Annotated in this window: 53 protein-coding genes and 1 pseudogene (2 of these 54 only partly in view); 33 read left to right on the forward strand and 21 right to left on the reverse strand. The window is 63.5% G+C overall.

Going from position 1 to position 57,042, the window contains the following annotated elements; all coding sequences use genetic code 11:
- Nucleotides 1-221 carry the 5' portion of an acyl carrier protein gene (locus LDZ26_RS19540; RefSeq protein WP_244851095.1) on the reverse strand. 31 nt of this gene lie to the left of the window's left edge, so 221 of the gene's 252 nt are visible here — the first part of the coding sequence; its start codon is at nt 219-221; its stop codon lies off the left edge, out of view.
- Between the two features lie 236 nt (nt 222-457).
- Between LDZ26_RS19540 and LDZ26_RS19545 the strand changes: the two genes are divergently transcribed.
- Both LDZ26_RS19545 and LDZ26_RS19550 read left to right on the forward strand, forming a co-directional pair.
- Nucleotides 458-724 carry a hypothetical protein gene (locus tag LDZ26_RS19545; RefSeq protein WP_244850909.1) on the forward strand — a complete coding sequence of 89 codons (267 nt, stop codon included), beginning with the start codon at nt 458-460 and terminating at the stop codon, nt 722-724.
- A 30-nt stretch (nt 725-754) separates the two neighbouring features.
- Nucleotides 755-1,003, forward strand: a complete 249-nt coding sequence (locus LDZ26_RS19550) for a hypothetical protein (RefSeq protein WP_241270145.1) — start codon at nt 755-757, stop codon at nt 1,001-1,003.
- A gap of 22 nt (nt 1,004-1,025) precedes the next feature.
- Here the strand turns inward: LDZ26_RS19550 and LDZ26_RS19555 are convergent, their stop codons facing one another.
- Nucleotides 1,026-1,439 (reverse strand): hypothetical protein, encoded by a 414-nt coding sequence (locus LDZ26_RS19555; RefSeq protein WP_244850910.1) that lies wholly within the window; start codon nt 1,437-1,439, stop codon nt 1,026-1,028.
- A 486-nt stretch (nt 1,440-1,925) separates the two neighbouring features.
- On the opposite strand from LDZ26_RS19555, the gene LDZ26_RS19560 reads away from it, so the two are divergent.
- Nucleotides 1,926-2,681, forward strand: a complete 756-nt coding sequence (locus LDZ26_RS19560; protein WP_244850911.1) for a FadR/GntR family transcriptional regulator — start codon at nt 1,926-1,928, stop codon at nt 2,679-2,681.
- Between the two features lie 134 nt (nt 2,682-2,815).
- Complete coding sequence (locus LDZ26_RS19565) at nt 2,816-3,367, forward strand: hypothetical protein (RefSeq protein ID WP_244850912.1); 552 nt, start codon at nt 2,816-2,818, stop codon at nt 3,365-3,367.
- Nucleotides 3,368-3,388: 21 nt separating this feature from the next.
- Here the strand turns inward: LDZ26_RS19565 and LDZ26_RS19570 are convergent, their stop codons facing one another.
- Nucleotides 3,389-4,639 carry an amidohydrolase family protein gene (locus LDZ26_RS19570; RefSeq protein WP_244850913.1) on the reverse strand — a complete coding sequence of 417 codons (1,251 nt, stop codon included), beginning with the start codon at nt 4,637-4,639 and terminating at the stop codon, nt 3,389-3,391.
- A gap of 69 nt (nt 4,640-4,708) precedes the next feature.
- The gene (locus LDZ26_RS19575; protein ID WP_244850914.1) at nt 4,709-6,106 is read right to left on the reverse strand and encodes an MFS transporter; all 1,398 of its coding nucleotides are present in this window, start codon (nt 6,104-6,106) and stop codon (nt 4,709-4,711) included.
- Between the two features lie 101 nt (nt 6,107-6,207).
- Here LDZ26_RS19575 and LDZ26_RS19580 point away from each other — a divergent pair, with 101 nt between their 5' ends.
- Nucleotides 6,208-7,203 (forward strand): LysR family transcriptional regulator, encoded by a 996-nt coding sequence (locus LDZ26_RS19580; protein WP_244851096.1) that lies wholly within the window; start codon nt 6,208-6,210, stop codon nt 7,201-7,203.
- A gap of 168 nt (nt 7,204-7,371) precedes the next feature.
- Nucleotides 7,372-8,118, forward strand: coding sequence for a glucose 1-dehydrogenase (locus LDZ26_RS19585; RefSeq protein WP_244850915.1), 747 nt, complete (start codon nt 7,372-7,374; stop codon nt 8,116-8,118).
- An 84-nt stretch (nt 8,119-8,202) separates the two neighbouring features.
- Here LDZ26_RS19585 and prpF read toward each other — a convergent pair whose 3' ends face one another.
- From prpF to prpB, 4 genes are all read right to left on the reverse strand, one after another.
- Nucleotides 8,203-9,405 carry a 2-methylaconitate cis-trans isomerase PrpF gene (gene prpF / locus LDZ26_RS19590; RefSeq protein ID WP_244850916.1) on the reverse strand — a complete coding sequence of 401 codons (1,203 nt, stop codon included), beginning with the start codon at nt 9,403-9,405 and terminating at the stop codon, nt 8,203-8,205.
- A 31-nt stretch (nt 9,406-9,436) separates the two neighbouring features.
- The gene (gene acnD / locus LDZ26_RS19595) at nt 9,437-12,034 is read right to left on the reverse strand and encodes a Fe/S-dependent 2-methylisocitrate dehydratase AcnD (RefSeq protein ID WP_244850917.1); all 2,598 of its coding nucleotides are present in this window, start codon (nt 12,032-12,034) and stop codon (nt 9,437-9,439) included.
- 172 nt (nt 12,035-12,206) lie between these two features.
- The gene (gene prpC, locus LDZ26_RS19600; protein WP_244850918.1) at nt 12,207-13,376 is read right to left on the reverse strand and encodes a 2-methylcitrate synthase; all 1,170 of its coding nucleotides are present in this window, start codon (nt 13,374-13,376) and stop codon (nt 12,207-12,209) included.
- A gap of 22 nt (nt 13,377-13,398) precedes the next feature.
- Nucleotides 13,399-14,295: a methylisocitrate lyase gene (gene prpB / locus LDZ26_RS19605; RefSeq protein WP_244850919.1), complete on the reverse strand. Its 897-nt coding sequence runs from the start codon at nt 14,293-14,295 to the stop codon at nt 13,399-13,401.
- 187 nt (nt 14,296-14,482) lie between these two features.
- Between prpB and prpR the strand changes: the two genes are divergently transcribed.
- Nucleotides 14,483-16,429, forward strand: a complete 1,947-nt coding sequence (prpR, locus tag LDZ26_RS19610; protein ID WP_244850920.1) for a propionate catabolism operon regulatory protein PrpR — start codon at nt 14,483-14,485, stop codon at nt 16,427-16,429.
- A 30-nt stretch (nt 16,430-16,459) separates the two neighbouring features.
- Here prpR and LDZ26_RS19615 read toward each other — a convergent pair whose 3' ends face one another.
- From LDZ26_RS19615 to LDZ26_RS19630, 4 genes are read right to left on the reverse strand one after another with little or no spacing between them, the layout of a single operon-like run.
- Nucleotides 16,460-17,092, reverse strand: coding sequence for a YdcF family protein (locus LDZ26_RS19615; protein ID WP_370650746.1), 633 nt, complete (start codon nt 17,090-17,092; stop codon nt 16,460-16,462).
- A 31-nt stretch (nt 17,093-17,123) separates the two neighbouring features.
- Nucleotides 17,124-17,750: a dual specificity protein phosphatase family protein gene (locus LDZ26_RS19620; RefSeq protein ID WP_244850921.1), complete on the reverse strand. Its 627-nt coding sequence runs from the start codon at nt 17,748-17,750 to the stop codon at nt 17,124-17,126.
- Entirely contained in the window at nt 17,743-18,252 is a 510-nt protein-coding gene (locus LDZ26_RS19625; protein ID WP_244850922.1) for a hypothetical protein, read from the reverse strand. The genes LDZ26_RS19620 and LDZ26_RS19625 overlap by 8 nt, the downstream gene beginning before the upstream one ends.
- Nucleotides 18,249-19,394 carry a glycosyltransferase gene (locus LDZ26_RS19630; protein ID WP_244850923.1) on the reverse strand — a complete coding sequence of 382 codons (1,146 nt, stop codon included), beginning with the start codon at nt 19,392-19,394 and terminating at the stop codon, nt 18,249-18,251. The genes LDZ26_RS19625 and LDZ26_RS19630 overlap by 4 nt, the downstream gene beginning before the upstream one ends.
- A gap of 300 nt (nt 19,395-19,694) precedes the next feature.
- Here LDZ26_RS19630 and LDZ26_RS19635 point away from each other — a divergent pair, with 300 nt between their 5' ends.
- From LDZ26_RS19635 to LDZ26_RS19700, 14 genes are all read left to right on the forward strand, one after another.
- Complete coding sequence (locus tag LDZ26_RS19635) at nt 19,695-21,302, forward strand: ABC transporter substrate-binding protein (protein ID WP_244850924.1); 1,608 nt, start codon at nt 19,695-19,697, stop codon at nt 21,300-21,302.
- A 10-nt stretch (nt 21,303-21,312) separates the two neighbouring features.
- The gene (locus tag LDZ26_RS19640) at nt 21,313-22,293 is read left to right on the forward strand and encodes an ABC transporter permease (protein WP_244850925.1); all 981 of its coding nucleotides are present in this window, start codon (nt 21,313-21,315) and stop codon (nt 22,291-22,293) included.
- A gap of 25 nt (nt 22,294-22,318) precedes the next feature.
- Nucleotides 22,319-23,275: an ABC transporter permease gene (locus LDZ26_RS19645; RefSeq protein WP_244850926.1), complete on the forward strand. Its 957-nt coding sequence runs from the start codon at nt 22,319-22,321 to the stop codon at nt 23,273-23,275.
- Complete coding sequence (locus LDZ26_RS19650; RefSeq protein WP_244850927.1) at nt 23,272-24,978, forward strand: ABC transporter ATP-binding protein; 1,707 nt, start codon at nt 23,272-23,274, stop codon at nt 24,976-24,978. Before LDZ26_RS19645 ends, LDZ26_RS19650 begins: the two co-directional genes overlap by 4 nt.
- A 33-nt stretch (nt 24,979-25,011) precedes the next feature.
- Nucleotides 25,012-26,235, forward strand: a complete 1,224-nt coding sequence (locus LDZ26_RS19655) for an acyl-CoA dehydrogenase family protein (RefSeq protein WP_244850928.1) — start codon at nt 25,012-25,014, stop codon at nt 26,233-26,235.
- Nucleotides 26,236-26,272: 37 nt separating this feature from the next.
- Complete coding sequence (locus LDZ26_RS19660; protein ID WP_244850929.1) at nt 26,273-27,631, forward strand: LLM class flavin-dependent oxidoreductase; 1,359 nt, start codon at nt 26,273-26,275, stop codon at nt 27,629-27,631.
- Nucleotides 27,632-27,740: 109 nt separating this feature from the next.
- On the forward strand, nt 27,741-28,748 hold the full coding sequence (gene deoC / locus LDZ26_RS19665) for a deoxyribose-phosphate aldolase (RefSeq protein WP_244850930.1): 1,008 nt from the start codon (nt 27,741-27,743) through the stop codon (nt 28,746-28,748).
- Between the two features lie 26 nt (nt 28,749-28,774).
- On the forward strand, nt 28,775-31,165 hold the full coding sequence (locus LDZ26_RS19670; protein WP_244850931.1) for an aldehyde dehydrogenase family protein: 2,391 nt from the start codon (nt 28,775-28,777) through the stop codon (nt 31,163-31,165).
- 76 nt (nt 31,166-31,241) lie between these two features.
- Nucleotides 31,242-31,715 carry an RbsD/FucU family protein gene (locus LDZ26_RS19675; protein WP_244850932.1) on the forward strand — a complete coding sequence of 158 codons (474 nt, stop codon included), beginning with the start codon at nt 31,242-31,244 and terminating at the stop codon, nt 31,713-31,715.
- The gene (rbsK, locus tag LDZ26_RS19680) at nt 31,712-32,647 is read left to right on the forward strand and encodes a ribokinase (protein ID WP_244850933.1); all 936 of its coding nucleotides are present in this window, start codon (nt 31,712-31,714) and stop codon (nt 32,645-32,647) included. Before LDZ26_RS19675 ends, rbsK begins: the two co-directional genes overlap by 4 nt.
- On the forward strand, nt 32,644-33,687 hold the full coding sequence (locus tag LDZ26_RS19685; RefSeq protein ID WP_244850934.1) for an ABC transporter permease: 1,044 nt from the start codon (nt 32,644-32,646) through the stop codon (nt 33,685-33,687). The genes rbsK and LDZ26_RS19685 overlap by 4 nt, the downstream gene beginning before the upstream one ends.
- A gap of 65 nt (nt 33,688-33,752) precedes the next feature.
- Nucleotides 33,753-34,757, forward strand: a complete 1,005-nt coding sequence (locus LDZ26_RS19690; RefSeq protein ID WP_175945355.1) for an autoinducer 2 ABC transporter substrate-binding protein — start codon at nt 33,753-33,755, stop codon at nt 34,755-34,757.
- A gap of 71 nt (nt 34,758-34,828) precedes the next feature.
- Nucleotides 34,829-36,358 carry a sugar ABC transporter ATP-binding protein gene (locus LDZ26_RS19695; RefSeq protein WP_244850935.1) on the forward strand — a complete coding sequence of 510 codons (1,530 nt, stop codon included), beginning with the start codon at nt 34,829-34,831 and terminating at the stop codon, nt 36,356-36,358.
- Complete coding sequence (locus LDZ26_RS19700; RefSeq protein ID WP_370650747.1) at nt 36,355-37,416, forward strand: ABC transporter permease; 1,062 nt, start codon at nt 36,355-36,357, stop codon at nt 37,414-37,416. Before LDZ26_RS19695 ends, LDZ26_RS19700 begins: the two co-directional genes overlap by 4 nt.
- A gap of 43 nt (nt 37,417-37,459) precedes the next feature.
- Here the strand turns inward: LDZ26_RS19700 and LDZ26_RS19705 are convergent, their stop codons facing one another.
- The 6 genes from LDZ26_RS19705 to LDZ26_RS19730 all read right to left on the reverse strand — a co-directional run bounded on the left by LDZ26_RS19705 (nt 37,460) and on the right by LDZ26_RS19730 (nt 42,683).
- Nucleotides 37,460-38,191, reverse strand: coding sequence for a DeoR/GlpR family DNA-binding transcription regulator (locus LDZ26_RS19705; protein ID WP_244850937.1), 732 nt, complete (start codon nt 38,189-38,191; stop codon nt 37,460-37,462).
- A gap of 128 nt (nt 38,192-38,319) precedes the next feature.
- Nucleotides 38,320-38,748, reverse strand: coding sequence for a hypothetical protein (locus tag LDZ26_RS19710; protein WP_206470871.1), 429 nt, complete (start codon nt 38,746-38,748; stop codon nt 38,320-38,322).
- Between the two features lie 109 nt (nt 38,749-38,857).
- Nucleotides 38,858-39,688, reverse strand: a complete 831-nt coding sequence (locus LDZ26_RS19715) for an alpha/beta fold hydrolase (RefSeq protein ID WP_244850938.1) — start codon at nt 39,686-39,688, stop codon at nt 38,858-38,860.
- Nucleotides 39,689-39,762: 74 nt separating this feature from the next.
- Nucleotides 39,763-41,025: a LysR family transcriptional regulator gene (locus tag LDZ26_RS19720; RefSeq protein WP_244850939.1), complete on the reverse strand. Its 1,263-nt coding sequence runs from the start codon at nt 41,023-41,025 to the stop codon at nt 39,763-39,765.
- A 59-nt stretch (nt 41,026-41,084) separates the two neighbouring features.
- Nucleotides 41,085-41,924, reverse strand: coding sequence for a siderophore-interacting protein (locus LDZ26_RS19725; protein ID WP_244850940.1), 840 nt, complete (start codon nt 41,922-41,924; stop codon nt 41,085-41,087).
- Between the two features lie 12 nt (nt 41,925-41,936).
- Entirely contained in the window at nt 41,937-42,683 is a 747-nt protein-coding gene (locus tag LDZ26_RS19730) for a PadR family transcriptional regulator (protein ID WP_244850941.1), read from the reverse strand.
- 185 nt (nt 42,684-42,868) lie between these two features.
- Here LDZ26_RS19730 and LDZ26_RS19735 point away from each other — a divergent pair, with 185 nt between their 5' ends.
- From LDZ26_RS19735 to LDZ26_RS19745, 3 genes are all read left to right on the forward strand, one after another.
- Nucleotides 42,869-44,077: an MFS transporter gene (locus tag LDZ26_RS19735; RefSeq protein ID WP_370650748.1), complete on the forward strand. Its 1,209-nt coding sequence runs from the start codon at nt 42,869-42,871 to the stop codon at nt 44,075-44,077.
- Nucleotides 44,078-44,184: 107 nt separating this feature from the next.
- Nucleotides 44,185-45,921 carry a histidine kinase famiy protein gene (locus LDZ26_RS19740; RefSeq protein ID WP_244850943.1) on the forward strand — a complete coding sequence of 579 codons (1,737 nt, stop codon included), beginning with the start codon at nt 44,185-44,187 and terminating at the stop codon, nt 45,919-45,921.
- 29 nt (nt 45,922-45,950) lie between these two features.
- Nucleotides 45,951-46,241, forward strand: a complete 291-nt coding sequence (locus tag LDZ26_RS19745; RefSeq protein ID WP_244850944.1) for a hypothetical protein — start codon at nt 45,951-45,953, stop codon at nt 46,239-46,241.
- Between the two features lie 54 nt (nt 46,242-46,295).
- Here LDZ26_RS19745 and LDZ26_RS19750 read toward each other — a convergent pair whose 3' ends face one another.
- Together LDZ26_RS19750 and LDZ26_RS19755 are read right to left on the reverse strand one after the other, a co-directional pair.
- The gene (locus LDZ26_RS19750; protein WP_244850945.1) at nt 46,296-47,636 is read right to left on the reverse strand and encodes an SLC13 family permease; all 1,341 of its coding nucleotides are present in this window, start codon (nt 47,634-47,636) and stop codon (nt 46,296-46,298) included.
- An 18-nt stretch (nt 47,637-47,654) separates the two neighbouring features.
- Entirely contained in the window at nt 47,655-48,689 is a 1,035-nt protein-coding gene (locus LDZ26_RS19755; RefSeq protein ID WP_244850946.1) for an amino acid ABC transporter substrate-binding protein, read from the reverse strand.
- Between the two features lie 368 nt (nt 48,690-49,057).
- Here LDZ26_RS19755 and LDZ26_RS19760 point away from each other — a divergent pair, with 368 nt between their 5' ends.
- From LDZ26_RS19760 to LDZ26_RS19800, 9 genes and pseudogenes are all read left to right on the forward strand, one after another.
- Complete coding sequence (locus LDZ26_RS19760; RefSeq protein WP_244850947.1) at nt 49,058-50,647, forward strand: TrkA C-terminal domain-containing protein; 1,590 nt, start codon at nt 49,058-49,060, stop codon at nt 50,645-50,647.
- Between the two features lie 22 nt (nt 50,648-50,669).
- Complete coding sequence (locus LDZ26_RS19765; protein WP_244850948.1) at nt 50,670-51,665, forward strand: 2-hydroxyacid dehydrogenase; 996 nt, start codon at nt 50,670-50,672, stop codon at nt 51,663-51,665.
- 6 nt (nt 51,666-51,671) lie between these two features.
- Nucleotides 51,672-52,363: pseudogene (locus LDZ26_RS19770) on the forward strand (hypothetical protein).
- A 367-nt stretch (nt 52,364-52,730) separates the two neighbouring features.
- Nucleotides 52,731-53,966: a DUF3300 domain-containing protein gene (locus LDZ26_RS19775; RefSeq protein WP_244850949.1), complete on the forward strand. Its 1,236-nt coding sequence runs from the start codon at nt 52,731-52,733 to the stop codon at nt 53,964-53,966.
- Between the two features lie 36 nt (nt 53,967-54,002).
- A complete protein-coding gene (locus tag LDZ26_RS19780) occupies nt 54,003-54,908 on the forward strand; it encodes a DUF2950 domain-containing protein (protein ID WP_244850950.1) in 906 nt (301 codons plus the stop codon).
- A gap of 90 nt (nt 54,909-54,998) precedes the next feature.
- Nucleotides 54,999-55,439: a glycine zipper family protein gene (locus tag LDZ26_RS19785; RefSeq protein WP_370650755.1), complete on the forward strand. Its 441-nt coding sequence runs from the start codon at nt 54,999-55,001 to the stop codon at nt 55,437-55,439.
- 42 nt (nt 55,440-55,481) lie between these two features.
- Nucleotides 55,482-55,679 carry a hypothetical protein gene (locus tag LDZ26_RS19790; RefSeq protein ID WP_244851138.1) on the forward strand — a complete coding sequence of 66 codons (198 nt, stop codon included), beginning with the start codon at nt 55,482-55,484 and terminating at the stop codon, nt 55,677-55,679.
- A gap of 2 nt (nt 55,680-55,681) precedes the next feature.
- On the forward strand, nt 55,682-56,194 hold the full coding sequence (locus LDZ26_RS19795) for a hypothetical protein (RefSeq protein ID WP_244850951.1): 513 nt from the start codon (nt 55,682-55,684) through the stop codon (nt 56,192-56,194).
- 13 nt (nt 56,195-56,207) lie between these two features.
- A complete protein-coding gene (locus LDZ26_RS19800; protein ID WP_370650749.1) occupies nt 56,208-56,606 on the forward strand; it encodes an RT0821/Lpp0805 family surface protein in 399 nt (132 codons plus the stop codon).
- 19 nt (nt 56,607-56,625) lie between these two features.
- On the opposite strand, the gene LDZ26_RS19805 is transcribed toward LDZ26_RS19800, so the two are convergent.
- Nucleotides 56,626-57,042, reverse strand: partial view of a hypothetical protein gene (locus LDZ26_RS19805; protein WP_244851100.1) — the 3' portion only. 504 nt of this gene lie beyond the right edge of the window; only the last 417 of its 921 coding nucleotides appear in the window; its start codon lies off the right edge, out of view; the stop codon is at nt 56,626-56,628.

Here is a 57,042-nt window from a genome sequence, read left to right on the forward strand (position 1 = left end):
TCCACGGCGGCCGCAAGCGAATCCACGCTGGAAAAGAGCCGGCGCGTAAGCATGTGGTCAGGGATCTCGACGCCGAACTCATCTTCGATCGCAAGCATCACGTGAACCGTGGCAAGCGACGAAAGGCCGGCGGCATAGAGATCGTCGCTGTCGGAAAGGGTTTCGATGGGCACGTCGAGGCGTGCGGTTTCGGAAAGGATGCGGCGCAATTCAGTTTTCATTATGTCTGGTCCCTTGTACCTGGCCAACGGTGCGACCGGCCAGTTAGGCGCTCAAGGGCATTCCCCTCAACGAACGCCATTTACGTTATTCAAACCGGGGCGTACGGGCGGCGGTGTATTCGCTCAGTGAATGTCATTCGGTCCGCTGAGCCCTCGCACTCGCCATCGAGGTCGTTTGATCGTATTTAACGGATTGAGCGGGGTGTACGTCCGTGCGATGGCGCACGGTGCCTTCGATGAGCGATGTCTTCATCGTTGCGAAGGCGCTGTCTGTAATCAAACAGAAAGTCATCGGTTCAAAGGGCGTTAATCAGAAGCATGCTTTGAATGGGGGAGAGGGGAACGAGCACGAAACCTGCTGTAGGTCTGTCGGCGGTTCGGACGGCGGCTCGTCGGCGAGTGAATTTCAGTTCGCCACCGGCTCAGTGTTCTATCGCGAATTGCATACTGTGTGCTGCGTGCCGCATAAAGAATGCAAAGAATTGACAGAAGCAGGCGCGTGACAATCAACCTCGACAAACGGAGCAATCGACATGAGAACGAGCAGACTGGCAGGGCTGATCGCGTTGGCGGCCAGCATGGCGCTGGCCTCGGGCAGCGCGATGGCGCAGGCCGGCGGCAATGGCAACGGCGGCTCGGGCGGCGGCAACGCGCACGGGGCGGCGACCGCCGGGCCGACGGTAGGCGGAGACAATACGTCCGCACCCGGAAGCACGCACAAGGGCGGCTTCCACTTCAAGCACAAGAAGAAGGCAAAGCCTGCCGATACGACGCCGCAGTAGCCGCCGCGCCGAGCGCGGCAAGTCAGACCGCCGCGCTTTCGGCGTCGATATCGTCGGTGCCGAGACGCGAGAAAATGTCGCAAACGGCACGCATCTCGTCGTCGTCGCGAATACTCACGATGACTCGCGTCACCGTGCCGAGGCTTTCAGCGTGGACGGCCGCATCGCGATCATGGAAGTCCGGAAGAATATCGGCGCGCGGCGATTCGGCGTCGATGGTGTCGTCGTCGAAATACGGCGCATAACCGGCATGTTCCGCGGTGATCCATTGCGTGGGCGAGCTGGCGCTGAGCGCGATCGACATCTGGATTTCCGCGAGCGGTTCCACGCAGGCCACGCGGATCCGGTCGCCCGCAATGCCTTCGGCACGCAGGTCTTCCAATGCTTCGTCCAGCTTGCGCGGGCCGCAGAACGCCCCCGTTACTTCACGCGTCATCGCTCGTCTCCTTGCCGTCCTGTATTGCTGATGCATCGCCCGCCATCGTAGAAGGAAGGCGACTCCGACTAGCGGCCACCCCGGGCCACCCCGCATCGAAATGCGACCGCGCTAGTCCGCGCCTGCATCTTGAATGCAATGCGCCGCGGTAGCCGCGATCCGCATCTTTCGAAAGCTCGCGCGTGCGCGGAAGATGGCAAATCCAACGGATGCGGACATGGATTCACGAGCCTCGATAGGAAGCGAACAATAGATGTGCGGTCCCGTCAGCGGACCACGTGGAGTTCACTTCATGCAGTACATGAACTCTACGCCGCAACTTTCGGCGTTTCAATGCGTAGTTTCAGGCGTCCATTACCGTCGTAACGATTGCATTCTGCATACAGGCGCTGCGGCATACGCCGCATTGCCGCCGTGCATTAGTCATCGTACAAGCGGATCTGCGCCCTATAATGGGCCATTGGCCTTTCTACGACCGGTTCACTCATGTCTCCTGCACTCGCGCCCGGCGCGCTTCGCCGTTCCCGCAATCTGACCGAGGAGGTCGTCGCCGAACTGTCCGAGCGGATTCGTAGCGGGACGCTTCAGCCCGGCGACAAGCTGCCCACTGAATCCGAAATCATGGCGCAGCTCGGCGTGAGCCGCACCGTCGTGCGCGAGTCGATTTCGCGGCTGCAGGCGGCGCGGCTCGTGCAGACACGGCACGGCATCGGTACCTTCGTGCTGGAGGCGGGCGACCATGACCGGTTTCAGATCGAAGCCGCCGGCGACCTGACCATTCGCGACGTCATGGCGATCCTCGAACTGCGCATCAGTCTCGAAGCGGAGGCTGCGGGGCTCGCGGCGATGCGTCGCACAGACGAGAATCTGGCGCAGATGCGTCGCGCGCTGGATGAGTTCGAACGGCACATCGCTTCCGGCACGGAAAACGCCGTTGCAGCGGATGTCGCATTCCATCTCGAACTGGCGAAGGCAACGGGCAACCGCTACTTCCACAGCATTCTGAGTCAGCTCGGCAATACGATCATTCCCCGCACGCGAGTGAATTCGGCCGCGCTCGCGCACAACGATCCGGGCAGTTACCTCGACCGCGTGAACCGCGAGCACGAGGATATCTACGATGCCATCGAGCGGCGCGATCCCGAGGCGGCGCGCGCCGCGATGCGCATGCACCTCTCGAACAGCCGCGAGCGGCTGCGGCGTGCGCAAGAGACGTCGGCGAAATCCTCAGACGCCGGCTGACACATCGCACTCCGGCTTTTCCGTTTGTAAGGCGAGACTCTTGCTATCCGCGTTTGCATGCTGCGTACCGCATGCATGCGTCTGCATGCAAAACGCAATGCATCGACCGAACCTTATCGAAAGGAGAAGCACGGATGCACTGGATCGACCCCGACTGCTTGCCGGAAACGCGCGGCACGGTCACGCGATTTCTGCTCAACCCCCACGGCGAGTTCGACGGATTCATTCTGGACGACTCGCGGCAGGTCCATTTTCCGCCGCATCTGTCGAAGCAATTGGCGCGCAACGTGAAGATGGGCGATCTCGTCACCGTGCGCGGCATCAAGCCGCGCGGTGCGGACATGGTCGCGGCCGTCGCCGTCATGACGAAGGCGGGCCGCACTATTCTCGACGAAGGCCCGGACTCGGGCGGCAAGCATCATCCGCCCGAAGTGGAAATGCGCCAGATGGAAGCGTCGGGCGAAGTGCTGCTCGCGCTGCACGGTCCGAAGGGAGAACTGCGCGGCGCCTTGCTGGACGATGGCACGTCGCTGCGCATGCCGCCGCATGCGGCCGAGGCGCTGTCGGAGTATCTGACGCCGGGCGCGCACGTGCATGCCTGGGGATATGGCGTAAAGAACCGGCTTGGCCGGAGTATCGAAGTCGACGAGATCGCTCATCTCATCGACGACGAAGGCGCCGAATAGTAGGCGCGAGGGCGCGAGGCGTCAGCGCGCTTCGAGTTCGTCGAACTGAATCTCGCCGCCCTTCATCACCAGCGGTATCCGCTCGCCCTGTCCCAGCAAGCAGGAGATGTCTTCGAGCGGATTGCCGTCCACCACGATCATGTCGGCCCAGGCGCCCGGCGCGATGCAGCCGAGTTTGCCGGGCAGGCCGAGCACTTCGGCGGCCGTCGTGGTGGCGGCCGCGAGCGCCGCCGCATTGCCGAGCACGTCGGATCGAATGCGAAATTCATCGCTTTGCAGCCGCTGCGAAGGTCCGAGCAAGTCCGACCCGAAGCCCATCTTCACGCCTGCTTCGCGATAGATTTCGAGCGATCGCAGACCCGCCTCGCGCACATCCTCGATTTTCGCGACGCTTTCGTCGCCGAGTCCGTACTGCGCGCCTTCCGACGCCAACGCTTCATAAGTGACGAGCGTCGGCACCACGTAGGCGCCGTGTTCGGCCATCAGCTGCGCGGTGGGCGCATCGATCAGATTGCCGTGCTCGATCGTGCGCACGCCCCAGCGCACGACTCGCGCGATGGCATCCGCCGTGTAGGCGTGAGCCATCACATAGGTGTTGCGGGCGCGCGCTTCCTCGACGATGGCGCGCACTTCGTCCTCCGCATAGCCGTAGGCGCCGACAGGATCGGTAGGCGAAGCCACGCCGCCCGACGCCATGATCTTCAGATGATCGGCGCCCATCTGCAATTCCTCGCGCGCCGCGCGGCGCACCTCGTCCACGCCGTCCGCGACGCGCGCGAGCGCGCCCACGCGCACGCAGCATCCACACGGCGCGCTCGCGCCCATGTAGTCGGACCGGGCGCGCATATCGCCGTGGCCGCCGGTTTGACTGAGCGCGCGTCCGGCGACGAACAGGCGCGGCCCCACGGCCAGGCCGCTCTCGACCGCGAGCTTGTGCGGGTGGCCCGCGCCGCCGGCATCGCGCACGGTGGTAAAGCCGCGCCGCAACATGCCGCGCATGATCGGCACCGAGCGCAGCGTGACGAGCACATTGGGCATATGGACCTGTTGCGACAGATTCAATTGCACCGCTACGACATGCACGTGAAGGTCGATCAGCCCCGGCATCAGCGTCTTGCCCTTGAGATCGATGACGCGCGATGACGCGCTCTTCAGCGGCTTGTCCGAAATCTCCTTGACGACGCCGTTCTCGACGAGGACGTGATGCGCGTCGCGCACTTCGGCTCGCGCGGGATCGAGCAGGGCGGCGTTCTGGAAGAGGATGCTTTGCACGGGTGAGTCTCCGGGGAAAACTTGCATTCGGCGTTATGTATTCAACTCAATGTATTCAACTTTATGTATTCAATACTTGGCGGCGTGCGTGACGGATGCCACGTCTTCGGCCTCGCCCGCTGCGATGTCTTCGAGCGAGCGTCCGCGCGTCGGCACGCCCATCACCACGACCGCCAGCGCGCCGAGCAGCAGCACGACGGTCGTCGCGCCGAAGACGCCCGCGAACCCGGAGATGGGATACAAATAGCCGACGAGAATCGGCGAGACGATTGCGCCGATCCGGCCGATGGCCGATGCCGTGCCCGCGCCGGTCGTCCGCACGGCGGTCGGAAAGACTTCGGCGGTGTATGCATAGACGCCGGCATACGTCCCGTTCATGAAGAACGACAGGCAGATGCCCGCCAGCATGATCTCGCCGTTGGTGCTCGCGAACGCCATGCCGAGCGCGCAGGCGCCGCCGCACAGCATGTACGAGGCGATCGTCGCCTGCCGGCCGATGCGTTCGTTCAGCCATGCTGCCGTGAAGTAGCCCGGCACTTGCGCGACGTACATCGCGAGCGAATAACCGAAGCTGCGCGTGATGCTCATGCCGTGCTGCACCAGCAAGCCGGGAATCCATGTGAAGAACGCGTAGTAGCTGAATGTGATCGAGAGCCACATCAGCCAGGTCATGACGGTGATGCGTGCTTGCCGTCCCGCCCACAGCGCGCGGAAGTTCGCGACGAGCGTGCCGGTGGGCGCGGGCGGCGCGCCGGTCGGGCCGACGGCTGCGGCGGCAGGGAGCGCGATGCCTTGTCGCGCGAAATCCGCTTCGATGCCGGCGAGCACGCGGTCGGCTTCGTCGTGACGCTTGCGGCTTTCGAGCCAGCGCGGCGACTCGGGCAGCGAGCGGCGCCACCGCAAGAGCATGACCACGCGAAGCGCCGTGATGAAGAGCACGGTGCGCCAGCCCGAGGGAAACGCCGGAACGACGAAATAGCCGAGCAGCGCGGCTGCGACGAAGCCGAACGAGAAGAGGCCCGCGAGCGCGCCCGTGAAGACGCCGCGATAGCGTTTCGCGACGAACTCCGCGAGATACGGCGCGATGATCGCGCTTTCCGCGCCCGTCCCCATGCCGGCGACGATGCGCGAGGCGAGGAACGTGGGCCACGAATCCGTCATCGCGCTGACGACGGACGCGACGCTGTACAGGAGCAGCGCATACATCATCACCTTGCGCCGGCCGATCAGGTCGCCGAGCGTGCCCGCGAACAGCGCACCGAAAAAGTAGCCGATGAAGTTGCCGCTGCCGAGGACGCCCGTCTGCACGCTGGTCAGCGCCCAGTCGTGCCGCAGCACCGGGAGCACGAATGCGACCGCGGCGGCGTCCATGGCATCGAAGGCGTAGCCGAAGCCGCCCATCATCAGAAGGCGCCAATGAAAGCGTCCGAAAGGAAGACGTTCGATGCGCGCGGATACGTTCGACACAGGGCTCTCCAGGCAGGCGACGATCCGCTCATTCTATGGCGCGTGCATCTTCAACCATATTTATAATCGTGATCCTGTCCATTGACGTGCTGAATGTTTCCATGAGCTTTCGGACGCTCGACCTGAACCTGCTGAAAGTATTCGAAGCACTGATGACCGAAGGCGCGGTCACGCGCGCAGCGACCAAGCTGTCGCTCACGCAGCCGGCCGTCAGCAACGCGCTCGGCCGGTTGCGCGAGGCCTTCGGCGATCCACTATTCGTGCGCCACGGCGCGGGCGTCGCGCCGACTCAGCGCGCGATGGCCTTGTGGGGGCCCATCGGTGAGTCGCTCAGCCGCATCCGCGGCGCGCTCGACGAGCAGACGTTCCTTCCGTCGCTCGCCGACGTGAACTTCAGCCTGTCGATGTCCGACTATGTCGCGGGCATCGTCATGCCGCGACTCATCACGCGCTTCGGCAAGACTGCGCCCGGCGTGCGTTTTCATACGGTGCCGAACATTCTGCTCGATGCGCCCGCGCTGCTGGAGGGCAATCGCGTGGATTATCTGATCGGCGTCTATGTGAACGAAACGCTGCCGCCGGCGCATATCCGTTCGCGTTCGCTGTGGACCGTGGATTATGGATGCATCATGCGGCGCGATCATCCGCTCGCCGAAGCGGGCAAACTGACGACGCGGCGCTTCCTCAACGCGCGTCATGTCGATGTCAGCCTCGCGGGCCAGACGCAGCCCACGTTCGATACCTTTCTCGCGTCGCGCGGACTGCGGCGCAATCTCGTCGCGACGGTGAACCACTACACCGTGGCGTGCGACATGATCCGGGCGAGCGATCTCATCGGCGTACTGCCGAGCGATCTCTGCGAGCGGGCGGCGGCAAGCGGCGAACTGGTCAGCGTGCGCGCGCCGCTGGAGGCGCCGGATCGCGTCATCAGCCTCTTCTGGCATCAGCGCAACGAAACACTGCCCGCGCACCGTTGGCTGCGTGAGCAGCTGGTCGATATGTTCGCCGCGCCGCAACTTGCGGCGCCCGCAAGCGGCGGCCGGCGCAAGACGTCGGCAAAACCAAGCGGGCGGACCCCCGCACGCCCGGTCGCCTGATGTCTTTGGTCTTTTGCATGCATTGTTCGTTATTGCCAGCCAGTCAATTCGTTTCCGGCCGCTTTATCGTCATGCGCGAGATGTCTACATTGGCGACGTGGCGCTTCGGCGCGGTAAGCCGAACGCCGAATCCATCTTCATGGTATTCAATATTCCAAGGAAACGATCATGAGCAAGCTCGCAGGCAAAGTGGCCGTCGTCACGGGTGCATCGAAGGGTATCGGCGCTGGCATCGCCAAGGCGCTCGCGGCTGAAGGCGCATCGGTGGTGGTGAACTACGCAAGCAGCCGGAATGGCGCAGATGCTGTCGTGGCCGATATCGTCGCGGCTAACGGAAAGGCGATCGCCGTCGGCGGCGACGTGTCGAATGCAGCGGACGCCAAAGGTATCGTGAATGCGGCGGTGGAAACCTATGGCCGGCTCGATATCGTCGTGAACAACTCGGGCATCTATGAGTTTTCGCCGATCGAGGAGATCACCGAAGAGCATTTCCATAAGCAGTTCAACGTGAACGTGCTGGGCGTGCTACTCGTGACGCAGGCCGCTTCGAAGCATCTGGGCGAAGGCGCGAGCATCATCAACGTGAGCTCGGTCGTGAGCCGCATCACGCCGCCCGCGAGCGCGGTCTATAGCGGCACCAAAGGCGCCGTCGATGCAATCACGGGCGTGCTGGCGCGCGAACTCGGCCCGAGAAAGATTCGCGTGAACTCGATCAATCCCGGCATGGTGGCGACCGAAGGCACGCATACGGCGGGCATCATCGGCTCGGAGATGGAAACCGGCATCGTCGCTCAGACGCCGCTCGGCCGGCTGGGGAATCCGGACGATATCGCGTCGGTCGCGGTGTTCCTCGCATCGGACGATGCGCGCTGGCTGACGGGCGAGAGCATCATCGCAAGCGGCGGGCTGCGCTAATATCGCGTCTCGCGCTTCTTCATAGGAAGCAGCGAATCGGCGGCGCAGCGAGCCTTTGGATGAATCGCGCGCCGCCTGAAACGGTTACTCAGATACGCTATCTCGAGGATCGGGCACGCGCACGAAGCCTTCGAACAGCACGCGCGCGCTGCGGCTCATGATGGCCTTCTTGACTGACCATTCACCGTTCAATTCGACCGCTTCTGCGCCGACGCGCAACGTCCCCGACGGATGACCGAAGCGCACGGACTGACGCGCGCCGCCGCCCGCCGCGAGATTGACGAGCGTGCCGGGAATCGCGGCGGCCGTGCCGATGGCGACAGCAGCGGTGCCCATCATCGCGTGATGGAGCTTGCCCATCGACAACGCACGCACGAGGACATCGATATCCTCAGCGCCGATGCGCTTGCCGCTCGACGCGACGTACTCCGCCGGACGCGCGACGAACGCGATCTTGGGCGTGTGCTGGCGTTGGGCAATCTCATCGAGGCTCTTGATAAGCCCCATGCGCAGCGCGCCGTATGCGCGAATGGTTTCGAAGCGCGTCAACGCGGCATTGTCGCCGTTGATCGCGTCCTGTAGCTCGGTGCCGTTATAGCCGATGTCTTTCGCGTTCACGAAGATGGTCGGAATGCCCGCGTTGATCATCGTCGCCTTGAAGGTCCCGATGCCTGGCACTTCGAGATCATCGACGATATTGCCCGTGGGGAACATCGCGCCTTGCGCGCCTTCTTCCTCCGCTGCGGGATCGACGAATTCGAGCTGTATTTCCGCGGCCGGAAACGTCACGCCGTCCAGTTCGAAGTCGCCTGTTTCCTGCACGGCGCCGTTCGTTATCGGGACATGCGCGATGATCGTCTTGCCGATGTTCGCCTGCCAGATCCGCACGATCGCGATGCCGTTGTCCGGCACGCGCTCGGCATCGATAAGGCCGCCCGTGATCGCAAACGGTCCGACCGCCGCCGAGAGATTGCCGCAGTTGCCGCTCCAGTCGACGAACGGCTTGTCGATGGAGACCTGCCCGAAGAGATAGTCGACATCGTGATCGGGCCGCGTGCTCTTCGAGACGATGACGGTCTTGCTCGTGCTCGACGTCGCGCCGCCCATGCCGTCGATCTGCTTGCCGTACGGGTCGGGGCTGCCGATGACGCGCAACAGCAGCGCATCGCGCGCGGGTCCCGCCACGCGCGCCGCTTCGGGCAGATCGTTCAGGCGAAAGAAAACGCCCTTGCTGGTGCCGCCGCGCATGTAGGTCGCGGCGATCTTGATCTGAGGTGCGTATGCCATGTGATTCCTTGGTTGGATGCAGCGTGCGCGATCAGGCCGCTGCCTTCGCCGATTCGAGGAAGTCCTGAGCGAAGCGTTGCAACACGCCGCCGGCTTCGTAGATCGAGACTTCTTCCGCGGTATCGAGGCGGCACGTCACCGGCACTTCCACGCGCTCGCCGTTCTTGCGATGAATGACCAGAGTGAGATCCGCGCGCGGCGTGCGCTCGCCGATCACGTCATAGGTCTCGGTGCCGTCTATGCCGAACGTCTGCCGATTCATGCCCTGCTTGAATTCGAGCGGCAACACGCCCATGCCGATCAGATTGGTGCGATGGATGCGCTCGAAGCCTTCAGCGACGATCGCCTCGACGCCCGCGAGCCTCACGCCCTTCGCGGCCCAGTCGCGTGACGAGCCTTGTCCGTAATCCGCACCCGCGATGATGATGAGCGGCTGCTTGCGCTCCATGTACGTTTCGATGGCTTCCCACATGCGCGTGACCTTGCCTTCAGGTTCTATTCGCGCAAGCGAGCCTTTCTTCACCTCGCCATTCACGACAGCCATCTCGTTGATGAGCGTGGGGTTCGCAAACGTCGCGCGCAACGCCGTCAGATGATCGCCGCGATGCGTCGCGTATGAATTGAAATCCTCTTCGGGCAAGCCCATTTTTGTGAGGTATTCACCCGCCGCGCTCGTTGCGAGGATCGCATTGGACGGCGAAAGATGGTCCGTCGTGATGTTGTCGCCGAGCACGGCGAGCGGGCGCATACCCTTGAGCGTGCGTTCGCCCGCGAGCGCGCCTTCCCAATACGGCGGACGGCGTATATAGGTGCTTTGCGGACGCCAGTCATAGAGCGGGCTGATTGATTCATTGCTCGCGGCGTTCAGCGCGAACATCGGCTCGTAGACCTTGCGGAACTGCTCGGGCTTCACGCTCTGTTTGACGATATCGTCGATCTCTTCATCGCTCGGCCAGATGTCCTTGAGATAGACAGGCTGCCCGTTCTTGCCGATACCGAGCGCATCGCGCTCGATATCGACGCGTATGGTCCCCGCAATGGCATACGCGACGACGAGCGGCGGCGACGCGAGAAAGGCCTGCTTCGCATACGGATGAATACGTCCGTCGAAATTGCGATTGCCGGAGAGCACGGCTGTCGCATAGAGATCGCGATCGACGATCTCTTGCTGAATGGCGGGATCGAGCGCACCGGACATGCCGTTGCACGTCGTGCATGCGAACGCGACGATGCCGAAGCCGAGTTGTTCGAGCTCGGGCAAGAGGCCGGCGTTGTGCAGATACAGTTCGACCACTTTCGAACCGGGCGCGAGCGATGACTTCACCCACGGCTTGCGCGTGAGCCCATGCGCATTTGCATTTCGCGCGAGCAGGGCCGCGGAAATCACGTTGCGGGGATTGCTCGTGTTCGTGCAACTCGTGATCGCCGCGATGATGACCGCGCCATCCGGCATCTGCCCGGGCGTGTTCTCCCATTCACGCGCGATGCCACGCGCCGCGAGTTCGGAAACCGGCAAGCGTCGATGCGGATTCGACGGACCCGCCATGTTGCGCACGACGGTGGAGAGATCGAAGCGCAGCACGCGTTCGTATTGCGCATGCTTGAGCGAATCGGCCCACAGGCCAGTGGTTTTTGCATAGTGCTCGACGAGACTCACTTGCTTCTCGTCGCGGCCCGTCAGGCGCAGATAGTCGATCGTGCGCTCGTCGATATAGAACATCGCCGCGGTCGCGCCGTATTCCGGCGCCATGTTCGAGATGGTCGCGCGGTCGCCGAGCGTGAGGCTCGATGCGCCTTCGCCATAGAACTCCAGATATGCGCCGACCACTTTCTCCTTGCGAAGGAACTCGGTGAGCGCGAGCACGATATCGGTGGCCGTGATGCCCGGCTGACGCATGCCGCTCAACTCCACGCCGACGATATCGGGCAACCGCATCCACGACGCGCGGCCGAGCATGACGTTCTCGGCTTCGAGGCCGCCCACGCCGATAGCGATGACGCCGAGCGCATCGACGTGAGGCGTGTGACTGTCGGTGCCGACGAGCGTATCCGGATACGCGAGCCCATCGACCGCGTGAATCACAGGCGACATCCGCTCCAGATTGATCTGGTGCATGATGCCGTTGCCCGGTGGAATCACTTCAACATTTTTGAATGCCTTCTTGGTCCAGTTGATGAAATCGAAGCGATCCTCGTTGCGCCGGTCTTCGATGGCGCGATTCTTCGCGAACGCATCGGGATCGAAGCCGCCGCATTCCACTGCGAGCGAATGATCGACAATCAACTGCACGGGCACGACGGGATTCACTTTCGCCGGATCGCCGCCCTGTTCCGCGATGGCATCGCGCAGGCCCGCGAGATCGACGAGCGCCGTCTGCCCGAGAATGTCGTGACAGACGACGCGCGCGGGAAACCACGGAAAATCGCGTTCGCGCTTTCTTTCGATGAGTTGCATCAGCGATGCGTCGAGGATCGCCGGATCGCAGCGGCGAACCAGATTCTCGGCGAGCACCCGCGATGTGTAGGGCAGCGTGTCATACGCGCCCGGCGCGAGGGCTTCGACGGCTGCGCGCGTATCGAAGTAGTCGAGTGAGAAGCCGGGGAGGGGTTTGCGGTTTGCGCTGTTCATTGCGGTGTCTCGGTCATTGCATGGTCTTTGACATGCCACGCTCGAAGGGTCATGCGAAAGGGCAACCCTTCATTCGAAGATTCGGGCTATTGTAGGCGCCGCCGGCGCGCGACTCGGTGAAGGCATCATCGAATCGAGCGCCGGTGCCTGAGACGGCGCGTTCAGCGAAGGGTTACGAACGCTTCGCCAGCGGGACGAATTCGAGGTTCTCCGGTCCCGTGTAATTCGCGCTCGGCCGGATGATCTTGTTGTCGATACGCTGCTCGATGATGTGCGCGCTCCATCCCGACGTACGCGAGATGACGAAGAGCGGCGTGAACATCGCGGTCGGCACGCCCATCATGTGATACGACACCGCGCTGAACCAGTCGAGATTCGGGAACATCTTCTTGGCGTCCCACATGACGGTTTCGAGGCGTTCCGCGATATCGAAGAGCTTGGTGTTGCCCGCTTCTTTCGACAGCGACCTCGCCACTTCCTTGATGACCTTGTTGCGCGGATCGGAGATCGTATAAACCGGATGCCCGAAGCCGATCACGACCTCCTTGTTCTCGACGCGACGCTTGATGTCGGCTTCCGCTTCGTCGGGTGTCTCGTAGCGCGATTGGATTTCGAATGCGACTTCATTGGCGCCGCCGTGCTTCGGACCGCGCAGCGCGCCGATTGCGCCAGTGATCGCCGAATACATGTCCGAGCCCGTGCCCGCGATTACGCGGCCCGTGAACGTCGAAGCGTTGAACTCGTGTTCGGCATACAGATTGAGCGATACGTGCATCGCCTGCACCCACGACTGCGACGGCTCCACGCCATGCAGCAGATGCAGAAAGTGGCCGCCGATGGAGTCGTCATCGGTTTCGACTTCGATGCGCTTGCCGTTGTGCGAGTAGTGATACCAGTAGAGCAGCATGGAGCCGAGCGAGGCCATCAGCTTGTCGGCGATGTCCCTCGCGCCCGCGATGTTGTGATCCTCTTTCTCCGGCAGTATCGTGCCGAGTACGGAGACGCCGGTGCGCATCACGTCCATCGGATGCGCGGACGCGGGAATCCATTCGAGCGCGGCCTTCAGGTTCGCAGGAAGGCCACGCAACGCCTTCAGCTTCGTCTTGTACGCCTTCAGTTCCGCGACGTTCGGCAGCTTGCCGTGCACGAGCAGATACGCGATCTCTTCGAACTCGGACGTGGTCGCCACATCCAGAATGTCGTAGCCGCGATAGTGCAGATCGTTGCCGGTCTTGCCGACCGTGCACAGCGCGGTATTGCCCGCTGTCACGCCCGACAGCGCGACGGATTTCTTCGGCTTGAATGCGCCTGCGGTTGCAGTGCTGTTATCGGCTTCGCTCATCGTGTCGTCTCCTTCCCAAGGGTTATTTCTTCGCAGCAAAGAGCTGGTCGAGTCTATCTTCGTAGGCGTGATAGCCCAGATACTTATAAAGGTCGGCGCGCGTCTGCATGGTTTCGACTGCGGCCTTTTGTGTGCCATCGCGCTTCACGGTCTCATAGAAGTTGAGCGCGGCGGCGTTCATCGCGCGATACGCCCCGCAGCAGTACAGCGCGATATCGACATTCGCTTCCCTCAGTTCGTCGACGGTAAAGAACGGCGTCGAGCCGAATTCGGTCAGATTCGCGAGAATCGGCACTTGCACGGCTGCCTTGAATCGGCGGTAGTCGTCGAGCGTCTTCATCGCTTCGGGGAAGATCATATCCGCGCCCGCCTCGACATACGCCACCGCGCGTTCGATTGCCGCATCGATGCCTTCGGAGGCCGCCGCGTCCGTGCGCGCCATGATGACGAACGCGTCGTCGGTGCGCGCATCGACCGCGGCCTTCACGCGATCCACCATCTCGCCGGTCGGCACGACTTCCTTGCCGGGCCGATGACCACAGCGCTTTTGCCCGACCTGATCTTCGATATGCACCGCCGCCACGCCCGCCTCGATGAACGAGCGGATCGTGCGCGCAATATTGAATGCGCCGCCCCAGCCGGTATCGATGTCGACCAGGAGCGGCAGCGACGACGCGTCGGTGATACGGCGGGCATCGATCAGCACGTCTTCCATCGTGCTGATGCCGAGATCCGGCATGCCGAGCGAGTTCGCGGCCACGCCGCCGCCCGACAAATAGAGCGCCTTGAAGCCGACCGCTTCTGCCATCTTCGCGGCGTAGGCGGTAATGGCCCCGACGACCTGCAACGGCGACTCTTCCTCGACGGCGCGGCGGAATCGCGCTCCTGCGCTGCCTGGCGTCTGGTATTCAGAATTCACATTCGTCTCCTACTGAGGGTCCGCCCTTAAAGCAACTAGCTTGCCAATCGCCGGACAGCACGTAACTCCTTGATTCTCCAGAGGCGGACCGAATCACTCTCGCACAGCCGTTTCCACCGTGAATCGGCGATTCCAAAAGTGAAATCGTCGTGCATACTGCATGCTCCCACCCGGCACTCAAAACACCATGCAAACCGAAACCACGTCTCGCCCTCGCATCTGGGCGGTGGGGATCAGCCGGCTCAGGGCGTTGTTCATCGATCTCGCGGGCGCCTACCAGGATCGCGCCGAGCTCGAAGTCGTGCCGCTCGCCTATGAAGATGCCGCGCGCAGCATCGAATCCGCGCCCGATGGGCGGCCGGATGTCGTCGTGGCGGGCGGCTCCAACGGCGCTTATCTCAAGAGCCGGGTGTCGGTGCCGGTGGTCGTCATCAGCCCGACCGGCTTCGATGTGATGCACGCGCTGACCAAGGCGCGACGCGAGGGCGCGAGCGTCGCGCTCGTCACGCACGGCGACACGCCCGATGAAATTCGCCGCTTCCTGGCCGCCTACGGCATCGAGGTGATCTGCGAGTCGTACCGGTCGGCGCAGGACGCGGAGAGCCTCGTGCTGGACCTGCGCGACCGCGGCGTCGACGTGGTCGTCGGCCCGGGGCTCGTCGCGGACCTCGCGGCCGAAGCGGGCATGAACTCCGTGTTCCTCTATTCACGCACGTCCGTCGTCGCGGCGTTCGAGACCGCGCTCGAAGTCGCGCAGGCGATGCGCGGCGAGGCCGCCCGCCGTAATCGCCTGGACAACCTGTTGCAGCATCTTCGCGATGGCGTCGTCGCGGTCGATGCAGAAGGGCGCATCGAAGCGATGAATCGTCAACTGGCCGCCGCGCTTGGCATTTTGGATGCATCGCGCGTGGTCGGCCGGGCGCTCTTGGATGTCGCGCCCGAACTGCAAGGCGTGTTGCCGGCTGCCGACGGCGACGTGTTCGGCGCGGTACGCGGGGTGAGCTACGCGATTCATCGTGGACCGCTCGCGAGCGGCGGCGCATCGGACGGCACCGTCTTCACGTTTCAGGAATCGCGCGCGGTCGAGCGGCTCGACCGAAGCCTCCGATCGCGGCGAGGCGCGCAGGAATTCGTCGCGCGCTATCGGCTGGAGGACGTCGTCGGCGAGTCGGAAGCCATCGAGCGGGTAAGGGCGCTCGTGCGCCGCTATGCGAAGTCCGATGCGACCGTGCTGATTCTCGGCGAGAGCGGCACGGGCAAGGAGATGGTCGCGCAAAGCATGCATCGCCTGAGCCGTCGCAAAGACTTTCCGTTCGTCGCGATCAACTGCGGGGCCTTTCCCGAAGCGCTGCTCGAAAGCGAACTGTTCGGCTACGAGGAAGGCGCGTTCACGGGCGCGCGCAAGGGCGGCAAGGCGGGTCTGATCGAGGCGGCGCATCGCGGCACGCTCTTTCTCGACGAAATCGGCGAGATGCCGCCTTCGCTGCAAAGCCGCTTGCTGCGGGTGCTGCAAGAGAGAGAGGTCATGCGTCTTGGATCGACGGAGCCGACGCGCGTCGATATCCGCGTGATCGCGGCGACGCATCGCACGCTCGTCGAAGGCGTCGCGGACGGCTCGTTTCGCGCCGACCTTTTCTACCGCATCAATATTCTGAGCCTGGCGTTGCCGCCGTTGCGCGCGCGCGCTTCGGACATTGTGCCGTTGGCCATCGAGCTGTTGATGCAGGCGGCGGGGCGCGACAACGCGCTGGCGCTGCGCGTGCGCAATCGCGAAGCGGCGGCGCGTGTTGTCGCGCCGCTCGAACAGGCATTGACGCGTCACGCGTGGCCCGGCAATGTCCGCGAGTTGCAGAACATCGTGGAACGGATTGCCGTCGAGATATCCGACATGCCGTTCGACGAGCATCGCCCGGTCGCGTTGACGCTCGATGATCTGCAAGTAATCGCGCCCGAGTTGTTTCCCGCGCAAGCCGAGGTCATGGCGAATCCGTCGCTTCGCGACATGAGCCGCTCCGTCGAAGCCGATCAGATCCGCGCGACGCTCGCTGCGTTTAATGGCGATCGCGACGCGGTCTGCAAGGCGCTCGGGATCAGCAAAACGACGCTGTGGCGCAGACTCAATGCGAAGCGGTGAAGCGCGGGATCCCCGCAAATTTCGGATTCCTCAGTGACCGGCATCGCGATCCCGAAGCAATCCGCGAATGAACCATACCGGCCGAATCGACACCGGCTGCGCGTCCGGATCCAGCGCGAGGCGAACGAAATAGACCGCGTACGCAGGCACTTCTCGCCAACTCGAATACACATCCATCCCCCGAAAGCGACGCGGATAGGCGCCGAGCACGATGTGAGCGCCCGCCTTTTCGAAGGCAAGCCGCGCTCGCGGCAGGTGGTAGTACTGCGTGATGAGCATGACGCGATGCATGCCGCGCTCACGCATGAAGGCCGTCGCGTTTCGAGCCGATGCGAGCGTGTTGTCGCCTCGATTGTCGACTACGATGTCGCCGTCCGCGACGCCGCGCTCGCGCAGCCACGCGCGCATCGCCTGGGCTTCGTCGAGACCCGGTCCGTCGATACTGCCGCTCACGAAGAGCACCGGACATTGCCCCGCGCGATGACATTGCAATGCCGCTTCGAGGCGCGGCCGCAGAATGGAGGCGGGCGTCCCGTCCCGGTTGAGAGCATTGCCGAACACGACCGCCACATCCGCGTTTCCCTGCGGCATGGCGAGGCCGCTCACGCAAATGCACGCGGCCGCCAGCATCCAGCAGCCCAGTATCGCGACGCCGATGCGCACAGCCCATCGAACGAGCCTCGATAACGTCACATCAGCCTCGCAACGGCTTTGCGCCTACTTGCTGCCTCAGCCAGTCGACATCGACCTGTTCGAGGTATCGCTTGATATTGCCCCAGACGGGATGAAAGCCGTACCCGCCATTGAGCAACTCGTCTTCCGCGGCCTCCTTGCTCCATCCTTGATAGACCACGCGATACAGCGCGGACACGAGTCCCGTGCGATCCGCGCCGTGCTGGCAATGAATCAGAACAGGCCCGTCGCGGTCCACATCGCGCAGCGCCTTGAGCGCGGCGATCATGTCTTGATCGCGGATATGCCACGTGTTCATCGGGATGCGCTGCAACGCGATCCCGCTTCCGGCGAGCAGGTCCTCGTCCGAATGAAACGAGCGAAAGCTCACGATCTTGCGGATGCCGAGCGCGTGCAATTGCGGCAAGTCGCTCGCCGATATCTGCGCGCTGCGATACAGCGAAGGCGTGATGCGATGCAGGTTCTCGATGCGCGTGAACTGCATCGGCTCCGCCCAGTTGAGCGGCCTTGCGGATGGCGTCAACTTCGCTGGCGTCGGTGCGAGGGCGCCGGCCGCCATCGAGGCAACGACACTCGACACGACAGTCATGCCTGCCGCATAGAACAGCGCGTTGAAGACCTTACGCATCGCGCGTCGCTTCCGTAGCCGTATCCGCTCGTCGCGATACGTAGAACAGCACGCACGCCGCCGCGCTCATCGTCCAGTAATCCGTCGGCGCGAACGCTATCCAATGCTTGTGCCAGGGCACATGAAGCGGATCGAAGCGCGCAAGGCCATATGCCGGGTTGAGCACGAACCACAGAAAGTCTTCAATGAGCCAGAAGACCATGATGCATGCGATGATGCGCGCCTCGATGCGCCACGACCATCGGGCAAAAAAGATGGCGGGCATGTGAAAGCACAGCGCCATGAACGGGAAGACCCAGGCGTGATAGCCGGTCATCGGCCTGCCGCCCCAGAAAATATCGAGCAGCCAGTGGTGTTCGATGCGCCACGTGGGCAGATTCGCGGCCCAGCCCGCGCTGCCTTCGATCTGGATCTCGACGTTGGCGAAGAAGAAGCCCAACAGCGCGACCCATGCGACGAGCGCGAGCGTGCGTGCGCGCGGCAACCAGCGGCACGCCTTCATGCCGCCTCCGAAGCCGGCGACGACAATTCACGCAGCACCGCGTCGAGCACGAAACGTCCGGCGTGCGGCCGCGCGAGCGGCGCGATCCGGCGGCGCATGTTGTCGAGTTGCGAAGGATCGCGCAGGAGAGCACGAACGCGATATTCGAGCCCGACTGCATCGACGGCCTTTAGCGCGACGCCCTGTTCGAGCAGAAAGTCGGCGTTGCGTTCTTCCTGTCCGGGAATCGGCGCATTCAGGATCATCGGCAGATGCATCGCAAGACACTCGGAGGTCGTCAGTCCGCCGGGCTTCGTGATGACGAGGTCGGAAGAGGCCATCAATCGTTCGACGCTGGGCGTGAAGCCGGACGCGTGTAGCCGTCCCGGATAGCTGACGCTCAGTTCATGCAAAGCGCGCAGCATCGACTCGTTGCGGCCGGCAAGGGCGATCAGCTGAAAGTCGCCGTCCATGCGCAAGAGGCGCGCGGCGAGCGTATCCAGCGCGCCCAAGCCTGCGCCGCCGGACATCATCAGAAGCGTGAGCCGTTCGGGATCGAGACCGACTTCGGCCGCGCACGCCGCCCGGTCGAGCTTCTCGCTGAACGCAGGCATGACGGGAATGCCGCCCACATGAACCGACGCCGCCGGCACGCCACGCGCGGCCATGCGCCACGCCACTTCGTCGTTAGCGGCGAAATAGCCGTGCATGCCCGGCACCACCCATAGGCGATGGAGATCGAAGTCGGTGACCTGCACCCAAACCGGCGTGCGCAGATTCCCTCGCCGAGTCTCACGCGACAACAATTCCGCCGGCAGAAAATGCGTGCAGACGATGGCATCGGCTTGGTGCCGCCCGATCTCTGCTTGCAACGCGCGGCAGTTCAGGCGTTCGACGGCGCGCCGCAGCCGCTCGCCGAACGATCGCGGCGAGGCATGATCGGTCTTCTGATAGAGATAACTCCACAACGCCGGCTGATGCGACACCAGCTTGATATAGAAATCGGCGTAGAGCGCCTTGAAGCTCGCGGGCACGTAGTCCATCACGTCGAGATGCACGGCTTCGACGCCCGCCGGATGGGCCGCCGCATACGCGCACAGCGCCTCGGCGGCGCGCACGTGTCCTGCGCCAGCGCTGACGCTCAGAATAAGGAGCTTCGGCATGAGAAACGGTAGGTGGAGATTCGTCAGGATGACGTTGCAAATTCGACCGGGATCATAGCGGTAATGAGGCGTCGCATACCGTGGCGCATCGATTTTCACAATTGGTCGGTGCCGCATGTTTCTTCGCTAATCTCTCGCGACCTGCTTTGCATATGCCGAACGCTTGGTTTGCGTTCGGCGATTGCCGTTCTATGGTGACGGCTTGCGCGGATCACGCGGCGGTGCAGCATTCGTACCGCAGGCGGCGGTTCGTCGCGAGCTCATCCAACCGACGAATGCAACGCACGAGAACGGCATCGCATGACAGGCATCAACCGACGACACTTCCTTCTTTCCACGGGCGCCGCGCTGGCGTCGGCAAGCCTCTCCTCGCTGTCTTTCGCACAGAGCAAGGACGCCGGGGCGCCGCGGCGCGGCGGCACGCTCAACATGCTGATCAATCCGGAGCCGCCGGTGCTGGTGTCGATCTTCCAGACGACCGGCCCCGCGCTCGTGGCGAGTTCAAAGGTGCTCGAAGGTCTGCTCGCCTATGACTTCGATCTGAAGCCCAAGCCACAGCTTGCGACCGCATGGAAGGTGGCCGACGACGGCCTCAAGTACACGTTCACCCTGCGCGAGAACGTCAAGTGGCACGACGGCCAGCCGTTCACGTCAGCGGACGTCGCGTTCTCGATCGACCTGCTGAAGTCGGTGCATCCGCGTGGCCGCAGCACGTTCGCGAACGTCACGCGAGTCTCGACGCCCGATGCGCGCACGGCCGTCATCGAACTGGCGAAGCCCGCGCCGTACCTGCTGAAGGCGCTGTCGGCGGGGGAGTCGCCCATCGTGCCGAAGCACCTGTACGCATCCAGCGACCCGCTCTCGAATCCGCACAACAACGCGCCCATCGGCACGGGGCCGTTTCGCTTCAAGTCGTGGACGCGCGGGGCGAACATCGTCTACGAGCGCAATCCGGATTACTGGGACGCGGGCAAGCCCTACATCGATTCGCTCGTTCTGAAAGTGATTCCCGATGCCGCCGCGCGCTCGGCCGCGTTCGAAACCGGCGCGCTCGATGTGGGCGGAGAAAACCCGGTGCCGCTCACCGACTTGCCGCGTCTCACGCAACTGCCGCAACTCGTGACGGAGACGCGCGGCTATCGCTTTCTCGAACCGCTGTCGGAAATCGACTTCAATCTCGATCACCCGATTCTCAAGGACCTGCGCGTGCGGCAGGCGATCGCGCATGCAATCAATCCGCAGATCGTGCAGAAGACGATCGCATACGGATATGCCGACATCTCGCCCACGCCGATCACGCCGGGCTCGCCCTACCACGATGCGAAGCTCGCGCCCTATGCGTTCGATACCGCCGCCGCCGAGAAGCTGCTCGACGCGGCGGGTTATCCGCGCAAGAACGGCGGCCCGCGCTTTCAACTCACGCACGACTTCCTGCCTTACGGCGACATGTACCGGCGTCAGGCGGACTATGTGAAATCGGCGCTCGCGCGCGTGGGCATCGACGTGACCGTGCGCTCGCAAGACTTGCCGTCGTTCCTCAAGCGCGTGTATGCGGACCGCCAGTTCGACTTCACGAGCATCGGCGTCAATACGCTGTTCGATCCGAGCGTGGGCGTGCAACGGCTCTACTGGTCGAAGAACATACGGCCCGGCGTGCCGTTCTCGAATGCGCCGCATTACAGCAATCCGGACGTGGACCGGCTGCTCGAATCGGCATCGACCGAGCCGGACGAAAGCAAACGCGTCGCGCTCTTTCAGCAGTTTCAGCAGATCGTCTACCGCGACCTGCCGATCCTGAATCTCGTCGCGCCGCGCATGGTGACGCTCGCGAACCGGCGCGTGCGCAATCACACGGTATCGGCGCAAGGTCTCGAAGGCAATTTCGCCGACGTGTATCTGAGCGCGTGAGGGCATCGTCATGAACCGACGCGCGCGCCTCGTTGCGATCGCCCGACGCACCGCATGGCAGGCGGTGCCGACGGTCTTGGCCATCGTGGTCCTGAACTTCTTCCTGCTGAAGCTGATGCCGGGCGACGCCGCCGACGTGCTCGCGGGCGAATCCGGCTCCGCGACGGCGGAGACGCTCGCCGCGCTGCGAGCGAAGTTCGGGCTGGACCAGCCGCTCCTGCATCAACTCGGCGCGTATCTGTCGCATCTCGCGCATTTCAGCCTCGGCTACTCGCCGCGATACGACGCGCCCGTGATGCAGCTCATTCTCTCCCGCTTGCCGAACACGCTGATCCTGATGGGCAGCGCGCTCGCCTTCGCGATCGTGGCGGGCGTCGTGCTCGGCGCGATCATGGCGCACTGGGCCGGCAAGTGGCCGGACCGCGTGCTGTCGGTGCTCGCGTTGCTGCTCTATTCGACGCCGGGCTTCTGGATCGGCCTTCTCGCGATCATCCTGTTCTCGGTGCGGCTCGGCTGGCTGCCGAGCGGCGGTGACGTGACAGTGGGCGCGAATCTGCACGGCCTCGCGTATGTCGCCGATGTCGCGAAACACGCGCTGCTGCCCGCCGCGACGCTCGGCACGTTTTTCGTCGCGATCTACGCCCGCCTCACGCGCGCCGCGATGCTGGAAGTGCAGCGTCAGGACTTCGTGCGCACCGCGCATGCGAAGGGGCTGCACCCGTTGCGGGTGAGCGTGCGCCACGTGCTGCGCAACGCGCTGATGCCGCTCACGACGATGGTCGGCATCCACTTCGGCACGCTGCTCGGCGGCGCGGCCGTCACCGAGACGGTGTTCAGCTGGCCGGGCCTCGGCCGCCTCGCGCTCGATGCGGTCATGGCGCGCGATTTCAGCGTGCTGCTGGGCGTACTGCTGCTGTCGTCGCTGCTCGTGATGGCCGCCAACCTCGTAATCGATCTGCTGCAGGCGTGGCTCGATCCGCGCATCGCCTGAAACCTTTCCTTTCTTCGGCTCAAGCATGGCAACCGACTCTTCCGAACTCGTCACGGCGCAAGCATCCGCGGGGTCCGCGTGGCGGCGTCAACTCGCAGGCGCGGTGTTCGGCGCGCGCCGCACGCAGGCCGACTCGGCACGCGCCACGCGCGGCGTGTGGCGCGCGCTGCTGCGCAATCCGTCGGCGCTCGCGGGCATCGTGCTGCTCGTCGCGCTCCTGTCGCTCGCGCTCGCCGCGCCGCATCTCTTTCCCGGCGATCCGCTCGACATGGTCGCGCCGCCGTTCGAGTGGCCCGGCGCCGATCCGCTCTACGCGCTCGGCACCGACTCGCTCGGGCGCGATGTCGCGGCGGGCATCGCGCACGGCACGCGCGTGTCGCTGCTGATCGGCGCGTCGGCTGCCGGCATCGGGCTCGTCATCGGCACGCTCGTCGGCGCGCTGGGCGGCTTCTTCGGCGGCGTCATCGACGATCTGCTCGCGCGCGTGACCGAGGTCTTTCAGACCGTGCCGTCGTTTCTGCTGGTGATCGTCATCGTCGCCATCGGCAAGCCGAGCGTGACGGTCATCGCGCTCGCGATCGGCATTGCGTCATGGCCGACGGTCGCGCGCATCGTGCGCGCCGAGTTCCGCACGCTGCGTCAGGCGGATTTCGTGCTCGCGGCGCGCAGTCAGGGCTTCTCCGATGCGCGCATCATCTTCGGCGAAATCCTGCCGAACGCGCTGCCGCCGGTGATCGTCACGGCCTCGGTGATGGTCGCGAGCGCGATTCTCATCGAATCGTCGCTCTCGTTTCTCGGCATGGGCGATCCGAACGTCGTCAGCTGGGGCGGCATGATCGGCGCGGGGCGCGATTCGCTGCGCACCGCCTGGTATCTGACGGCGCTGCCGGGCGCGGCCATCGTGATCGCCGTGCTCGCGCTGAATCTTCTCGGCGACGGCCTGAACGACGCGCTCAACCCTCGTTTGCGGGAGCGCGCATGAGCGAAGCCACTCTGCTGCAAGTGCGCGACTTGCGCGTGAACTTCGGCGCGCATCAGGCGGTGCGCGGCGTCGATCTCGACATCGCGCAGGGCGAGACGCTGGCGCTCGTCGGCGAATCGGGCTGCGGCAAGTCCGCGACGGCGCTCTCGCTGATGCGCCTGGTGCCCGCGCCAGGTGCCGTGACCGGCAGCGTGCGCTTTGCAGGTCGCGAATTGCTGACGCTCACGCCGCGCGAAATGCGCGACATTCGCGGCTCGCAGATCTCGATGATCTTTCAGGAGCCGATGACCTCGCTCAATCCCGTGCTGTCCATCGGCGCGCAGATTGCCGAGACCTTGCATCGACACGAAGCGCTCTCGAAGCAAGCGGCGCTGCGGCGCGCCGTCGAACTGCTCGATCTCGTCCACGTGCCGGAGCCGCAACGGCGCGTGTCCGACTATCCGCACGAACTGTCGGGCGGCCAGCGCCAGCGCGTGATGATCGCGATGGCGGTGGCGTGCCGTCCGCGCCTCTTGATCGCCGACGAGCCGACCACCGCGCTCGACGTGACGATTCAGGCGCGCATTCTCGAACTGCTCGACGAGCTGAAGCGCGAGTTGTCGATGTCGCTCCTGCTCATCACGCACGATCTGGGCGTGGTCGCGCAGCACGCGGATCGCGTCGCCGTGATGCTGGCCGGCCAGAAGGTGGAAGAGGCGCGCGTCCAGACGCTTTTCGCCGCGCCGGCTCATGCCTACACGCGCGGTCTCCTGGGCGCGTCGCTGAATCTGTCGGGTGACATTCACTATCGGGACTGGACGCTGCCCGAGATTCGCCACGGCAGCCGCGAGGACGGCGACACCGCGTTTCACGTGACGCCGCTTGCGCCGCGCACATTCGATGCAGCCACGCCTTCCGCCGATGCGCCGCTCCTGTCGGTGGACCGGCTCACGGTGGACTATGCGCATCGGCACGGCAAGGGCACGCTGCGCGCGGTGGACGGCGTGTCGTTCGATATCGCGGCCGGGGAGACCGTCGGCCTCGTCGGCGAATCCGGATGCGGCAAGTCGACGCTTTCTCGCGCGATTCTGCGGCTCGCGCCCGTCACCGGCGGCTCGATCCGTCTGCAAGGCACCGACCTCGTGCCGCTCGCCGAACGTGCGCTGCGACCGCTCCGGCGACGCGTGCAGATGGTATTTCAGGACCCCTATGCGTCACTAAATCCGCGCCGCACCGTCGGCGAGATTCTCGATACGGTGATGGCGGTCAATGGCATCGGCGGCATCGGCGGCGACGCCCGCACGCGGCGCGCGCGCGCTTCGGCCATGCTCGATCGCGTCGGCCTGCCCGCCGCCGCGCTCGCTCGCTATCCGCACGAGTTTTCCGGCGGACAGCGGCAGCGCATCGGCATCGCCCGCGCGCTGGTGCTCGAACCGGCGCTCCTGATCTGCGACGAACCGGTGTCCGCGCTCGACGTTTCCATTCAGGCGCAGATTCTGAATCTGCTCGTCGAGCTGAAGCGCGATCTGGGGCTTGCTTATCTCTTCATCTCGCACGATCTCTCCGTGGTGCGCTATATCGCCGATCGCGTGCATGTGATGCACGGCGGCAGGATCGTCGAGAGCGGCGACCATCGCGATATCTGGCGCGCGCCGCGGCACGCGTACACGCGCGCGCTGCTCGATGCGATTCCCGCAGGCCGCCCGAACGCGCACGCGGCCTGACCTCTCTGCACGATTCATCAACAAGGAAGAAAGATGTCGATACTCGCACGCATCCGCACAGAGCCGGATCACGCATTGCAGGACGCGCTCGACGCGCTGCCGGCGCTCGCCCGCGAAATCGGCGAAGAAGCCGCCGCCCGCGAGGCGCGCCGCGAGTTGCCGTTCGAAGCGTTCGCGCGCTTTCGGGCCTCCGGCTTAGGCAAGCTGCGTCTGCCGGTGGAGTGGGGCGGTCTCGGCGGCTCGCTCGAAGACGTATTCCACGTCATCTCGACGCTCGCCGCGCACGAAAGCAACGTGGCCCATGCACTGCGCATCCACTTCGATCAGACCGAAGCGCTGCTGCTTTCGCCGCGCACGCCGTTCAACGCGTTGCAGATCGAGCGCATCGTGGATGGCGCGATATTCGGCGGCGCTTCGACCGAAGCGGGCACGTCGCGTCCGGGCGAGATCACGACGCAACTCACGCGCGACGGCGACCACTATCGCCTGAGCGGGCGCAAGTACTACGCGACGGGCACGGCCTTCGCGGACTACGCGCGGCTCAACGTGCAGGATGATCGCGGCGAACCGGTCGTCGCGATCGTGCCGGTGCGGCGCGAAGGTCTGCATGTGCTGGACGACTGGGACGGCATGGGCCAGCGCATGACGGCAAGCGGCAGCCTCGTGTTCGATTCGTTGCGCGTGCAGGCCGACGAAATCGCGCCGCGCAATCTGACGACTCTTGCCGGCCGCCACGCCGGCGCGCTGCGGCAACTGCATCTGGTGGCGGTGGCGGCGGGCATCGTGCGCAACGTGCTCGCCGATGCCAAACGCTACGTCGTGCAACACGGGCGCCCCGCGTTGCACAGCCCCGCGCCGACCGCGCGCGAGGATGCGTTCATTCAACAGGTCGTGGGCGATCTGTCGTCGCACAGTCACGCGATCGACGCCCTCGTGCGCGAGAACGCCCGCGCGCTCGACCGCTCGTCGCGTGCGGTGCGCGACGGCGACGCGCATGCCGATGCGCTCGTGCTCGAAGGCGCGCTCGTCACCGCGCGCACGCAGCTCGTCGTGAGCAAGCTCGCGCTGCATGCGGCGGAACGAATGTTCGAAGCGGGCGGGGCGTCGGCCACGTCGCGCGCACACAACTTCGACCGCCACTGGCGCAATCTGCGCACCATCTTCAGCCACAACCCGCTGCTGCATAAATCGCGCGTGATCGGCGACTACGAACTGAACGGCGTGACCACGCACCTGACCGAAGGGCGCGTGTTCTGAGCGCCGCGGCCAACATCATCGAAACGGAGTGACAGTCATGAGCGCATCTCTTCCGCGCCAGTTGCATCTCAACATCAACGCGCTGCATTCGGGCTTCGTGCCGTCGGCGTGGCGCGTGGCTGACGCCGATCCGCGCGCGTTCATCGACGTGAATCATTACGTGCGGCTCGCCCAGACCGCCGAGCGCGCCTGCCTCGACGCGATCTTTCTGGCGGACAACGCCGCGATCTCCGATCAGCTCGACATGCGTCCGATCACCGCGCTCGAACCGACGATGCTGCTCACGAGCGTGGCCGCCGCGACCACGCATATCGGACTGATCGCGACCGCCTCGACGAGCTACAACGAGCCGTATAACATCGCGCGCCGGTTCGCGACGCTTGATCTGATCAGCGGCGGCCGCGCCGGCTGGAACATCGTGACGACGGCCGATCTGCCGTCCGCGCGCAACTTCGGTCTCGACGCGGTGCCGCAGCACGCGGAACGCTATGCCCGCGCCGATGAGTTCGCGACGCTCGTGAAATCGCTCTGGAACAGCTGGGAAGACGATGCGCTGGTGGCGGACAAGGCGAGCGGGCGTTTCGTCGATCTGGACAAACTGCATCCGGCGCAGCATCGCGGGCGCTTCTTCGGCGTGCAGGGCGCGCTCAACCTGCCGCGTTCGGCGCAAGGGCATCCGGTGCTGGTGCAGGCGGGCGCATCGGGCGATGGACGCGAACTGGCCGCACGTCACGCGGAGGCCGTGTTCTCGGCGTCGCAGTCGTTCGACGAGTCGCGCGCCTACCGCGCCGACCTCAACGAGCGGGCGGCGCGCTATGGACGCGGCCCGAACGCCGTGAAGGTGCTCGCCGGGCTGACCACGATCATCGGCGCGACGGAGAGCGAGGCGCTGCGCCGCCGCGATGAACTCGTCGATCTGATTCCGTGGCGCTACAGCCTCAACCGCCTCGCGGGGACGCTCGGCGTGCCCGTCGAATCGCTGCAACTCGACGCACGCCTGCCCGCCGATCTGCCGCTGCCCAACGACGGCAACGGTAATCACACGTTCTTCAACGCGACGCTCGCGCAGGCGCGCACGCACGGTTATACGGTGCGCGAACTGGTGCGCGCGCTGGCGGGCGGCGGCGGGCATCGCGTGATCGTCGGCACGCCCGAACAGGTGGCGGACGACATCACGCACTGGTTCGAAAACGGCGCGGCCGACGGTTTCAATCTGATGCCGGACGTGCTGCCCGACGGTCTGGAAGCGTTCACGGAAGGCGTCGTGCCGATCCTTCAGCGGCGCGGCATCTTCCGTCGCGCTTACGAAGGCACGACGCTGCGCGGACACTTGGGACTCGCGATTCCGGCGGGCCGGGGCGGTCCTGCGGTCGAGCCCGAAGCGCGGGCGGCCTAACCCCCTCCGCACTTTCCCTATGTTACGATCGTAACAACGATGCGATAGACTGAGATCAATCTATCAAAAAGCTGTTGTGCGTTGCGCAAGCGCACAGCCTACCGATCTCATGCTGGAAACCGCATCGAAGTCCATCGTCGCGTGGCCCGGAACCGCTCACCCGGCCACGCGCGCGCGCAATCCCGGCGTCCCTTTCGACCTCGCATGGCTCGAAGGACTGCGCGTCAATCAGTCGGCGGTCGCGCGCCGGGCCGCGAGCTTCGGCTTGCGCCGCTCCGTCAAGAAAGACGCGCAGGCGGCGTGGCTCTTGAAGGCGATCACCTGCATCGACCTCACGACGCTAAGCGGCGACGACACCACCGCGCGCGTGCAACGGCTCTGCGCCAAGGCGCGCCGCCCGCTGCGCGAGGATCTGCTCGACGCGCTCGGCATGTCCGATCAGCCGATCACGACAGGCGCCGTGTGCGTCTATCACCGCTTCGTCAAGACGGCCGTGGAAGCGCTCGCCGATAGCGGCATTCCGGTGGCGGCCGTGTCCACCGGATTTCCCGCGGGCCTGAATCCGCATGCGCTCAAGCTGCGCGAGATCGAAGCATCGGTGGCGGACGGCGCGAAGGAAATCGACATCGTCGTGACGCGCGAGCACGTGCTGACCGGAAACTGGCAAGCACTCTACGACGAGATGCGCGACTTCCGCGCGGCTTGCGGCGACGCGCACGTGAAGGCGATTCTCGGCACCGGCGACATACGCACGCTCTCCAACGTCGCGAAGGCCTCGATGATCTGCATGATGGCCGGCGCGGATTTCATCAAGACCTCGACGGGCAAGGAAGGCGTCAATGCGACGCTCGACGTGTCGCTCGTGATGGTGCGCATGATCCGCGAATACCTGGCGCGCACGGGTATCGCGATCGGCTTCAAACCGGCGGGCGGCGTGTCGACCGCGAAATCGGTGCTGCAGTATCAGATCCTCATGAAGGAGGAACTCGGGCGCGAATGGCTCGAAGCGGACTTGTTCCGCATTGGCGCATCCAGCCTGCTTGCCGATATCGAGCGGCAACTCGAACATCACGTGAGCGGGCGCTATTCGGCGTTCAACCGCCATCCGGTCGCCTGAACCAGCCCAATACAGACACAAGCCTCATGAGCGTAGCCCACTATTTTTCTTCGATGGAATACGGACCCGCACCGGAAGACGATCGCGCCGTGCGCGCATGGCTCGATCAACACGCCGGACGCTTCGGCCATTTCATCGACGGTGCGTGGCGAGACGGCGCGGACGAACATCGCTTCGGTTCGCGCGAGCCGGCGACGGGCCGCGTGCTCGCGTCGATCGCGCAAGGGTCGAGCGGCGATGTGGATGCCGCCGTGCAAGCCGCGCACGACGCGCTGGAATCCTGGCAAGGCATCGGCGGCGCGGGCCGCGCGCGGCACCTGTACGCACTGTCGCGCATGGTGCAAAGGCATAGCCGCCTCTTCGCCGTGCTCGAATCGCTCGATAACGGCAAGCCGATTCGCGAATCGCGCGACATCGATATTCCCCTTGTTTCAAGGCACTTTCTGCATCATGCGGGCTGGGCGCAATTGCAGGATCGCGAGTTCGCGGACTGGGCGCCGCTCGGCGTGATCGGGCAAATCGTGCCGTGGAATTTTCCGCTGCTGATGCTCGCGTGGAAGATCGCGCCCGCGCTTGCACTCGGCAATTGCGTCGTGCTCAAGCCCGCGGAATACACGTCGCTCACGGCGTTGCTCTTCGCGGAACTCGCGCATCGCGCGGGTTTGCCGAAGGGCGTGCTGAACGTCGTGACCGGCGATGGCCGCACGGGCGCGGCGCTCGTCGAGCATCCGCGCGTCGCGAAGATCGCGTTCACCGGATCGACGGAAGTGGGCCGCCAGATTCGCGCGACGACGGCGGGCTCGGGCAAATCGCTCACGCTCGAATTGGGCGGCAAGTCGCCGTTCATCGTGTTCGACGACGCCGATATCGACTCGGCTGTGGAAGGCGTCGTCGATGCGATCTGGTTCAATCAAGGCCAGGTGTGCTGCGCGGGTTCGCGTCTGCTCGTGCAGGAAGGCATCGAAGCGCGCTTCATCGACAAGCTCAAGCGCCGCATGGAAACGCTGCGCGTCGGGCCGTCGCTGGACAAGGGCGTCGACATGAGCGCCATCGTCGATGACGTGCAGCTCGAACGCATTCGCGCGCTCGTGGCGAAAGGCGAAAGCGAAGGATGCGAGATTCATCAGCCGTCGCGTCTCGCGCTGCCCGAAGGCGGGGCGTTCTTCGCGCCGACGCTGGTGACGAACGTCGCGCCGGCATCGACGCTCGCGCAAGAGGAAATCTTCGGGCCCGTGCTCGTCTCGATGAGCTTTCGCACGCCCGACGAAGCCGTCGCCTTGGCGAACAACACGCGCTATGGCCTCGCCGCGAGTGTCTGGAGCGAGAACATCAGCCGCGCGCTGGACGTCGCGCCGCGCCTGCAATGCGGCGTCGTTTGGATCAACGCGACGAATCTGTTCGATGCGGCAGTGGGCTTCGGCGGCTATCGTGAGTCCGGTTTCGGGCGGGAAGGCGGACGCGAGGGCATATACGAATATCTCAAGCCGCGCGCATGGTCCAAGCTGCCGATGCGCTCCGACACGCAAGCGCCGCCCGCCGAGCCGGACTCGCTGCTGGAATCGGCGAACGTCAGCGCGATCGACCGCACGGCGAAGCTCTTCATCGGCGGCAAGCAGACGCGGCCGGATAGCGGTTACTCGCGGCTCGTTCGCTCGCCTGCGGGCGAGATCGTCGGCGAAGTGGCCGAGGGCAATCGCAAGGACATTCGCAACGCAGTGGCGGCGGCGCGCGGCATGACGAAATGGGCGGCAGCGAGCGCGCACAACCGCGCGCAGGTGTTGTATTACCTCGCGGAGAATCTGAGCGCGCGAGCGGAGGAATTCGCACGCCAACTCTTAACGCGCGCGGGTTCCAGCGAACGCGACGCGAAGCGCGAAGTCGATGCGTCGATTGCCCGCTTGTTCACGTATGCAGCGTGGGCCGACAAGTTCGACGGCGCGGTGCATGCGCCGCCGTTGCACGGCGTCGCGCTGGCGATGCACGAGCCGGTCGGCGTGATCGGCGTCATCTGTCCGGACGAAGCGCCGTTGCTCGGTATCGTCTCGCTGATCGCGCCCGCGCTCGCGCTGGGCAATACGGTCGTGGCGGTGCCGAGCATGACGTGCCCGCTCATGGCGACGGACTTCTATCAGGTCGCGGATACGTCCGACGTGCCGGGCGGCGCGCTCAACATCGTGACCGGCGACGCGCGCTCGCTTGCGAAAACGCTGGCCCAGCACGATGACGTCGATGCGCTCTGGTGCTTCAATGGCGCGGCGCTTTCGGCGATGGCCGAGCGCGAATCGGTCGGCAATCTGAAGCGAACCTTTGTCGATCACGGACGACTGTTCGACTGGCATGATGCATCGAGTGAAGGTTTGCCCTTCTTGCGCCAAGCCGTGCAAGTCAAGAATATCTGGGTGCCGTACGGAGACTGATCCGCGGCACTCGTAATCCGAGGTTCAACGGCGCAGATCCTGGAACGGGACGCGCCCATGCATGGAGGAGACGCTCTTGCTGAAGAACATTGACCCGCTTCTGAACGCCGACATTCTTTACGCGCTGGCCGCGATGGGACACGGCGATGAAGTCGTCGTTTGCGACGCCAACTTCCCCGGCGATTCGGTCGCGCGACAGACGGTCCTGGGCAAGCTCTTGCGGATCGACGGCGCGAATGCGCCGCGTGTCGTGCGCGCGGTGCTGTCGGTGATGCCGCTGGATACCTTCGTGGACGATCCCGCAGGCCGCATGGAAGTCGTCGGCGATGCAACGACGTTACCCGCCGTGCAGCGCGAAGCGCAACGCGAAGTCGATCAAGCGGAAGGCCGCGAAGTGGCGTTCGCGCCGATCGAGCGCTTCGCGTTTTATGAGCGCGCGAAGAATGCTTACTGCGTCATCCGCACGGGCGAGACGCGCGGTTACGGCTGCTTCATCTTCAAGAAAGGCGTGCAGCTCGCGCCGGATGCGCCGCAAGGGGACGCGCCATGAGCGGCAGCGTCGTCATCCTCGGCATCTATGTGACGGACCTCGCTTTCCGCGCAGAGCGTATGCCCTTGCTTGGCGAAACGGTGGCGGGTTCCGCGTTCGCGATGGGACCGGGCGGCAAGGGTTCGAATCAGGCCGTGGCCGCCGCTCGCGCGGGCGCGGACGTCGTCTTCTGCACGCGCATCGGCAACGATGCGTTCGGCAAGATCGCGCAGGCCACGTGGGCGGCCGAAGGCATTACATCGCGAGCCAGCGTGATAGACGATACCGCGACCGGCGCCGCGCATATCTATGTGGACGAGAACACCGGCGGCAACGCGATCATCGTCGCGGCGGGCGCGGCAGGCACGCTCGGCCCCGATGACGTGGATGCCATCGAAGCGGACATCGCGAACGCAGCCGTCTTCGTCACCCAACTGGAGCAGCCGATTCCGGCCGCGAAACGCGGGCTCGAACTCGCCCGGAAGCATGGCGTGACGACCGTTTTCAATCCCGCGCCCGCACTCGCACTCGACGACGATATCTATCCGCTTTGCGACTACATCACGCCGAACGAGACCGAGGCGGCGGCATTGACCGGACTCGCCGTGAAGTCCGTCGACGATGCGCGTCGCGCGGCGGATGTTCTGTTGAGCAAAGGCGCGCGCGCGGCGATCATCACGTTGGGCGAAGCGGGCGCGCTTCTGCATAGCGCGAACGAATCGGTGCTGGTTCCTGCGTTCGAATGCGGGCGCGTGGTCGAAACCGCCGGGGCGGGCGATGGCTTCACCGGCGGCTTTGCAGCGGCGCTCGCGCGCGGCGACAGTGCGCTCGATGCCGTTCGCTTCGGATGCGCGTTGGCGAGCATCTCGGTCACGCGGCCAGGCACCGCACCCTCGATGCCTCGCCTCGACGAAATCAATGCGTTGTTGAGTGAAAGGAGCGTGACGCAATGAAGGCGTCGAAGTGGCTCGCTGACCGGCAGTTCAACTTTCTGATCGGCGTGAATCTGCTGGTGGTGATCGTCGCGACCTGGCTTTCGCACGGCCAGTTTCTCGACATCGACAATCTTCAGTCGATGGGCGGCCAATTGCCCGAACTCGGCTTGCTTGCGCTCGGCATCATGTTGTCGATGGTCTCGGGCAATGGCGGCATCGACCTCTCGGGCGTCGGGCTCGCGAACCTGTCGGGCATGGTCGCGGCGATGGCTCTGCCGCACATGGTCTCCGCCGACGATTCGCCCGCGCTCTATACGGCCGTGTTCGTCGGCATCGTCGTCGCGATGGGCCTGATCGGCGGCCTGCTGAACGGCGTGGTCATCGCCAAGCTCAGGCTGACGCCGATTCTCTGCACGCTCGGCACGCAATTGCTCTTCACGGGCATCGCCGTCGTGTTGAGCAACGGCGCGTCGGTGCGAGTCGAATATGTCGATCCGCTGTCGAACATCGGCAACGGCACGTTCCTTCAGGTGCCCATCTCGCTGTGGATCTTCATTGCGGCGGTGCTCGTGCTCGGCTGGGTCCTCAAGCGCACGCCGTTCGGCCTGCGGCTCTACCTCATGGGCACCAATCCCAAAGCCGCCTTCTATGCGGGCATTCCGCGCGCGCGCATGCTGATTCTGACTTACGGCATGTGCGGCGTGCTGGCATCGCTGGCGGGTCTCATCAGCGCGACGCATACGTCCAGCGCGAAGTGGGATTACGGCAACTCTTATCTCCTGATCGCGATCCTGATCGCGGTGATGGGCGGCGTGAATCCGGCGGGCGGCTACGGACGCATTGTCTGCGTGTTTCTCGCGGCAACGGTCCTGCAATTCCTGTCGAGCCTCTTCAATCTGCTTGGCGTCTCCCAGTTTTTCGGCGATTGCGCGTGGGGTTTCCTGCTGCTCGCCTCGCTCGCCTTCGCGGGCGGCGAGCGTGTCCGCGCGATCTTCGGCATCGGCGGAGCCAAGCCCACATCCAAGATTCCACCGCCGCCTGCATCGACGGGACGTTGACCACTCGCTTGTGATTGCTTCAAAAGACCATCGAACGACATTCGAAACATAAAGGAGACAACACGATGAAGCTCAAGACTTTCGGCACCGCGCTGACCGCCATTGCGCTCGCTGCGGGCGCGGTCATGGCCGCCCAGGCCGCGACGAACGAAACGATCGTCACGGTCGTCAAGGTGACCGGCATCAACTGGTTCAATCGCATGGACGACGGCGTGAAAGAGTTCGGCAAGGCGAACCCGAACATCAACGTCTATCAGACAGGACCCGGCCGCGCCGACGCCGCGCAGCAATTGAAGATCATCGAAGACCTGATCGCGAAGAAGGTCACTGCGATTGCAGTGGTTCCGTACGATCCGCCGACGCTCGAACCCGCGCTCAAGAAGGCAATGGATCGCGGCATCAAGGTGGTCACGCATGAAGCCGACAACGCAAAGAACACGATGGTCGACATCGAAGCGTTCGACAACACCGCATACGGCGCGGGCCTGAACGAACGTCTCGCGAAGTGCATGGGGCAGCAGGGCAAGTGGGCGGTGCTGGTCGGCTCGCTCGGCAGCCGCTCGCAGGTGCAATGGGCGGACGGCGGCATCGGCAACGCAAAGGCCAAGTATCCGAAGATGGATCTCGTCGAGCCGAAGCTCGAAACGAATAACGACGGCGAGCGCGCGTATCAGGTCGCGAAGGAAGTGCTGCGCAAGCATCCGGACCTGACCGGTTTTCAGGGCTCTTCGTCGCTGGATGTGATCGGCATCGGGCGCGCAGTGGAAGAGGCCGGCAAGGTCGGCAAGATCTGCGTGTACGGCACGGGTCTGCCCACCGAAGCGGGCAAGTTCCTCGAAAGCGGCGCAATCAACGGCATCGCATTCTGGGACCCGAAGCTCGCCGGCATCGCGATGAACAAGGTGGCGCAGATGCTCGTCGACGGCAAGACGGTGGAGAACGGCGCGGACCTCGGCATTACCGGCTATAACAAGGTCACGGTGAGCAAAGGGCCGGGCAAGGGCGTGATCGTTCGCGGCACCGGCTGGGTGGACGTGGACAAGACGAACTACAAGCAATACCCGTTCTGATGCGACTGATGTGATGTTAGCGGCGCGCGACGTTCGACGTCCGACGCGCGCGCCGCCCCAATCCATACGCCATGACCCAAGAGACACCGCTCCTCGAAGTCGTCGATATTCATAAGCGCTTTACCGGCGTCTATGCGCTGCGTGGCGTGAGCCTCGCGTTTCAGCGCGGGCAGATTTATCACCTGCTCGGCGAAAACGGCTGTGGCAAGAGCACGCTCATCAAGATCATCTCGGGCGCGCAGCCGCCGGACGAAGGCGAGCTCGTGATCGAAGGCGCGCGTCATGCGCGGCTCTCGCCGCTCGAAGCATTGTCCGCCGGCATCGAGACCGTGTATCAGGACTTGTCGCTTTTGCCGAACATGAGCGTGGCCGAGAACGTCGCGCTGACTTCGGAGCTCGCGGAGCACGCAGGCAAGCTCGCGCGCACGTTCGACCGGCGCGCGCTCGCCACGACCGCCGCACGCGCGCTGGAAGCCGTTGGTTTGCCGGGCGATGCCGAGTTCCAGAAGACGCTGATCGAACAATTGCCGCTGGCGACGCGCCAACTCGTGGCCATTGCGCGCGCCATTGCGAGCGAAGCGAAGTTCGTCATCATGGACGAGCCCACGACCTCGCTCACGCAGAAAGAGGTCGACAACCTGATCGCGGTGCTTGCGAGACTGCGCGCGCAAGGCGTGGCTGTGCTGTTCGTGAGTCACAAGCTCGACGAGTGCTATGCGATCGGCGGCGAAGTCATCGTGTTGCGCGACGGTCAGAAGATGGCGCAAGGACCGATCGAACACTACACGAAGGCGCAGATCAGCGAGCTCATGACGGGCAAGCATCTTTCGACCGACCGGTACCGCGAAGAAGGCGAGGCGCGTGCATCGAAAGTCGTGCTCGATGTAAAGGAACTGGGCCGCAAGGGTCAGTTCGCCGACGTATCGTTCGCTTTGCACGAAGGCGAGATTCTCGGCGTGACGGGACTGCTGGACTCCGGCCGCAATGAACTGGCGCGCGCGCTCGCGGGCGTGGCACCGGCGGACAGCGGCGTCGTAACGCTCGACGGCATGCGCGTTCGCCTGCAATCGCCCGCGGATGCCAGAACGCAACGCATCGGCTATGTGCCGGAAGACCGCCTGAACGAAGGGCTGTTTCTCGACAAGCCGATCCGCGATAACGTCGTGACCGCGATGATCGCGAGCTTGCGCGACCGCATCGGGCAAATCGATCGCAAGCGCGCGCAGGCGCTGGCCGAGCGCACCGTCAAGGATCTGCAAATCGCCACGCCCGATGTCGACAAGCCAGTGCAGTCGCTTTCCGGCGGCAACCAGCAGCGCGTGCTGATCGGCCGCTGGCTCGCGATCAATCCACGCGTGCTGATTCTGCATGGCCCGACAGTCGGCGTCGATGTTGGCTCCAAGGACATCATTTACCGCATCATGCAGCGGCTGTCGAAAGAGGGCATCGGCATCATTCTCATCAGCGATGATCTGCCCGAACTGCTGCAAAACTGCGATCGCATTCTGATGATGAAGAAAGGCCGCGTCGCCGGCGAATATCGCGCCGATCGTCTGAGCGAGGCCGATCTGTATCACGCGCTACTTTCTGAGGCAGCATGAGCATGAGCGAATCCATCCGCGGCGCCGCAAGCGAGACCGTGCCGCAAGCCGCGAGCAACGTCGCGCCCCGCGTGCGCAAGGGCAGTCTCTACGCGCAATTGATGCGCAAGCCGGAGTGGTTCACCGCCGGGCTGATCCTGGTCACGTGTCTGATCGTGGGCAGTCTCAACCCGCGCTTCTTCCAGTTCGCAACGCTCTTCGACATGCTGCATTCCGCGACCACGGTGTCGCTGTTTGCACTGGGGACGCTCGTCGTGCTCGCGTCGGGCGGGATCGACGTATCGTTCACGGCCATCGCTGCGTTGACGATGTATTCGATCACGAAGGCGGTGTTCGCATGGTGGCCCGAATGTCCGTTCGCGCTGATCGTGTTGACGGGCGCATTGGGCGGCGTGCTGCTCGGTGTCGTCAACGGCATGCTCGTGCATCGGCTGAAAGCGCCTTCGCTGATCGTCACCATCGGCACGCAATATCTGTTTCGCGGCTTGTTGCTGACCTTCGTCGGCACGCAGTTCTTCATGAACATTCCGCACAGCATGGATGTGTTCGGCCGCTTGCCGCTTTTCTATTACCACACGGCGGACGGCTTGCGCGCGGTGCTTCCCGTGTCGGTGCTGGCGCTCGTGATCGCGGCGATCGTCACATGGTGGCTGCTCAATCGAACGATGATGGGCCGCGGCGTCTATGCAATGGGCGGCAGTCTCGCCATTGCGGAACGGCTCGGCTATAACCTGCGCGCGATCCACTTGTTCGTGTTCGGCTACACGGGTCTGCTCGCAGGCGTGGCGGGCATTCTGCATGTATCGACGAACCGGCTCGCCAATCCGTTCGATCTCGTCGGCACGGAACTCGATGTCATTGCCGCGGTGATACTCGGCGGCGCGCGCATTACCGGCGGCACGGGGACGGTGACAGGAACGCTGCTCGGTGTCGTGCTCGTCACGCTCATCAATAGCGTGCTGATTCTCGTGGGTGTACCGAGCACGTGGCAGAAGGTCATCATCGGCGCATTCATTCTGGTCGCAGGAACGCTCTTCGCGTTGGGTCGCAGGCAGTAGCGCAACGCGTGGCGCATTCGGACTTACGGGACTTACGCTTCTGCTATTCGCGTGAGTCCGTGCTGCGCCGTTGCCCTTCCTCTGTAATGACAGAGTCGAAGTCTGAGATCTGCGAGAAGCGCACCGCTTTCACCTTGCCGAACTTACTCGCATCGACGACCAAATGCCGTTCGACGGAACTCGCCATGGCCGCTTGTTTGATGGCGACTTCATGAAAGTTCCAGCACGTCACGCCGCGTACTTCATCGACGCCGCCGGCCGACATGAATGCCTTATTGATTCCCATGCGCCGAAGCGTTTCGACGCTTTCATCGCTGGCGAATGATTCCGACGAAGGCACGTACACGCCGCCGAGCAAAATCATGCGGATGTTCGGCTTGCGGCGCAGAATCTCCGCGACGTTGAGCGAGTAACACACCACGGTCAGATGCATTTCAGCGGGAATCTGCCGCGCGAGTGTCGTCAACGTCGTGCCGCAGTCGATGAACACAGTCTCGTTGTTCGCGAGCAGGCGCGCCGCATGACTCGACGCAATGGCTTTCGCTTGCGCGAAGTGATCCTTCTCCTCGTCGATGGTATAGCCCGCCGCATTGGGCAAGTCCGCCGCGCTCACGATATAACCGCCCAGGTAAGTGAACTGCCCGGGGTTGGCCGCAACGTCCCTGCGCACCGTCATTTCGGAGACACCGAGAAGCGCGGCGGCATCGCGAAGACGCATCACGTTTTGTTTTTCTAATGCGCTCGAGAGCGTGCGGAGGCGGTCGATCTTGGCCATCGTTTTGCAGTGCTTTCCACGCGTCGACGATTGTGAGTTTCTGGTCTTGCGTTGATAGGATTATAACAACGCAAGGCGCGTGCAATGAGCGCCTTGCGTGAGTTCACGGGTAAATACGGAGCGTGCTCTTACGCGCCTTCGTTCTCTTCGAGCATCACTGCAAGCGTGCCGGCTTCGCTTTGCACGCCTGCATCGAGGTCGATTTCATTCGGCGTCATCTTTGCAATGGCGCGCAACAGGCGCGGCGAGAACGTTGCGCCGAATAGCGCGATGGCGTCTTCGCGGCGGCGGTCGTCGGCATGCGCGAGCGAGCGCAGTTCGCTGAGCGGAAGTCCGACGAACAAGTCGAGCGGATACGGCGGAGCAGCAAGCGCGGCCGCCGCAGCGGTGGCCGCCGTCGCTCCCGGCGCGCGTACGCGCAAGCCCGGTTGCAAATGTTCAGCGAGTTCCATCGTGATGTCGTAGTCCGCCTCGAATTCGAGGGACGTTCGCGCTTCGCTCTGCAGGAAAGGCGCAACGGTTTCCAGACGCGCGAGTTCTTCATCGGTCAGCAGCATGGCATTTCTCCTTCGATAAACGCAGCGAGGTTTGCTTGCATCGGACACTTAGCTAAATGCTTGCCCGGTAGCCGAACGGAACCCTAACGCCTTTGGCGGAAAAATTGACTCACGCAGTCCGCTCTGCATCGAAGAAGGCGGCAATGGCTTCGTTCACTGCTTCGGCTGCGTCGCGGTGAGGCGAATGACGGCAGTCCGGCAGCTTGACGAGATGAGCGTGAGCAACCGCTGCCTTGATCTTGTCGATCTGCTGCATGGACGCGTATTCATCGTCGTAACCTTGAATGGCGAGCAGCGGCCGGCGGATGGATACGAGCGTCGTGGTGATATCCCAATGAAGGAACGCGGGATCGAGCCATGCGTCGTTCCATCCATAGAAGGCGGAATCGACATTCTGATGGTACGGCTCAAGACGCGAGCGCAAGGCGCCGCTCTCATAAGCGCTTCGCGCTTGCGTGATTGCCTGAACCGTCATCGGCTCGACGAACACATGCGGCGCAAGGACGGCGACACCGGCCAACGACTCGGGATACGCGCTTGCATAGAGCAAGGCGATCGTCCCGCCGTCGCTATGCCCGATGATCCACATGCGAGCGCGCTCGCTTTGGTTCACGCCGATCGCATCGAGCAGCGCAGGCAGGACGACCTGTGCTTGATGATGCAGGAAATCTGCCGCCCAATGCTCGTCTGCGCGACGCGGCGTCGAACGTCCATAACCCGGACGCGAATACACGAGTCCGCGGCAACCGAGGCGATCACATAGCGACTGCGGCCAGTCCTTCCATAACGCAATGGAACCTAGTCCTTCGTGCAGGAATACCGCTATGGGCGCGTCTTTGAGCTCGGCGTTGAGCCATTGATATTCGATGGATACCGGATACAGACCGCCGGTCACCTGAGCATATTGGACAGCGTCGATAGCGCTTGTGGAATCATTCATGGCTTGAAATGTCGCGCGAAGAATCACTCATTGAGGTTCAAGAGTACGATGAATTGGTCGGCAGCATCACCGCGTTATGCACGATGTTTCGTCAGCTTCGCGCCGCCCGCCCAATGCGCGAGTTGATCGACTGTCAGGCGAATCGCGTCGATCAGCGCGCGGGCTGCCGGAGAAGGCGTGCTGCCTGCGCGTAACGTGAGCCCGATATCGCGCCGTGTGTTCTGCATAGCGATATCGAGCACGACGAGTTGCCCCGACTCGCATTCATAGTGCAACTGCTGCGCCGATACGACCGCGAGCATATCGGTGTGCGTGAGCAAGCCACGGATCACGGCAAGGTCGGCGGTCTCGACCGTGGGCATCGGCGGTTTGAGCCTGAGCCGCTTGAACTGTGCTTCGAACATGCCGCGTGCGGGCGCGTGACTACGCGGCAAGACCCATTGCGCGGCGCTCAACTCTTTCAACGTTAAACCCTCGGCTTTAGCGAGCGGATGATCGCGCCGCGCGATGACCACCATGTCCTCAGACATCAGGCGCTCGTTGGTCAATCCGCTCGATGCATCGTTCGGCCTGAGCGCGCCCAGAACGAAGTCGATGTCGCCCGCTCGCAAGCCGGCCACGAGCGGTTCGTAGGCGCTCTCATCGGTAGCTATCCGCACGCCCGGATATTGTGAGGCCACGCGCGCAATCGCCCCCGGAAGAATCAGCGTCCTGCCGAGCGGGAGCGCGCCGACGGTCACATAGCCTTGAATGGTGCCGCGCAAAGCCGCGATATCGTCCGGGATGTGGCGCAGTTCGTTGAGCGCGCGACGCACGTGGAGCACGAAGGTCTCGCCTTCGCTCGTGAGCAACAGGCCGCGCGGGCTGCGATAAAAGAATTGCATACCCGCGCCCGTCTCCATGATGCGGATAGCGCTGCTGACTGCGGGCTGACTGATGCCGAGCGTTTGCGCGGCGCTCGGCATGTGCCGATGACGCGCCAATGCCGAGAATAACTGTAGCCGCCGCGTATTGAGCAGGAAGGCAGGCAACGCGTTGCCGTTGGCCGAGCGTCGCCGCGACTGCCGTGCCGAGCACCACTGACCCAGCGCTTCGAGCTCCGCGAAGATCCGTTCGCAGCGCAGAAGAACGGCGCGACCCGCAGGTGTCGGCAACATGCCTGACGGGCGACGTTCGAAGAGCGTCTCGCCGACTGCTGCTTCCAGTTCCTGCAAGGAACGGGTAACAGCGGATTGCGCGCGAAAGAGGGCGGCTGCCGCGCGCGTGGCGCTGCCCGTCTGTGCCACGAGTCTGAAAGCGCGAAGATAGGCGAGGTTGAGCAGTTCCCGGTTATCCATGGCTATGCTGAAAGAGGCGTAGCCATCAGTTTAGTTTATCGCCCCACCGCCGCGCGAGTTCAGTCTTCGATCGCTCCATGCACGCCTTGCTCGCCGCGCTTCCAGTAGGCGGACGCGCGAATGCGGCGCTTGTCGATGCCTCGCTCATTGCACAACAGCTGCCGCACCGCGCGCATGAGGGCAGCCTCGCCCGCGGCCCACACGTAACCTTCGCCGTCGGGCAGATACGTTCCGCGCAACGCGAGCAAGAGGTCGCCGCCCGGGTACGCGGCCTCGCTGCGGTAGCACCACTGCACATACAGATTGGCGCGTGTATCGAATTCGATTCGCGCGGAGGGATCGGCGACTTCGAGCAGCGCCGCTACCCGCGTGCCGGGCGGAAGTTCTTCCAGGCGACGGGCGATGGCGGGCAGCGCGGTCTCGTCCCCGACCAGCAGATGCCAGTCGAACTGCGTCGGAATGACGAACGAACCGCGCGGCCCGCCGATGCCGAGGTAGTCCCCCGGCGCGGCCTTCGCGGCCCACGCGGTCGCAGGGCCGGCGTCGTGCAGCGCGAATTCAATATCCAATTCGCGCGCCGCCCGATCGAAGCGCCGAGGCGTGAAGTCGCGGGCAATGGGCCGCGGTATGGCGGGATCGAAGACGGGACCGTCCGGGCCGGCCTGCGGCACCACGGGCATGCTTTCGCCGGGGTGCGGAAAGAAAACCTTCATGTGGTCGTCGAAAGAGGCGCTTTCGAAGTCGGCAAGCGCCTCGCCTGTGAGGGTGATGCATACAAAATGCGGATTGATCGGCCGAACTCGCTTGACCTGGAGCAAGCGGAATTTCAGCGCGTGACGCACGCGCGTGACTTCCAGTTCGGCGCGGCCTTCTTGTGCTTCGACGAGTGAATCGCTCATCCTGTCGCTCCTTTATGCCTGCTTCGGCGCGTTGTCTTGTTCGATGTCGGCTGTCGCACGTGCGAGAATCGCGGCGATGCGGCGCTGCTCTTGCGGTGATGCATCGGTGCGCATGAGCAGCGCCCGCTTCAGGGCGCGTCGTGCGGCGACGAGTTCGGGCACCCAGCCGCCGTCGCCCGCATTCTCGTCGACTTCCTCGCCTGCGTAGGCCCGCCGTACGAGGTCCATCTTGCGTGCAAAATGCAAGAGCTTGGCAAGCATCAAGTCGACGCGCTCGCGATTCGCCGCGAGATATTCACGACCCGCGTCCGACAGGGCGTAGCGCTTGCGGTTGCCTTCCATCTCGACCGTCGCATAGCCGATTTCTTCCAGATACGTCAGCGCGGGATACACCATGCCGGGGCTCGGTGCATAGAAGCCGTTGGAGCGATCCGCCAGCGCCTTGATGAGTTCGTAACCGTGGCGCGGCGCCTCGGCCAGCATGGCGAGCAGCAAGAGTTGCAGGTCTTCGGACGAGAACTTGCGACCGCGCGGCATGCCGCCCATGTCGTCCGCGCCGCCGCCGAAACCGCCTGCACCACCGAAACCGCCCGCACCGAAGCCGCCGCCGAACGGCCCGCCGCCGCCGTGCCGATGACGCCCGATCATGACCCAGCCGCGCCACGCAAGGCGATCCAGGCGCTCCAGCGCATCGAAAGGAAATTTGGAACCGAAGCCGCGCGAATCGTCGCGCCTGCCGTGAAAGCAACGTGATCTCATGACTCACTCCGTTATGTCGTAAAACATATCTAAAGATATATATCGTAAGAGTGTCTGTCAAGGCGTTCTTTGGGCCCGCAACGCGGCGACTGCAGCGTTCGCGGCACGAGGCGTCAGCCGAATGCGGTATTCAAAAGACAACATTCACCTGCCATTCCTGCGAAAAAGTCGGCCGAGCACGGAGCGTGCTAAGGCACCCGCATCCTTCGACAAATGCACATACCTTTCGCATGCCGGCTTATCTCGCATTGGCACTGGTGTTCATGATCAACATGGCCGGCACGACGCTGCCCACCGCGATCTATCACGACTACCAGACGACCTACGGCTTCAGTCCCGCGACCATTACGGAGATCTTCGCCGCCTATGCGGTCGGGGTTCTCGGCGCGCTGTTGGCGATGGGCAGCTGGTCCGATCAACTCGGCCGCAAGCGCATGCTGATGGCCGGCCTCGTGGCGTCCGCCGTCTCGGCGTTGATTTTTCTCTTCGCCGACGGCCTCGTCATGCTCTTGCTCGGACGTCTCGTTTCCGGCATCTCGGCGGGCATCTTCACGTCGACGGCGACCGTCGCGGTGATCGAAGCGAGTCCGGCCGACTCGCGTGCGAAGGCCATGCTTGCTGCAACGTCATCCAATATGCTCGGGCTCGGCTTCGGACCTGTCCTCAGTGGGGCGCTCGTCGAGTTCGCGCCCTGGCCCATGCGTCTTTCGTACCTCGCGCATATCGCCTTCCTGGTGCCCGCGTGGCTCTTGCTGCGCCGCGCGCCCGAAACCGCGCGCGTGGCCGACCGCCCCAGACTGCACATGCAGCGCATCGCGCTCCCGCGCGAGGTGCGTGCTGCATTCGTGCCGGCGGCGTTGTCTGGATTCGCGGGCTTCGTCGTCGTCGGATTCTTTACCGCCGTGTCGCCGCAACTCATGCGCAACGTGCTCGGTTACCACAGCGGCTTGCTGATTGGCCTCGCAGTCTTCTTCATCTTTCTCTGTTCGGCCATCGGTCAGGCCGTCGAGAAGCGCATCCCGCAAAAATGGCGGCAGCGTACAGGTTCAGTCGCGCTTGTGATCGGTCTCGCGCTGCTCGGCCTATGCGCATGGCAGCATTCGTCCGTCGCATTCGTCATCGGGACCATGCTCTGCGGACTCGGGCAGGGCATCAGCTTTCGCGCGGCACTCGGCGAGCTATCGAATCGCAGCCCGGCCGAGCGCAAGGCGGAAGTGACAGCGGCGTTTTTCGTGGTGCTGTATGTGGCGATATCGCTGCCCGTGATAGCCATCGGCGTCGCAGTGCAACGCATCGGCATCACACCCGCGACGATCGCGTTCGCCGCGATCACGGTCGTTATCGTGCTTATTTCGCTCGGGTGGCTGCACCGCGTCGAGAAGGCGCAGTCATAGCAACGGACGAATCTGCATCGAGCAATTGGTACCATGCAAAGGTTGCCGGCATCCCCTCGATGCTTCTTTGCGCTGGGGCCTAAATCACACACACTGGCGAAGAAGATATGGCAAAGGGCAGCGACAAAGACAAAGTCTTGAACAAGCACGGCGATGAACAAGGAAATGGCCAGAGCATCGGCCGGCCCGCAGACGGCGAACTCGAAGGCAGCGCTTATTCACCCTTGGGCAATCCCGGACTCAAGCACTGGCAAGCAAGCCAGATCTCCCGGCCTGGACTGGATGACCGAAGCAACATCTTCTTCGCTGCCGTCGAAATGACGCGAATGCCGATGGTCGTAACCGACCCGAATCAACCGGACAACCCTGTCGTATTTGCCAACCGCGCGTTTCTCGACTTGACCGAGTACACCGAGGAGCAGGTTCTCGGACATAACTGCCGATTCCTGCAGGGCGCGGAAACCGATGCGCGCGCTGTGGATGAAATCCGTAATGCTCTACGTGAGCAGCGGGCGGTCGCAGTGGACGTGCTGAACTACAAGGCGAGCGGCAAGCCGTTCTGGAACGCGTTGTTTATCGGACCCGTGTTCAATAAGGAGGGAAAGCTACTCTACTATTTCTCGTCTCAGATGGACATTACTCGCCGCCGGATCTCGGAGCAATCCTTCCTGCAGGCGCAGAAGATGGAGGCCATCGGGCAGTTGACCGCCGGGCTCGCGCATGACTTCAATAACCTTCTGCAGATCATCACGGGGAATCTGGAACTGGCTGCAGCGTCCCTCGACGACAGGCAGGCGACTCGCGAAGCAATCGGGCGCGCCATGTCGGCGGGAGAGAAAGCGGGCAAACTCACTCAGCAACTGCTCACCTTCGCCCGAAAGCAACGCCTGGAGCCCAAGCAACTCAGTCTGAATACGCTGGTGGTCGAATTCAGTGAGATGTTGGTCCGAACGCTCGGCGACAAGATCGACCTGCACCTCGACCTGAAGCCCGGCTTGCCGGCGTGCACCATCGATGCAACGCACATGGAAATGGCATTGCTGAATGTGCTTATCAATGCTCGGGACGCCATGCCGAAAGGCGGAAGGGTCACCGTTGCCACCTCGGTCATCAATGATGCTGAGCGAATCGAGGCGCATAACCTGACACCCGGAATCTATGTCGTAATCTGCGTGATCGATCACGGTGAAGGCATGACGCCGGATGTCTTGAGACGGGCCACCGAGCCCTTCTTCACGACCAAGGGGCCGGGCACTGGTCTCGGCCTCGCAATGGTTCATGGATTCGTACAACAGTCGCACGGCCGGCTCGAAATTGAGAGCACGCCCGGAGAGGGAACGACGATACGCATGATTTTCCCGGTCGTCAGTCAGGCTGAGAGCGATGTAAGCCAGAAAGGCGACAAGTCTCTCAACTGGAGCACCGAAGCGATTCTCGGCAAACATACGGTGCTGGTCGTGGACGACAACCGCGACGTTCGCGAACTCGCTTTTGGCCATCTAAAAAATCTCGGCTATCGCGTGCTGTCCGCGCAGAGCGGTGAGGAAGCATTGAAAGTCATCGAGCGATATGGCGATGTCGACTTGCTTTTCACTGACATCATCATGCCGGGAGGAATGAATGGCTTGCAGCTCGTGGAGCAAGTCAGGGCACGACAACCGGATATCGCCGTATTGCTCGCGACGGGCTATATGGATCAACTCCCCGCCGCCAACGTGTCCGCCGCGTCCATCACAACGCTCACGAAGCCCTATCGGGTGAGCGATCTGGCCGAGCACGTGCGCGCTTCGCTCGAGAAGAAGGTCCCGTCTCAGGCAGCCGATGATTTCCGCCATGAAGGATGAGAACCGAACAAGGCACGTACTGATTGTCGATGGATGCAAACGCTGCGCTCGCCATCAGTCAGAGCGAACCGATCGATGCGCTGGTCACTGGCTTTCGCATGCCCGGAACGAACGGAAAAGCGCTCATCGAGCGTCTCAGGCAAACGGCGCGGCATCTGCCAGCGATCATCGCGTCCGGTTTCATTAGCGAGATTGGCGAGCGTCCGGCCGGCGTGCGCGTGATAGGCAAGCCCGTCGAGCCGGCATGTCTCGTCGAGTGCGTCAGAGAAATGCTCGCTGACGCCGACACCGTGCAATGGTTGAAACGCCCGAAAGATTGATGGTGAGAAAAATCTAAGCGTGGCAGCGTGAACTCAGGAATCGTTTATACGAAGTCAACGCAATATCTTCGATAGCATCATGACATAAGCCGCCGTCACCGCCAGTTGGAGCAGCGTAACCGGCAAACCATAGCGCAGAAATCGGGCGAACGTGACCGGACGTCCTTCGTTCGCGCAGACGCCCGCTGCGACGATATTCGCAGCCGACCCGATCAGCGTCGCGTTGCCTCCGAGCGTCGCCCCATACATCATGCCGACGAACACGGGTATCACTGTTTGAGGCCACTGTGTGAATTGATCCGCCATCGCCGCTTCGGGGACGAATTCGGCAGTCACGAGATAAGCCTTCAACATCACGATGGAAGCTGCGGCAACCGGCACGTTGGCCAATAAGGACGAGAGCAGGCCGATGCCGCAAATCATCGCGAGCGTAACGAGCGTCAGATTGGTCCCGAACCATTCATGGAGCTTCAGCGCCATCACCTGAAGCGAGCCCGTTTTGACCATAGCCTGCACGAGACAAAAGATGCACGCGAGAAACACGAGCGTTTTCCAGTCGACGTCACGCAGCACGCGATCGGTCGGTTCGATCTTGAACGCAAAGGCCACGAGAAGCGCAAGCGCGCTCGCGATCACCGCGACGGCTGGCGGAACGATGCGCGTCGGCAGTTCCTCGCCGAGGATGAAGAGCAGCATCATCAGCGCGAGCACCACAAGAGACAGCGCCGCATAAACCGGCCTTTCCAATCTTGCATGTCGGCCGCGCTTGGGCACGAGCCTGACGACGCCCCATATGTCGCGCATGATGAGCGGCAGCAACGGAACGACCGTGACGATGGACAGCAGGCCGCCGAGACTCGCGTACTTGAGGTACTCGCCGAACGTCATGCCGATGGAACTGCCGACGAGAAACGTGGCCGGGTCGCCGACGAGCGTCAGCAGTCCCGCCGCATTGCTGAGAATAGCGGTGAGAATGAGCGGCGAAGCAATGTCGACGTCCAATGCGCGGGCCACGCGAACAATGATCGGTGCGAGAAGGATCACTGTCGTCGCGTTCGGCAACAGCGCGCACAACGGCGCGACCACTACGATCAGCAGCAACAGGAAGCGCTTGCCGCTTCCCGCCGTCGCCCGCAGGTATATGTCGCCGATCACGTCGAAGAGCCCGGTGGTCGCCAAAATACGCGCCACGACCATGCCGCCGAAAAGCAAGCTGATAGGGCCGGCTGAGGTTCGCGCGGTGTCGAGCAGGTCCTGTTCGTCGAGAATGCGCAACGCAATGAGCAGGCTGGCGCCAACGAGCGCAGCCACGGTCATGTCGATGAGATTGAAAGCGATCACCAGTATGACCGTCGAGAAAACGCCCACTACGAGGTAGATCTGCCAGTCGCTCACGATGCATTCTTCCCTGCGTCATTGCATCGGCGGCGCGTACATCAGGCCGCCGCGCATCCATGATTCATTGAGTCCTCGTTTCATCTGCAAAGGGCTTGCGGTGCCGAGATTGCGATCGAACATTTCTCCGTAATTTCCGACACTGCTCAACGCTCTCGCGGTCCAGCCAGGCTTGATGCCGAGCATATTGGTCACAGCTGTGTCGGGAACCAGCGCGCGCGCCACGCGTGGATCGCGCATTCGTTCCTCGTAATTGGCGCGGGTCACGCCGAGCTCTTCCGCAGCGATCAACGTGAACAGGACCCAACGCACGACGGTCAGCCACGCGATATCGTCGTCTCGCACGACGGGGCCGAGCGGCTCCCTCGATATGCGTTCGGGAAGAATGAAGACCGACGATGCCCCGCCCGGCGCGCGAGCTTGTAGCGCGCCGAGCAGCGACGCGTCCCCCGTGACGGCGCTGCATTGGCCGTCGAGGAACGCGCGCTCGAGCGCATCCACCGATGTGACGACGAGCGGCTTAAGTTCCAGCGCATTCGCGTGGGCATACGTGGAGAGATTGCCCTCGCTCGACGTGTCGCGCTGCACGCATACCGTCGCGCCATTGAGGGACGAGGCCGCGCGTATGGAACTCTTCGTCCACACCATGAACGCTTGAGCATCGTAGAAGAGAACGCCCGCGAACTGCACGCCGAGCGTCCCTTCGCGGAGCAAGGTCCAGGTCGTATTGCGCGCGAGCAGGTCGATGCGACGCGTCCGAAGTGCGGGAAAGCGTGCGGACGTCCTGAGAGGAACGAATGCGACCTTGTCAGAATCGCCAAGGACTGCGGCAGCGACGGCTCGGCAGAAGTCGGCATCCATTCCCGTCCATCGGCCGGACGCATTCGGAACCGAGAAGCCTGCTATGCCTTCGCTCACGCCGCATCGGAGAACGCCTCTCGCTTCGATCTGAGCAAGCGTCTCTGAACCGGCGGCCAGCGATGCGGCCGGCAACGCGAAGATGAGCACTCCTGCCAGGACCACCGCGCGGATGCTCTCGGCAGCTTCTTTCATTCCATCCCCGGTTAGAGAACCGAATGCATGGCGAGTGCATTCGGCACGGCGCACGGAACAATGCGTCGCAGACTTGCTGTTAGGCGTGAATACGTTGTAGGCGAATCACTGCTCGTTTCAAGGCGCCTTTTCCCGACAGTGTGGCTTTCCTATCCGTCATCTGCGAGAGAGTTGTTGTAAGTGGATCAATAGTCTGCTTTGAGGAAGGGACTGACGCCTGTCGTATCGCGCCACTCAATGTCGTGGTCCTCGAATCGCACTGAAGCGGAGCGTGACCGCGCTTATCAAACGCCGCTGGACTGCTTCAAACAAACCGCCTTTAATGTTCCTGTATCGCTGCGTTGCCTGAATCAATCACAGGAGGTCACATGGACGCAGTCAGAACGTTTCTCGAAAGCCAGTCGCTCTTCGCATTGTTTCTCACGATCGCATTGGGCTATCTCATCGGCGAGATCACGATCAAGGGCGTCGCGCTCGGCTCGGGGGCCGTGCTATTCGTCGGACTCGCCGTTGGCGCTTTTGCGCCGAAGTCGGCACCGCCAGCGTTGCTCGGCACGCTCGGCTTGCTGCTGTTCCTGTACGGCATCGGCATTCAGTACGGCGCGCAGTTCTTCAGAGGGCTGACTAGCCGTGAAGGCGCGAAGGCGAACGCCGCTGCTTGCCTCGGCGTCATCGCGGCGGGCCTCGTCTCATGCGCTTTCATTCGGTTCGGCATCACGCTCTCTGACGCGCTCGGGATGTTCGCGGGCAGCGGGACCAGCACGGCCAGCCTCCAGGTCGCCATTGCATCATTGAAGAGCAATGATGCCGCAGTGGGCTATAGCGTCGCCTATCCGTTCGGCGTGGCCGGTCCCATTCTGTTTCTCTATGCGCTTAACGTGTTGCTGAAAGTGTCGATTCCGAAGCCGCCAGCGAAGGTACTCGAAACAGCGGAGATCGCACTCAAGAACCCAAGTTTCTTCGGCCTGCGACTATCGGAACTCCTCAGCCGCTTGCCGCTCGGCGTGTCCATTGCCGCAGTGCGGCGCGCGCATCGTAATCAGTTGCCCGCCGACGATTTCATCGTGCAGTCCGACGACGTGCTCCTCGTCACCGCCACGGACAAGCGCCTGCTCGACGAGGCCACGGCATTATGCGGCGAGTCGCAGCCGGGACGCATCGCGAGCGATCGCGAAGACATCGACTATATGCGCGTGTTCGCATCGAACTCGGCGGTGGTCGGCATGCCGCTTGGCAAGCTGCGGTTTCCCGGCGGCGTGAACTGTTCGATTGCGCATGTGCGCCGGGGCGACGCCGATTTACTCTCGACGCCCGATCTCATTCTCGAAGCAGGCGACCGCGTAGGCGTGCTCGTGAATCGCGCGCATCGCGCGACGATTCGTGCATTCTTCGGCGATTCCATCAAGGGCACGGCGGATCTCAGCTTCATCTGCCTCGGAATCGGCGCAGCGGCGGGATTGCTGCTGGGCGCCGTTCCGTTGCGGGTGCCCGGTCTCGGCAGCTTCAGCCTCGGTCTCGCTGCGCTGCTGCTGCTCGCGCTGTGCCTCGGAAAAGCGAGGCGCAACGGACCGTTCGTGTGGGTCATGCCGCTATCGGCGAATCTCGTCTTGCGCAACCTCGGGCTCACGATTTTTCTTGCGCAGGTCGGCATTTCGTGCGGGCCGAAGTTCGTGGCGACTGTCGGCACAGCGGGGCCGTTGCTCCTTCTTTACGGCGTGATCACGTTGCTCGTGCTCGTGGGCGTTACGGCCGCGTCGTGCTTATGGCTATTCAAGCTGCCCTTCGATACCTCGGCCGGCGTCGTGTGCGGCGCGACCGGCAATCCTGCCATTCTCGCGTTCGCCAATCGCATCGCGCCCACGGATCAGCCCGACGTCATGTACGCCATGATCTTTCCGTCGATGACCATCGTCAAAGTGCTGTTCGTGCAGATCGCAATCTCGCTGGCCAGCGGCTAGCTCTCGTATCGGAGATGAAATCATGGACGTGGCGATATTCAGTTCGACGCGTTACGAGCGCGAGTTTCTGGATCAGGCGAACGAATCCGCGCATCACAGGCTCAAATACCTCGACGTCTCGCTGAATCGCGATACCGTCGGAGAGGCTGCGGGATTCGGCGCGGTGTGCATCTTCGTTAATGACAAAGCGGACGCCGCCGTTCTGGAGGCGCTGAAAAGCGGCGGCACTGGTTTGCTCGCGCTGCGCTGCACGGGCTTCAATAACGTCGACCTCGAAGCCGCCGCGCGCCTGGGGCTCAAGGTCGTCCGCGTCGTGACGTATTCGCCCAACTCAGTCGCCGAGCATGCCGTCGCGCTGTTGCTCGCGATCAATCGAAAGGTGCATCGCGCCTATAACCGTACACGCGATTCCAACTTCTCTCTCGACGGACTCATCGGCTTCGATCTGTGCGGGAAGACAGTGGCCGTCGTGGGCACCGGGAAGATAGGCTGCGTCTTTGCGAGAATCATGCTCGGCTTCGGCTGTAATGTGATCGGCTACGATCCGTATCCGTCGAAGGAATTCGAGGCGATGGGCCTGCGCTATGCACGGCCGGGCGAGATCGGCGAGAAAGCCGATGTCATCTCGCTGCACTGTCCGCTGACTCCCGCAACGCATCACATCGTCAATGCGGAGACGCTCAAGCGTGCGAAGCGTGGCGCGTTGCTCATCAATACGAGCCGGGGCGCGCTGATCGACACCGAGGCCGTGATCGAAGCCCTGAAAAGCGGGCAACTGGGCGGGCTCGCAATCGACGTGTATGAGCAGGAGGCGGACTTGTTCTTCCGCGATCTGTCCAATGAAATCATTCCGGACGACATCATTCAGCGGCTCATTTCATTCCCCAACGTGATCGTGACCGGGCATCAGGCGTACTTGACGCGCGAGGCGCTGACGACTATCTGTGAGACCACGCTCGCGAGCATTACCGCGTTCGAGCATCACGAGCCGCTCGTGAATGAAGTCAAGGCGGGGTGACTTCTCATGTTGCCGGACACCATCGCCGATGCCGCGCTAGCCGAATCACGCGGCAACACACGAGCGCCCGTGCTGGATACGGTCGACCGCGTGTCCGAACTGTGCTTCGGGCTCTTCATGGCGCTGACGTTCGTCGGGACAGTGTCGGCAGCGACGAGCGGAGAAGATGCGGGCCGCAAGATGCTGTACACGGCCCTCGGCTGCAATCTCGCGTGGGGGCTCGCGGATGCCGTCATGTATCTGATGCGCACGCTCGTGAACCGGGGGCGGCGGCGCACGCTCGCGTTTGCGATCAAGCGCGAACTCGGCCCGTAGAAGGCGTGCGAGAACTGCGCACAAGACTGCCCGCGTTCCTTGCTCCGTTTTTCTCGGACGCCGAACTGGAATCGATTCGCAGCCGCATCGCTCGATACGATGCGTTGCCGGAGCGCCCCGCGCTGGAGCGCGACGATTTTCTCGCCGCGCTCGGCATCTTCATCATCATCGTGCTGTCCACGTTCCCGGTCGCCGCTCCCTTCGTCGTCATCCGGCACGTTCCCACTGCCTTGCTCGTGTCACGCGCGCTGACGCTCGTGATGCTGTTCGGATGCGGCGTTGCTTTGGGCTCCTATGCGGGATGGGGCGCGCTGAAAGCGGGGTTCGCGATGGTGACGTTGGGCGTGCTTCTGACGATGGCGATCATCGCGTTGGGCGGGTAAGTCAGATCGACCGGTCAGGACGTCCATGCCGTCGAATGACCGTGCCCGAGTTCTTGAATTCGCCAAAGGGTTCGCATATCTTTCAATTAACATCTATTGCTCATGGCCGCGCCTTCTAGCGCGTTACGCCATAAGCGGCGAAAAGAACGAATGACGACGCTGCTTGGCTCGTGTATGTCCTTGCAGATCACCTCGTTTTTCAGAGTGCCCGACGCCACGCGATTCGACCCGGCGGTTGATGCAACAGCGTATGCGGTGGACCGCCGGCGATTCTCATACGTACAGCTTCTTGCAAACATGCGTGAATGAGTTTGTCTCACTGTTTTGAATGATGGCGAGAGACGGCCACTTCGGTGGTAACGGAACAATGCCCAAGTTCATCAACGTGCTTCTGGTCGTGTCGGCGCTCGCATGCGGCATGCATGCGCTCGCTCAGGCGCCGGCGGCAAGCGTCCCGCCTCCGGCCGCGATGAGTCCCGCGGATCTGGACAAGCTGGTCGGTCCCATTGCGCTTTATCCCGACGACCTGGTGGCGATCATTCTTCCGGCTTCGACGTATCCGGTCGAGGTGGTACAGGCGGACCGGTTTCTCGAACGCAGAAAGGCGGACAACAATCTTCCGGTCGACGAACGCTGGCAAGACTCGGTGAAGGCGCTGCTCAATTATCCCGAGATCGTGAAGAAGATGAGCACCGATCTCGACTGGACGGTCGCGCTCGGCGAAGCGGTCGTGGCGGATCAGAATGCCGTCTTGCAGGCCGTGCAGCGTTTTCGCCGGCAAACTCAGTCGGTCGGCAACTTGAAGAGCGACGACAAGCAGACGGTCGTGGTCGAAAAGGAGGTGATCAAGATCGTGCCGTCGAATCCCGAGGTCATCTATGTACCGCAGTACAACCCGTCCACGGTGGTCGTGAGCAGCCCGACGCCGGTCTATACGTACGCCCCGGCGCCTTATCCCGTCTACTACTATCCGTATGCGCCCGGCGCGGCCTTCGCCACGGGCATGATCTGGGGCGCGGCCATCACCGCGGCGTGGAACGGCGGACGGTACGAGGCCAACTATAACGGCGGCAACAACACCATCAACATCAACCGCGAACAAAACGCCAATCGAGCCGATGTGCAGAACAACCTGAGCAATCGCGCGGCAAACCGGTCCGGGTCGGGCGCGACACAACAGTCGAGCACATGGCGCTCCGAGAAGAAGCCCGGACAGGTCTCTGGCAGCGGCGGGCGTTCCTCGATGCAGCGCGTGGGCGACGCGCCTTCGCGTGCGAGCGGAGCAGGCGCGGGTTTCGGCGGGGCCGGCGGCACTGAGCGCGCTTCTGCACGCACGCAACCCGCCATGCAGAACACGCCTCGCGCGCAGGGCGCATCGAACTTTCAGGCTCGCGGCGGCGATGCATTGAGCGGCTATGGCTCGGGTCAAAGCGCCCGCGCTAACAGCGCGCGCGGGGCCGCGAGCCGGCAGTCGATGGCAGGCGGCCAAGGCGGTCGCAGCTTCCAAAGCGGCGGTGGCGGCTTCAGTGGCGGCGGAGGCGGCGGCGGCTTCTCAGGAGCCGGGGGCCGCAGCTTCGGCGGCGGCCGTGGAGGTCGTCGCTAGGGGATGCCTATGAACCTTCATCGAACCGATGGCCGCTTGACTCGTCTCGTCATGGCGTTTGCGACAGTCGCAGTGTTGCTCGCGCCTGCGACGCTCCTCGCCGCGAGCGACCAGCAGACCTTCGCGACACCCGAGGAAGCCGTGAGCGCACTCGTGCAGGCGCTGAAGTCGGACGATGACGCCGCGCTCATCGGTATCTTCGGCAGCGCGCACAAGCGGCTCGTCGTCACGCCCGACGAGGCCGAGAATCGTCAGTTGCGCGCCAATGCGCTTGCCGAATTCGAGGCTTCTCGCCGGCTCGAAGAGGCTTCGCCCGATCGCCGCATTCTCGTGATCGGCGACGATGCGTGGCCCATGCCCATTCCGCTCGTTCGAGAGAACGGCGTCTGGCGCTTCGCCACGGAAGAGGGCGAGCAGGAGGTGTTGGACCGGCGTATCGGCGCAAACGAGCGCGAGGCGATGAAGGTACTGCGCGCGTATATCGATGCGCAGCGCGAGTACGCCTCGCAGGACCGCATGGGGGACGGCGTGTTGCAGTATGCACGCAAGCTCGGCAGTTCGCCGGGCAAGCGCGACGGACTGTACTGGCCAGCGGATGAGAGTCGGGGCGAAGAACAGAGTCCCTTCGGTCCGCTGATCGCCGCGAGCTCGACTTATTTCAAGGACCGTCACGCGGGCGACGCGTATCACGGCTACCACTTTCGCATTCTCACGCGGCAAGGCAGGAACGCGCCGGGAGGGGCTTTCAGCTACATCATCAATGGGCGCATGCTGGCTGGCTTCGCGATGGTGGCGTACCCGGCGCAATACGGCGAGAGCGGCGTCATGACGTTCATTGTCAATAACAACGGAGTGGTGTATCAGAAGAACCGCGGTCCGTCTGCGCCACCGCTGACGGAATTTGATCCGGACCCGACGTGGACGCGCGTGAACGAGCCGTGACGGATGGCTCACTGGGTCACTACACCGACTGAAAGTCTGACAATTGAAGGAGTCCATATGAATGCCGCATGTTGGCGCGCGATCGCTGCGATGATGATCGCAACACTCGCCATGGATGCCCTTGCGCAAAGCAAGCCGATCGCGTATCCGTCGAAGGGACAAAGCGCGCAACAGCAACAGAAAGATGACGGCGCGTGCTACAGCTGGGCGAAGAGCAACACGGGTATCGATCCCGCGACGGCATCGACTGCGCCGCCGCCGCAATCGGGCCCGGCAGTCGGCGGCGGCGAGCGCGTTGGCGGCGCGGCGCGTGGTGCTGCTGGCGGCGCGGTGATCGGCGCGATCGCGGGCGATGCGGGCAAGGGCGCGGCCATCGGCGCGACCGCCGGCACGATGGCGGGCGGCGTGAGAGCCCGCCAGAACCGGCGCGCGCAGCAGGCCAACGCGCAAGCGCAAAGCCAGGGCGCGATGGACACCTATAACCGCGCATGGGCTGCATGCATGCAGGGACGCGGCTATTCGATTCAATAGCGTTCGCGGGCTTCTTGCGTCAATCGAATGAGGAGTGTCGAAATGAAGCGCGTCAGTCTGGTCGTCATCTCGTGCCTGGTGCTTTTCGCAACTGCATTCGCAGCCGAGCCGCAAACCGACGCGACCATTACGCGGGACGCGAACCCGGAACGGCTCAAGCGCGTGAAGAAAGGCGATCAGGTGAAAGCCGTCTACACAGAGGCACTCGCGATATCCGTCGAACCGGCCGCGAAGAAATAGCCATGCAAGAACGCATTGCAGTTGCGTTACGACGAGGGGCATGCATCGCCGTGCTTGCGCTCGCAGGCTGCGCCCAGCCGGAGCAGCACCTCGAGCAGGGCATGGATCAGCAGGCTATCGTCGCGCGGCTCGGGACGCCGAAGGAAACGTACGACTTGCCAGGCGGCGGCAAGCGGCTCATGTGGCCGACGCAGCCGATGGGCAGCACCACCACTGCGGTCGATGTCGATGCATCGGGCAAGGTGGTCAGTGTCCGGCAAGTGCTTCAGGAAAACGAGTTCTACCGCGCGGAAGTAGGCATTTGGACGCGCGATGACGTATTGATGAACTTCGGTCGCCCGTTCGAGACGGCGCATTACAAACGGATGAATCGCGACGTGTGGTCGTATCGGTACATGGAGAACAACATCGATCATATGCTGTTCCACTTCTATTTCGACGAGCAGGGCGTGTTGCGCCAAACGCAGAAGCAGCCCGACCCGAAATACGATCCTAGCCAACGCAACGTGTTATGAAGGACAACAAACCATGATCCGGCTTCCGCGCGGTTTCGCATACACGCTCGCCAAATGCGGCGTCGTGGCGACGCTTTCGATGTCGTGCGCGTGCGCGTTCGCCAACAATCTGAACTTTCTGCGCGACACGCCGATCAGCTATATGAAGCCCGCTGACCGCCAGGCGCTCAACCGCGCCGCTCAGCATGCGCTCGACACGCAGAAGGACGGCGAAGCGGTTCCCTGGAACAATGAAGGCACGGGCAATCCGGTTCACATCGAAGGCACCGTCACGCCGCGCGACACCAAGCAAAGCGGCGGCGAAACGTGCCGTAGCGTGACCCTCGTTGCCGTCGCGAAGGGACAGACACAGAAGTGGACACCGGTCGCCTGCAAGAAGGCGAGCGGCGAATGGCGTATCGCGAAGCGGTGATGGCCGCGCCCGCGATACGCTAGAAGCTCACGGCGAATCCGAAGGACACGCCATGCACGTTGTGTCCGAAGACATAACGGACCATGGCGCGCGTGCGAGTGATGACGATCGGGTACTTGCTGCTGTCGAGTTCCAGCCCCACGCCGAGCGAGGTGAGGTCGTTGAAGCCGAGCGCGCCTGCGCTGTCGCCGAAGTAATGCGAGTACGCGGTTTCGAGCACATAGCGCAGCGGCCTGTCGAGCGCGCTCAAGCCGGTCGGCGCGCGCCAGCGGGCCCACAGGCTGAATTGCTGCGCGGTCGCGGAGCCTTGCACGGCATCGGACGAGGAGCCGAAGCTGCGTAGATAGATATCGGTCGCGCGCAGTTCCACGTCGACTTCATAGTGCTCGCGATAGTGCTCGAGATCGAGCATCAGCGATCCGCCGACGCCGTAGGC

Source organism: Caballeronia sp. SL2Y3, assembly GCF_022879575.1.
Classification (GTDB): Bacteria; Pseudomonadota; Gammaproteobacteria; order Burkholderiales; family Burkholderiaceae; genus Caballeronia.

What these genes read in the sequence shown, in the direction of transcription:
- LDZ26_RS19545 (WP_244850909.1), top strand. Translation starts at nt 458, where the DNA reads ATGAGCGATGTCTTCATCGTTGCGAAGGCGCTGTCTGTAATCAAACAG.
- LDZ26_RS19550 (WP_241270145.1), top strand. Translation starts at nt 755, where the DNA reads ATGAGAACGAGCAGACTGGCAGGGCTGATCGCGTTGGCGGCCAGCATG.
- LDZ26_RS19555 (WP_244850910.1), bottom strand. Translation starts at nt 1,439, where the DNA reads ATGACGCGTGAAGTAACGGGGGCGTTCTGCGGCCCGCGCAAGCTGGAC.
- LDZ26_RS19560 (WP_244850911.1), top strand. Translation starts at nt 1,926, where the DNA reads ATGTCTCCTGCACTCGCGCCCGGCGCGCTTCGCCGTTCCCGCAATCTG.
- LDZ26_RS19565 (WP_244850912.1), top strand. Translation starts at nt 2,816, where the DNA reads ATGCACTGGATCGACCCCGACTGCTTGCCGGAAACGCGCGGCACGGTC.
- LDZ26_RS19580 (WP_244851096.1), top strand. Translation starts at nt 6,208, where the DNA reads ATGAGCTTTCGGACGCTCGACCTGAACCTGCTGAAAGTATTCGAAGCA.
- LDZ26_RS19585 (WP_244850915.1), top strand. Translation starts at nt 7,372, where the DNA reads ATGAGCAAGCTCGCAGGCAAAGTGGCCGTCGTCACGGGTGCATCGAAG.
- prpF (WP_244850916.1), bottom strand. Translation starts at nt 9,405, where the DNA reads ATGGCATACGCACCTCAGATCAAGATCGCCGCGACCTACATGCGCGGC.
- acnD (WP_244850917.1), bottom strand. Translation starts at nt 12,034, where the DNA reads ATGAACAGCGCAAACCGCAAACCCCTCCCCGGCTTCTCACTCGACTAC.
- prpC (WP_244850918.1), bottom strand. Translation starts at nt 13,376, where the DNA reads ATGAGCGAAGCCGATAACAGCACTGCAACCGCAGGCGCATTCAAGCCG.
- prpR (WP_244850920.1), top strand. Translation starts at nt 14,483, where the DNA reads ATGCAAACCGAAACCACGTCTCGCCCTCGCATCTGGGCGGTGGGGATC.
- LDZ26_RS19620 (WP_244850921.1), bottom strand. Translation starts at nt 17,750, where the DNA reads ATGCGTAAGGTCTTCAACGCGCTGTTCTATGCGGCAGGCATGACTGTC.
- LDZ26_RS19625 (WP_244850922.1), bottom strand. Translation starts at nt 18,252, where the DNA reads ATGAAGGCGTGCCGCTGGTTGCCGCGCGCACGCACGCTCGCGCTCGTC.
- LDZ26_RS19630 (WP_244850923.1), bottom strand. Translation starts at nt 19,394, where the DNA reads ATGCCGAAGCTCCTTATTCTGAGCGTCAGCGCTGGCGCAGGACACGTG.
- LDZ26_RS19635 (WP_244850924.1), top strand. Translation starts at nt 19,695, where the DNA reads ATGACAGGCATCAACCGACGACACTTCCTTCTTTCCACGGGCGCCGCG.
- LDZ26_RS19640 (WP_244850925.1), top strand. Translation starts at nt 21,313, where the DNA reads ATGAACCGACGCGCGCGCCTCGTTGCGATCGCCCGACGCACCGCATGG.
- LDZ26_RS19645 (WP_244850926.1), top strand. Translation starts at nt 22,319, where the DNA reads ATGGCAACCGACTCTTCCGAACTCGTCACGGCGCAAGCATCCGCGGGG.
- LDZ26_RS19650 (WP_244850927.1), top strand. Translation starts at nt 23,272, where the DNA reads ATGAGCGAAGCCACTCTGCTGCAAGTGCGCGACTTGCGCGTGAACTTC.
- LDZ26_RS19655 (WP_244850928.1), top strand. Translation starts at nt 25,012, where the DNA reads ATGTCGATACTCGCACGCATCCGCACAGAGCCGGATCACGCATTGCAG.
- LDZ26_RS19660 (WP_244850929.1), top strand. Translation starts at nt 26,273, where the DNA reads ATGAGCGCATCTCTTCCGCGCCAGTTGCATCTCAACATCAACGCGCTG.
- deoC (WP_244850930.1), top strand. Translation starts at nt 27,741, where the DNA reads ATGCTGGAAACCGCATCGAAGTCCATCGTCGCGTGGCCCGGAACCGCT.
- LDZ26_RS19670 (WP_244850931.1), top strand. Translation starts at nt 28,775, where the DNA reads ATGAGCGTAGCCCACTATTTTTCTTCGATGGAATACGGACCCGCACCG.
- rbsK (WP_244850933.1), top strand. Translation starts at nt 31,712, where the DNA reads ATGAGCGGCAGCGTCGTCATCCTCGGCATCTATGTGACGGACCTCGCT.
- LDZ26_RS19685 (WP_244850934.1), top strand. Translation starts at nt 32,644, where the DNA reads ATGAAGGCGTCGAAGTGGCTCGCTGACCGGCAGTTCAACTTTCTGATC.
- LDZ26_RS19690 (WP_175945355.1), top strand. Translation starts at nt 33,753, where the DNA reads ATGAAGCTCAAGACTTTCGGCACCGCGCTGACCGCCATTGCGCTCGCT.
- LDZ26_RS19695 (WP_244850935.1), top strand. Translation starts at nt 34,829, where the DNA reads ATGACCCAAGAGACACCGCTCCTCGAAGTCGTCGATATTCATAAGCGC.
- LDZ26_RS19700 (WP_370650747.1), top strand. Translation starts at nt 36,355, where the DNA reads ATGAGCATGAGCGAATCCATCCGCGGCGCCGCAAGCGAGACCGTGCCG.
- LDZ26_RS19705 (WP_244850937.1), bottom strand. Translation starts at nt 38,191, where the DNA reads ATGGCCAAGATCGACCGCCTCCGCACGCTCTCGAGCGCATTAGAAAAA.
- LDZ26_RS19710 (WP_206470871.1), bottom strand. Translation starts at nt 38,748, where the DNA reads ATGCTGCTGACCGATGAAGAACTCGCGCGTCTGGAAACCGTTGCGCCT.
- LDZ26_RS19715 (WP_244850938.1), bottom strand. Translation starts at nt 39,688, where the DNA reads ATGAATGATTCCACAAGCGCTATCGACGCTGTCCAATATGCTCAGGTG.
- LDZ26_RS19720 (WP_244850939.1), bottom strand. Translation starts at nt 41,025, where the DNA reads ATGGATAACCGGGAACTGCTCAACCTCGCCTATCTTCGCGCTTTCAGA.
- LDZ26_RS19725 (WP_244850940.1), bottom strand. Translation starts at nt 41,924, where the DNA reads ATGAGCGATTCACTCGTCGAAGCACAAGAAGGCCGCGCCGAACTGGAA.
- LDZ26_RS19730 (WP_244850941.1), bottom strand. Translation starts at nt 42,683, where the DNA reads ATGAGATCACGTTGCTTTCACGGCAGGCGCGACGATTCGCGCGGCTTC.
- LDZ26_RS19740 (WP_244850943.1), top strand. Translation starts at nt 44,185, where the DNA reads ATGGCAAAGGGCAGCGACAAAGACAAAGTCTTGAACAAGCACGGCGAT.
- LDZ26_RS19745 (WP_244850944.1), top strand. Translation starts at nt 45,951, where the DNA reads ATGGATGCAAACGCTGCGCTCGCCATCAGTCAGAGCGAACCGATCGAT.
- LDZ26_RS19755 (WP_244850946.1), bottom strand. Translation starts at nt 48,689, where the DNA reads ATGAAAGAAGCTGCCGAGAGCATCCGCGCGGTGGTCCTGGCAGGAGTG.
- LDZ26_RS19760 (WP_244850947.1), top strand. Translation starts at nt 49,058, where the DNA reads ATGGACGCAGTCAGAACGTTTCTCGAAAGCCAGTCGCTCTTCGCATTG.
- LDZ26_RS19765 (WP_244850948.1), top strand. Translation starts at nt 50,670, where the DNA reads ATGGACGTGGCGATATTCAGTTCGACGCGTTACGAGCGCGAGTTTCTG.
- LDZ26_RS19775 (WP_244850949.1), top strand. Translation starts at nt 52,731, where the DNA reads ATGCCCAAGTTCATCAACGTGCTTCTGGTCGTGTCGGCGCTCGCATGC.
- LDZ26_RS19785 (WP_370650755.1), top strand. Translation starts at nt 54,999, where the DNA reads ATGATGATCGCAACACTCGCCATGGATGCCCTTGCGCAAAGCAAGCCG.
- LDZ26_RS19790 (WP_244851138.1), top strand. Translation starts at nt 55,482, where the DNA reads ATGAAGCGCGTCAGTCTGGTCGTCATCTCGTGCCTGGTGCTTTTCGCA.
- LDZ26_RS19795 (WP_244850951.1), top strand. Translation starts at nt 55,682, where the DNA reads ATGCAAGAACGCATTGCAGTTGCGTTACGACGAGGGGCATGCATCGCC.
- LDZ26_RS19800 (WP_370650749.1), top strand. Translation starts at nt 56,208, where the DNA reads ATGATCCGGCTTCCGCGCGGTTTCGCATACACGCTCGCCAAATGCGGC.